This window comes from Candidatus Solirubrobacter pratensis, assembly GCF_000425945.1.
In the GTDB taxonomy this organism is placed as follows: domain Bacteria; phylum Actinomycetota; class Thermoleophilia; order Solirubrobacterales; family Solirubrobacteraceae; genus Solirubrobacter; species Solirubrobacter pratensis.
Genome location: NZ_AUEK01000009.1, coordinates 166,624 through 220,385, shown reverse-complemented (window position 1 = coordinate 220,385; position 53,762 = coordinate 166,624). Strand labels below are relative to the sequence as shown.

Genomic DNA, 53,762 nt, shown 5'->3' with positions numbered 1-53,762 from the left:
GATCGGGCAGCGTGGTCTCGCGGATCAGCACGTCGCCGGACTCGCAGTGCTTGCCGACGACCGTGCAGGGGGTGCCGGCCTTGCCGACGCGGTCGATCAGGTCCGCTTCGTAGGGGGCGTCGTAGAGCATCGGGCGCAGGTTGTCCGACATGCCCCCGTCGACGGCGACGAAGCGGATGTCGCCGTCCTTGAGCGGGACGTCCTTGACCGACTCGACGGTGTAGAGCGTCACGCCGGCGGTCGCGGTGAGCGCGCGGCCGGGCTCGATCGAGAGCGCCCTGCCGGGCCCGAGGACCTCGTCGGCGGTCGCGACCATCGACTCGACGTACTCCGCCACGCTCGGCGGGCGGCGGTCGGGCGTGTAGGCCACGGCGAGGCCGCCGCCGAGGTCGTAGGCCTCGAAGTCGCCGAGGCCGGCGATCGCCTCGACCGCGGCGCGCCAGGGCGCGAGGTCGAACAGCTGCGAGCCGATGTGCATGTGCAGGCCGCGCAGGTCGGCCCAGCCGGAGGCGCGCAGGCGCTCGATCGCGCGCGGCGCGTCGGCGAGCGAGAAGCCGAACTTCGAGCCCGCGTGGCCTGTGAGGATCGCCGCGTGCGTGTCGGCGACGACGCCCGGCGTGACCCGGATCATCACCTCGCACGGCGCCTCGATGCGCTCGAGCTTGTCCAGCTCGTCGAAGTTGTCGACCACGATCCGCGCGCCGGCGCGCGTCGCCGCGCGCAGCTCGGCCTCCGACTTGGCGTTGCCGTGCAGGATGATGCGTGGGCCGTCGAACCCGGCACGCTGCGCCAGCGCCAGCTCGCCTCCCGACGCGACGTCGACCGACAGGCCTTCCTCGTGGAAGACGCGCAGCACCGCGGTGCACGGGAACGCCTTCGAGGCGAACACGACCTCGCCCGGCATCGCCGCCGTGAACTCGCGCGCGCGGGCCCGCAGGTCGTCCTCGGCGACGGCGTAGAGGGGCGTGCCGTAGCGCTGCGCGAGCTCGGCCGCGTCGCAGCCGCCGATGCTCAGGCGACCGTCGCGGATCGCCGAATGCTCGGGGTAGAGAGTGCCGACCGCGGTTGTCACGGGCGGGGACTCTACGAGGACGCGGCCCTACAGGTAGTTCATCGGGTTCACGACGCTGCCGTTGATGCGCGTCTCGAAGTGCAGGTGGGGCCCGAAGCAGCGTCCCGTGCAGCCGGAGTAGCCGATCACCTGGCCCTGGCTGACGTGCGCGCCCATCGACGTGCCGAAGCGCGACTGGTGGGCGTAACAGGTCGACAGCGAGGCGGTGTGCTGGATGCAGGTGAAGTTGCCGTAGCCGCCCGAGGCCGCCTCAGGCTGCATCAGGACGACCTTGCCGGCGGCGGCCGCGCGGATCGGCGTGCCCGACGGGACGCCGATGTCGATGCCGGGGTGGCAGCTCTCCCACGCGCGCGACTCGCAGAACGGCGACGTGATCGGCCCGTTGACCGGCCAGATCAGCCCGCCGGAGCCGCCCTTGATCGGGCCGGCCGGCAGCGAGCCGGAGAAGTTCGCGAGCTTGGCCTGGATCTTCGCCTGCGCCTTGTGCAGCACCTCGACGTCGTCCTCGAGCTTGTGCCGGCGGTCGCGCGAGGAGTGCAGCAGCGTCGTCTTGCGCGAGCGCACGCTCTGGATGCTGTCGCGCCGGTCGACGAGGCTGACGCGGACCGTCGACACCTGGTCGCGCTGGGTCTCGATCGCCTTCGCGACGCTCGCCTGCTTGCGCTCGAGCGTGTTGAGCCGGGCCTCGGTCGCGGTCGCCTCCGCCTTGGCGTCGCGCACGACGGTCATGATGCGCGAGTCCTGCTGGGAGATGCGGTGCATGAACTCGGTGCGCTCGAGCAGGTCCTCGAAGCCGTTGGAGTTCAGGACGACGGTCACGACGTCCGGCCGGTCGGCCTTGTAGAGATCGACGAGCCGCTGCGCGAGCGTGCGGCGGACCACCAGCAGGCGCGCCTTCAGGCGGGCCAGCCGCGCGCGCTCGGAGTTCAGCTCGGCCTGCACCTTGGCGAGCTCGGCGCGCTTGGCGTCCAGGCTCGTCTGCAGCTTCTGCTGGCGCGCGCTCAGCCGCGTGATGTCGGACTGCAGCGTGCGGATCTTGGAGGTGTAGCCCGCGATATCGGTCGTCAGCACGCGCTCGCGCGCCTTATGACCGCCGATCAGCGACTGCTTGCGATCGATCTTGCTCTGGAGCTGCCCAGGCGTCTGCCCGGCGGAGGAGCCCACGGGCAGCGCCGCCCAGAGGGCGACCGGGACGACCACGGCGAGGAGGAGCAGCGTCAGGCGCGAGCGCATGCGACGGGGCATCCTACGAGGCGCGTTCGCGGTGGGCCACGCTTGAGGCTGTCGTTATGGAGCGTGCACCGAATCCTGCAGCGTGCAGGGGTTTCCAGAGCGGGTAAATCTTGATAAGCCGGTCGGCGGGTCTGCCACCATCTTTCATGAGATGCCCAGACCCCCCTCCTTCGGCAAGGACACCGGGCTGCAGGTCCGGATGACGTTCACGTTGCTCCTGCTCGGCGCGATCTACGTCGTGCTGATCGTCGTGCTGCTCGCCGTCGGGGCGAGCGGGATCATGGTGGCGATCATCGCCGGCGGGCTCGCCGCGCTGAACCTGTTCGCCTCCGACAAGCTGGCGCTGGCCGCGATGGGCGCGCGCGTCGTGTCCCCGCAGGAGGCGCCGCAGCTGCACGCGATGATCGAGCGCCTGTGCGTGCAGGCCGATCTGCCGAAGCCGAAGGTCGCCGTCGCCAACACCTCGATGCCGAACGCGTTCGCGCTCGGCCGCTCGCCGAAGTCGGCGACCGTGTGCGCGACGACGGGCATCATGGATCTGCTCTCCCCCGCCGAGCTCGAGGGCGTGATGGCGCACGAGCTCACGCACGTCGCGAACCGCGACGTGATGGTGATGACGCTCGCCGGCTTCTTCGCGACGATCGCGGCCTACATCGTGCAGTTCGGCTTCTTCTTCGGCGGCACGTCGCAGTCCGACGACGACGACGGCCCCAGCTTCATGGTGCTGCTGCTCGTCTCGCTCGCGGTCTACGTCGTCTCGTTCTTCCTGATGCAGGCGCTGTCGCGCTACCGCGAGTTCTCGGCCGACCGCGGCGCGGCGCTGATCACCGGGCGGCCGAGCGCGCTCGCGAGCGCGCTGAACAAGATCTCCAGCGGCATGCACCGGATCCCGCAGCAGGACCTGCGCTCGGCGTCGGAGCTGCAGGCGTTCTTCATCTTCCCGGCGGGAGCCGGCAAGGCGGTCGGCAACCTGTTCGCGACGCACCCGCCGCTGGAGAAGCGGATCGAGCGCCTCGCGCGCCTCGAGGCGCAGCTGCAGGGCACCGCGTAGCCTTAAGGCCCATGGGCCTGTTCGACATCCTCCGCGGCAAGCGCGAGATCAAGCAGCCGGCCATGGACCGGCTGTTTGCCATGTCCACGGCGTACGAGTCGATGCAGTCGGGCATGGGCCTGAAGACCTCCGGAGAGGCCGCGATCGTCTTCCAGCCGCTCGCCACGGCCGACTTCGAGGGCATCGTCAAGGACATGGAGGATGTCCTCAAGGGGACCGGCGAGGAGACCGGGACGACGATCCAGGCGCGTGACGACGAGTTCGGCTACCGCTGGATGGTCCTCTCGGATCCGGACATGGAGGACCTCGTCGTCGGGATCAACGCGGTCTCGACCGAGATCCAGGGCGGCGGCTACGGCGAACGGCTGCTCGCCGCCGTGTTCTCGTTCCGCGATGAGCGCGGGCGGCGCGTGTACTGGATCTACAACTTCAAGCGCGGCGCGTTCTACCCGTTCGCGCCGGCGGGCGGCCCGCAGTCGCGCGACAACGAGCGCGAGCTGCGGCTGAAGGCCCAGATCGGCGCCGATCTCCCGGTCGAGGCCGAGCTCGAGCGCTGGTTCCCCCTCTGGGGCGCCCCGATCTGAATCCCTCAGAGGGATTCAGGTTCAGCGGTAGCGGATGGAGGCGTCGCCGGAACTGGTGACCGCGGTCAGGCTGCGGCCGGCGTCGGGGTTGCTGCGCACGCCGAGCCGGCGGTCGCCGGAGGACGTCGCGACCTGCGTGTCGTAGTCCTCGCTACCGCGCGGCACGGCGATCGCGACGTCGCCGGACGAGGATGCCGCGTTCACGCGCTTGGGCGCGGCGATCAGGTCGACGGTGACGTCACCGCTGGCGGCGCGTGCGTTCACGACGTCCGAGGAGAGCTCGAGCGCGTCGATGTCGCCCGAGGTGGTCTCCAGCTCTGCGCGGCTGCCGAGTCCACGGGCGGTGATGTCGCCGGAGGAGAGCTTCGCCGACACGTCGCCCGAGACGTCCGCGAGCTCGATGTCGCCCGAGGCGACCTTCACGTCGACCGGGCCGTCGAGGTCGCTCACGTGCACGTCGCCCGCCCCGCCGCTGACGCTCACCGGCGTGCCCTTCGGCACGCGCACGACGAAGCTCGCGCTGCAGTGTCCGAAGACCACGATGCCGCAGGAGCCGCTCACGGTCACGTGGCCGCCGTCGATGCGCGTCTGCATCCGCGGAAGCCACAGCGAGCCCTCGGCGTGGCTGTCGACGATGACGTCGCGGCCGGTGGCCGGCACGAGCCGCACGTCGCTGAACGCCCCGTCGACCCGCACCTCGCTGACGGCGCCGCGCAGCACGTGGTGCTCGTCGTGCTCGACCGCGCCGACCGTCCAGCCCACGAGGCTGATGCCGGCCCACAGCGTCAGGCACGCGGCGAGCAGGCCGCCACCCGCGAGCCAGAGCGGCGAGGCCGTCTTCATCGCGCGGCCGCCTCGAGGAAGCGCAGGACGGCGAGCACGCGGCGGTGCGCCTGGTCGGCGGGCGGGAGCCCGAGCTTGCCGAAGATGCTCGTCACGTGCTTCTCGACGGCGCCCTCGGTCACCACCAGCGCGCCGGCGATCGAGTTGTTCGTACGGCCCTCGGCCATCAGCTCCAGCACCTCGCGCTCGCGCGGGGAGAGCTGCTCGAGCGGGTCCTGGCGGCCGGAGCGCACGAGCAGCTGCGAGACGACCTCGGGGTCGAGCGCCGCGCCGCCGGCCGCCACGCGCCGCAGCGTGTCGAGGAAGTCGCCGACGTCCGCCACTCGGTCCTTGAGCAGGTAGCCGATGCCGCGGCTGTCGCCGGCCAGCAGGTCGACCGCATAGCGCTCCTCCACGTACTGGGACAGCATCAGCAGGTTCACCTCCGGCCACTGGCGGCGGATCACGAGCGCGGCGCGGACGCCCTCGTCGTTGAAGGTCGGCGGCATCCGCACGTCGATCACGCAGATGTCGGGCTTGTGCCGCTCGACCGCGCGCAGGAGCCCTTCGGGGTTGTCGACGGCGTCGACGACGTCGAAGCCGCCCTCGCGCAACAGGCGCGTCAGCCCCTCGCGCAGCAGCACGGCGTCTTCGGCGATCACGGCTCGCATGGCAGCTCCACTCGCAGGGTCGTCCCCTCGCCTGGAGGGCTCACGACCATCAGGATGCCGTCTACGGCGCGCACGCGGTCGCGCAGGCCGCGCAGGCCGGCGCCGTCGGCGTCCGCGCCGCCGCGGCCGTTGTCGCACACCTCGACCGACAGCTCCTCGCCGAGGATCTTGACCTCCAGCCGCGCGCGCGTCGCGTGCGAGTGCTTGGCGACGTTGGTCAGCGCCTCGGCGACGACGAAGTAGGCGATCGCCTCGACCGTGGGCGCCGCGCGACTCGGCAGGTCGACGTCCACCGCCACCGGCACGGAGCAGCGCGCGGCGAGCGCGGACACCGCGGCGTCGAGCCCGCGGTCGGTCAGCACGGCGGGATGGATGCCGCGCGCGAGGTTGCGCAGCTCCACCAGCGCCTCCTTGGACTCGCGGTGGGCCTCGTCGAGCAGCTCGCGCGCCGAGTCGGGATCCTCGGCCGCCTTCGCGCGCCCGAGCGTCATCGCCAGCGCGACGAGCCGCTGCTGCGCGCCGTCGTGCAGGTCGCGCTCGATCCGCCGGCGCTCGGCGTCGGCGGCGGCGACCATGCCCGCGCGGGTCTGCTCGAGCGTGTCCACGCGGGCGGTCAACCGCTCGCGGTCGCTCGGCTCCAGCAGCAGCCGCGCCATCGCGAACTGCACGGCCGCCACGCCTCGCGAGACCCAGGGCGCCGCGCACAGCAGCGCGACGCCGGTGACGACGTGGATCACCGCCGAGGCGGCGAAGCCGACGTCTGCGCCGAGCAGGCTGCCCGCGCCCGCGGCGGCCCAGCCCCAGGCCGGGAAGCTGATGAACGCGAGGCCGCCGCCCCAGGCGCAGAAGGTGAGGAAGCCGCCGAGCCAGCCGAGCAGCGGCAGCGCGACGAGCGCGTAGGTGAGCTCCAGCCAGCAGCCGCGCGAGCCCATCCAGTTGAGCATCCGGCGCGGCGGGGAGCCCGTCCCGGGGAAGCGGCGGACGGGGAAGTCGACGCCGAGCATCGAGGCGGCGCGGTTGCGCTCGAGCTTGGCCAGGGTGTGGTCGAACGCGAACACGAACCACAGGATCGGCAGGCCGGCGAGCGCGACGATCAGCAGCGGCGTGCCGACGCACACGCCGATCAGCGCGACGAGGAAGGAGACGGTGCCGAGCGCGCCGCTGAGCGCGACGTACGCGGTCGCCGTCCACGCCTCGGAGGCGAAGGTGCGAGCTGGAACCGTGCTGACCACGCCGGAAACGGTAAGCCCGCCGGGATGCCCCGGCGGGCGAGCCACCACGTCGATTCCAGCGGGGGCTAGCTGGAGGTGCTCAGTCGGGGATCAGCCCGTCGCCCGTGAACTGGTGTCCCGCCTCGTCGAACGTGAGGTCCGGCGGCGGCAGGATCACGTCGGACTCCTCGAGCTCGTCCTCACCCAGCGGCGTGCCGTCGGAGCGCACGAGCTCGAGCAACTGCTCGAAGATCTCGTGGAAGCGCTCTTCCTCGCCCGCCTCGACGGCGGCCACCGCCTCGTTGTCGAGGTCATTGAGCCGGTCGGCATCTCCGTCGGGCAAGCGGTACTGGCCCTCCGTCGAGATCCGTACGATCACGCGGGACGCTCCTGCTGGGGTGTTCCTTCGCCGGACTCCAGCGCCTGCGGCGCGGAACCCTGGCCGAGCTCTGCCTTCATCTTCGCCAGGTCGTCGTCCACCGCGGATGACGAGGTCAGCTCATGCAGCTGACGGTCGATGTCGTCCTGCCCCGCGGTGAGCGAGAGCTGGTCGTCGAACGCGCCCGAGGCCTCGAGCTCGTCCATCGCGTTCGCACGGGCGCGCATGTTCTCGGTCTTGTCGACCGCGCGCTGCATCGCCATCCCGACGTCCGCCATCTCCTCGCCCACGCCCGACGCGGCCTCGGAGATCTTCACGGAGGCCTCGGCGGCGGAGTACTGCGCCTTGATGACCTCCTTCTTGGTCCGGAACTGGTCGATCTTCGTGCGCAGCGTCTGCTCCTTGGCGACGAGCTGCTGCTGCTGGCTCTCGAGCTCCTGGACCTGGCCGTCGAGCGACTGCAGCTCGCCCTGGGCGAACTGCTTGCGCTCCAGCGCCACGCGCGCGAGATCCTCGCGGTTCTGCGCGAGCGCCTGACGCGCCTGCGTGTCGAGCTTGACGACCTGCTGCTCGAGCTTCTGCTGCTGCAGCTGGAGGCGCTTCTTGGAGGTGACGACGTCGGCGATGCCCTTCTTGACGTTCTGGAGCAGCTCCATCTGCTTCTGGTAGCTGTACTCCAGCGTCTCGCTCGGGTCTTCCGCCCTGTCGAGCAGCTTATTGATCTTCGCCTTGATAACGGTGGAGAACCGTCCGGACATGCCGGCCACGGCACCTCCCTCATGGTCGGACTTTGGGGTCCGACAAGGGTACCTAGATGAGCGAGGCTAGAACCCGACGGGGTGGCGCCGCTTGAACCCGCGCGTGGTGCGGGGTGTCGGGCGCCAGCGCGGACCGCGCTGGAGCGCCTTCTTGAAGCCGGCCGCCTTCATCGCCCGCGCCGTCACGCCGGCCGCGCTCGTGTCGAGCCGCAGGCCCGCGATCACGGCGAACGCGTGGCCCGGGTTCGTGTAGACGGTGATCCACTGGCCGGCGCCCGCCTCGCCCCACTTCAGGAACGAGCTGGAGTCCAGCGGCGTGTCGAGCAGCCCACCGCCGTGCAGCGCGTAGGAGACGGTGCCGGAGCAGTCGTAGCCGTCGTCTTCGAAGCTTCCGTGCCCCCCGCCGTAGATGTAGGGCTTGTCCTGGATCTTGTTGGCGGTCCAGACGGCGGCCTGGACCTGCGGCGGCGCATCGGCCGGGGCCGCGGCCGTGCCGTCGGGCAGCAGCTTCGCGACGGCGCCGGGCGTCGTCAGGTCGACCATCGGCGGCGGAGGCGGCGGGAACTGCGCGCCGCCCGCGGCGGAAGGTGCCGGTGCCTGCGCCATCGCGGCGGCAGGAACGAACAGCAATGACATCGATGTCAGGGTGAGCGCGAGCGCCCGCAGGGAGAACAAGCCGTATTCCTCTTTCGTCGGCCTGCGGGGTTAGCTGACGGGCTAGCGCTGAAAGAGCATGCGCTTCGCATCGACCAGGATGCGATTCGCCCCAAACAACTTGGGTCCCCCGCCCCCGGAGACCAACCGGGGCTCGGCGTGCGCGGCAAGTTATACGAAGCCGCGGTCTTATGTCCAGTCGCTGACACCCACAGGTCGGCGGGCGCCACTTCCAAGCGTCATCGGTCCTGACTGCGCCTGGCTTTAGCCGCGTTCCAAAGCTGGCGCATGAACGCTCTGGCCCGGATCTCCCGGTCGTCCACTAGCCTCGTGGCCGTGCGATTCCTGGGAATCCTCGCGCTGCTCTGCGCGCTTGCGCCGGCCGGCTGCGGTGGCGGCGGCTCGGACAAGAAGGGCACCGCCGCGGACGCGCCGGTGATCGGCGCGACCGGCGACGAGGTCCCGCAGCAGGGGCCGCCGCTCGGTTACCCGGTCGTCGCGAGCAAGAACACCACGCGCGTGGCGGGCGGCGACGCCATCGCCGACGCGGCCGGCGTCGCGCTCGCGGCGTTCCCGGAGGCCAAGCCGCAGGCGGTCGTCGTCGTCGACGTCAACGACTGGCGGATGGGCATCGCCGCCGCGGTGCTGGCGAGCGCGCCGATCAAGGCGCCCGTCCTGTTCGCGAGCGGCGACAAGCTGCCCGACGCGACAAAGGCGGCGCTGGACCGGCTCGCCCCGACGGGAGCCAAGCAGGCCGGCGGCGCGCAGGTGATCCGCATCGGGACCAAGGCGCCGGTCGAGGGCTTCCGCACGACCGACATCGCGGCGGCCGACCCGGCGGCGCTGGCGGCGGCGGTGGACCGGCTGCAGGCGGCCGCGGTGGGCGCGCCGTCGGACGTCGTGCTGCTCGCCTCGGCCGACCGGCCGGAGTACGCGATGCCGCTCGCCGGTTGGGCGGCGAAGGCCGGCGACCCGATCCTCTGGGTCACGCGCGACGCGATCCCGCCCGAGACGGCGGCCGCGCTGCGCACGCACCGCAAGGTCAAGCTGTACGTGCTCGGGCCGGCGGACTCCGTGTCGGACGCGGTGCTCGGCCAGCTCGGCAAGCTCGGGAAGACGAAGCGGATCGCGGGTGGGGATCCGATCGCCACGGCGATCGCGTTCGCGCGCTACTCCGACTCCGGATTCGGCTGGAACGTCGTCGATCCCGGGCACGGCCTCGTCTTCGCGTCCACCCGCCGCCCGCAGGACGCGGCGGCGGCCGCGGCGCTCTCGGCCTCGGGCACCTACGGGCCGCTGCTGCTGCTCACCGACGCGGGCGTCCTGCCCCAGCCGCTTCAGGACTACCTGCTCGACATCCAGCCCGGCTACACCGACGACCCCGTGCGCGGCGTCTACAACCACGGCTGGATCGTCGGCGACGAGAGCGCGATCGCGGCCGCCGTACAGGCGCGCATCGATACCCTGCTGGAGATCCAGCCCGTCGACACCGGAGCCCCCTGAAATGGCCGAAGCCGAGCAGCCTGAGCGTGCGAACCGTCCCGTCACGGTGGACGACGTGCGCCAGCTGATGGGCAGCTCGACGCCGCACTTCGCGCTGCAGCTGCGCAACCGCATCCGCACGCTGATCGCGGGCCTGCCGCCCGACGATCCGGCGCGCCTGCTGGGCGAGGGCGAGATCGCGCGGCTGGAGCGGCTCGGGTTCACGGGCGAGGTCCGCGGCGAGCCGGCGCAGCCGGGCGTCCCCGCGCTGGCCAGCGTGAGCGAGCACGAGCAGCCGCGCTACATCCCGGGCGCGACGCGAGGCTGAGGGAGGCCGCCGCGCAGCCGCACAGCGGGAACGAGACGCGCGCCGCACGCGAGTTGCGCGCGCTCTTCGCCTTCGCCCTGCGCGCCTCCTCCGGGCGCGGCCCGCACGCCGAGGCCGCCCGCAACGTCGTGCTCGCGATCCTGCTCGCGCAGCTGCTCGCGGGCGCCGGCCACGACGGCCCGCCGCATGCCGCGATGCGCGCCCCGCGCCACGACCGCCCGCGCCGCCACCGGCAGCCGCATCGCGACACTTTGTCAGGACGTCGCCCTCGCGGCTGACCGAAGCTCAACCGGTCGGCGGTCATGGCCGATGTCCTTGATGTGACCGCCCCAGTCCTCGACACCGCCGCTGCCGCCGAGGTGGTGGTGGCGCGCCAGCCGATCCTCGACCGCGACGAGCAGATCGCCGGCTACGAGCTGCTCTTCTCCGCGTCCTCCGGCCGCGCGGTGGCGGCCCACGCGCACGACGCGACGGCCCGGGTGCTCGTGCAGTCCGTCGCCGACGTCGGGCTCGAGCACGTCGCCGAGGACCATCCCGCGCACGTCAAGCTCACGCGCGAGGTGCTCGTGGCGGTGCGGCCGCTGCCCCTGCCGCCCGAGCGCGTCGTGGTCGGGCTCGACGGCAACCACGGCGCCGACATCGCGCTGCTGGCGGTGCTGTCGGAGCTGCGCGAGGCGGGCTTCACGGTCGCGCTCGACGGATTCCGCTCCGGCGCCGCCTGGGAGTCGCTCTCGCGGCACGCGCGCATGGTCAAGCTCGACATCCGCGAGGTCACCGGCGACGGGCTGCTGCGGACGCTCGACTTCCTGCGCGCGCGCGAGCTCACGCTGATCGCGCGCGGGGTCGACACGCGCGAGGACTACGACGTCTGCCGCGCGCTCGGCTTCGACGCCTTCCAGGGCCTGTTCTTCGCGCAGCCGGCGCTCGTCGCGGGGCGCTCGGGGCCGACGCACCGGCTCGGCACGCTCGCGTCGCTCGTCGCGCCCGGCGCGCGCGTCGGCTTCGAGCAGCTCGAGCAGATGATCTCCCAGGACGCCGGGCTCGCCCACAAGCTCGTGCGCCTCTCGAACTCCGCCTTCATCGGCGTCCGGCACGAGATCTCATCGGTCCGCCAGGCGCTGATGCTGCTCGGCACGGTCGCGGTGCGCCGGTGGGCGATGCTGCTCGTGCTCGCCGGCCTCAACGACCGCCCGCACCACCTGCTCGCGGTCGGGCTGTTGCGCGCACGGCTGTGCGAGCTGCTGGCGGGCCGCGGGGCCGAGCCCGAGCGGGCGTTCACCGTCGGCCTCTTCTCCGTCGTCGACGCGCTGCTGGACACGCCGATGGACGACGTGCTCGCCGAGCTGCCGTTCGACGCGCGGACCACCGACGCCCTGACACGCCGCGACGGGCCCGAGGGCGGGCTGCTCGACGCCGTGGTCGCCTACGAGAACGGCCACTTCGAGGTCTGCGCCCGCCAAGGGCTCGCGCTGGCCGAGATCGGCCGGACGTACCGCGAGGCGTTGGCCTGGACGGAGGCCACCGCGCCGCATCTCGTCTAATTCCTGTCCGCTTCTCCCCACCACCAACCCGTAGGACCCCGCCTCGGCCTCGCCCCCGGGCGGACCCGGGGGCGAGGCCGTCGGGTGCGCGCACTAGCGTCTTGGCGATGCTGGAGCGGCCTGACGGGATCCCAGGGCTGGAGCTGACCGGGCCGTGGGCCGTCGGGCACTACGCGGCGCGGCTTCGCGAGCGCCTGCGCGAGTTCACGCGCGTGCAGGTCTTCGGCGAGGTCTTCGGCTTCAAGGCCGGGCGCGCGAAGGTGTGGTTCGAGCTGCGCGACGCCACCGGGGCGCTCGCGTGCTCGATGTGGCGCAAGGACTTCGACGCGCTCGGGATCGGCGCGCTCGCCGACGGCGCGCAGGTCGTGGCGGCCGGCGGCTGCGACTACTACCCCGGCTCGCGCACGGCGTCGCCGTCGTTCTCGTTCGCGGTCACGGGCCTGCGCGTGGCGGGCGAGGGCGACCTGCTGGCGCAGCTCGAGCAGCTGCGCCGGCAACTGCACGCCGAAGGCCTGTTCGAGCCGCAGAAGCGGCTTCCCCGCGCGACGCTGCCGCGCTGCATCGGCGTCGTCACCGGCGAGTCGGGCAAGGCGCGCGACGACGTGCTGGCCGGGTTGCGCCGTCGCGGCTGGCAGGGCCGCGTCGTGTGGGCGTTCGCGCCGGTGCAGGACCGCCACGCGGCACCGGCCGTCACGCGCGCGCTGCAGGATCTGGCGGCGTGCGCGGAGGTCGAGGTCGTCGTGGTCGCGCGCGGCGGCGGCTCGCTCGCCGACCTGTTCGCGTTCTGCGACGAGACGCTGTGCCGGACGGTCGCGCTGCTGCGCGTGCCGGTGATCGCGTCGGTCGGCCACCACACGGACCGCACGCTGCTCGACGACGTCGCGGCCGTCGCGTGCTCCACGCCGACGCACGCCGCCGAGGCGGCCGTGCCCGTCGACTGCGCCGCCGCCCGCGCGGGGCTCGCGCTCGCCGCCGCACGGCTCGAGCGCCAGGGCCGCCGCGCCGTGGTCGACCGTGCGCGCATCCTTGCCCGCCTCTCGCGCGCGCCCGCGCACCACGTCGCGCGCCACCGCACTCGGCTGCACCAGCTCGCGCGCGAGCTGCGCGCCGTCACGCGGCGGACGGTCGCCGAGGGCGATCGCGCGACGACGGCCCGGGCGGCGAGCCTGGCGCGCAAGGCCGGCGCGGAGGGCGTCCGCATCGCGCGGGCGGAGCTGCCGGCGCCGGCGCTCGAGCGCGCCGCGGCCACCGCGCGTGAGCGCCGCCGGCGCGAGCTGGACCGCATGCTCGCCACGCTCGCCGCCCACGACCCGCAGCGCACGCTCGAGCGCGGGTACGCGCTCGTCGAGGACGCCGCCGGCGAGCCGGTCACCTCGGCGGCCGCCGCGCGCGAGCAGGACGCGCTCGTGGTCCGGCTGCACGACGGGCGGGTCGACGTGAAGCCGGACGGGCGCTCGCTCTTCTGACCGACCGACACGCGCATCGTCGCCGCAGCCGGCGTCGTTGCGTCTTAAGGGGGCGAGTCCGTCCGTGCGGCGGGTACTCTCGGTGATCGATGGCTGACGGCGCGGACACGCTCACCTACGAGGCCGCCGGCGCACGGCTGGAGGCGATCATCGCGCGGCTGGACTCCGGCGAGGCCGGCCTGCGGGAGACGCTCGAGCTGTGCCGCGAGGGGCGGACGCTCGTGGAGTTCTGCGCCACCGAGCTGGAGGCGGTCGGCCAGGGGCTCGAGGAGCTGCGGCTCGACGAGCTCGTCGCGCGGCTCGAGGCCGGCCGGACCTAGCCGCCGACGCGCACGATCGTCCGGCCCCGGTTCTCGCCGCGCAGGATCGCCGAGAGCGCGTCCTCGAGGTCGTCGAGCCCGACTTCGCGCGCGTCGAGGTGGCGCGGGCGCAGGTCGCCCGCGATCCGCATCCACGTCTCGATCCGGTCGCCGATCGGCGTCTGCGCCGAGTCGATGCCGAGCAGGGCGACCGCGCGCAGGATGAACGGCAGGACCGTCAGGCCCTCGAGCGCGATCCCGCCGGTGTTGCCCGACGCCGCGACCGCGCCGCCGTACTGGAGCCCGCGCAGCACGCCGGGGAGCATGGCGCCGCCGACGCAGTCGACCGCGCCGGCCCACTGCGACTTCGCCAGCGGCCGCGAAGCGTCGCCGATGACGTCCTCGCGCGAGATGACCGAGGTCGCGCCGAGCTCGCGCAGGAAGTCGTCCGCGTCCTTGCCCGATGACGCCACGACCTCGTAGCCACGGCCCGCCAGCATGTCGACGGCCATCGAGCCGACGCCGCCGGTCGCGCCCGTCACCAGCACGGGCCCGTCCTCGGGCGTCAGGCCGCGTCGCTCCAGGCTGAGGATCGACAGCGCCGCCGTGTATCCGGCGGTGCCGATCGCCATCGCGTCGCGCGCCGAGAGCCCCGGCGGCAGCGGCACGACCCAAGCCGCCGGCACGCGCGCGTACTCCGCGAAGCCGCCGTGGTGCGACATGCCGAGCTCATAGCCGTGGGCGAGCACCTCCTCGCCCTCCGCGAACGCGGCGCCGGTGGGCGCCTCCTCGACCACGCCCGCGAGGTCGATCCCCGGCACGAGCGGCGAGACGCGCGCGACGCCGCCCCTCGGGATCGTCGCCAGCGCGTCCTTGTAGTTCACGCTCGACCATGCGACGCGCACCAGCACGTCGCCGTCGCCGAGCTCCTCGAGCTCGCGCACGCCGCGCGCGACCCCGTCATCGCCCTTCTCCGCAACGAACGCCCGCACGGGCGCGGAGACTACGCCGTCGGAGCGCGCGAGGCGCCGGAGCCCGCTTGGGCAGGCACAGCCGGGGGGCGATCTCGCTCTAGGCCTGCGTGCCGTCGTCGGCGCCGACCAGCCCGGAGCGGACGGCCAGCAGCGCGACCTCGGCACGCCGCTCGGGACGCGGCATGTCCTCGAGGCCGAACAGCCGCGCGAGCAGGTCGAGCTCCTGCGTGACGACCGCGGGAGCGATCCCGGTCGCGTCGGCGACCTCGAGGTCGCTCGCCGGGTTGAACCCGTCGCCGTCGGCGAACAGCGGCTTGCAGAGCGCGCGCAGGATGCGCTGCTGCTGGTCGGAGAAGCGCGGCGCGGCGCTCAGCTCGCCCTGCACCATCGTCGGCCCCGGCCCGGGTTCGCCCGGCCGGTGGAAGCCGATGATCGTGCGGCCGATCTTCACCAGGTCGCCGTCGGCGAGCCGGCGGCGGCCGGCGAGCCGCAGCCCGTTGACCCAGGTGCCGTTCTGCGACCAGCCGTCGTCGCAGATCGTCCACTCGCCCGCGCGCAGCGACAGCTCGGCGTGCAGCCGCGAGGCCTCCGGGTCCCACGGCAGCGAGATGTCCGCCTCGTAGCGGCGGCCGACGGTGATCGCGTCCGCGTCCTCGTCGAGCGTGAAGATCCGCTGCTGCCCGTCGCCGTCGCGGAAGAGCAGGAACGGGTGCCCGCGCTCCAGCGCCGCGCGGCGCTCCTCGACTTCCTCAGGGGTCCGGCTTCCGAGCGTGACGGGCGACTCCATGAGCCGGTGACCCTACGCCCGACGCCTCGCGCGGGCAAGTCAGCCGGGCGCCGGCCGGGCGGCCGGCGCCGGGCGCGGGAAGAACTAGACGCGCTGGATGAGCGTGCCGGTACCGAGGCCGCCGCCGCAGCACATCGTCACGAGGCCGGTCTCCTTGTCGGAGCGCTCGAGCTCGTGCAGCAGGGTCGTGATCAGCCGCGCGCCGGTCGAGCCGAGCGGGTGCCCGATCGCCATCGCGCCGCCGTTGACGTTGACGCGGTCCATGTCGGGTCCGAGCTCGCGCTGCCACGCCAGCACGACCGGGGCGAACGCCTCGTTGATCTCGATCAGGTCGATGTCGCCGATCTGCATCCTGTTGCGCTCGAGCAGCTTGCGCGTCGCGGGGATCGGCCCGGTGAGCATGATCACCGGGTCCACGCCGACCGTCGTCTGGTCGACGATCCGCGCGCGCGGCGTGACGCCGAGCTCCTTCGCCTTGTCGGCCGACATCAGCAGCACGGCGGCCGCGCCGTCGGAGATCTGCGACGAGTTGCCGGCGGTGACCTTCCCGTCCGCCTTGAAGGCCGGCTTGAGCGCCGCGAGCGCCTCCAGCGAGGTGTCCGGGCGGATGCCCTGGTCGGACACGTAGGTGTCGCCATTGACCCTGAACGGGATCGTCTCGCGCTCGAAGCGGCCCTCCTCGGTCGCGCGGTGGGCGAGCTGGTGCGAGCGCAGCGCGAGCTCGTCCAGCTCGTGGCGGGGCAGCTCCCACTTGTCGGCGATCATCTCCGCCGAGAGGCCCTGCGGCACGAGCGCGTAGCGCTCCAGCAACTCCGGCGGGTACGGCGAACCGACGTCCTCGGTCCACTTGAAGCCGATCCCCATTGGAATATGGCCCATGTGCTCGACGCCGCCGCCGATCGCGACGTCGTGCACGCCGGACGCGATCAGCGCCGCGGCGAAGTTCACCGCCTGCTGCGCCGAGCCGCACTGGCGGTCCACGGTGGTCGCCGGCGTCTCCATCGGCAGGCCGGCCTGCAGCCACGCGTTGCGCGTGACGTTGAACATCTGCTCGCCGTACTGCTGCACGCAGCCGCCGATCACGTCCTCGACCTCGGACGGATCGATCCCCGCGCGCGAGACCACCTCGGCGAACGTGCGCCCGAGCAGCTCGTTCGGATGGACGTCCTTGTAGTAGCCCTTCTCCGGGTGCCCGCGCCCCACGGGCGTGCGGGCGGCTTCGACGATCACGACTTCACGGCCGGACTGCGGCATATCGGCTCCTCCGGGAGATCTAAGCCGTAGTCTACGACGTTGACTGGCCAGTCAATCAACACGGAGGACAGTCGTGTCGGAGCGTTTGGCTATCGCGGGATCCGGGGCCATTGCATGCGGCCTGGCGGCCGTCGCCGCCTCGCGCGGCCCGGTATCCGTATGGGCCCGCTCCGACGGCTCGTGCGCGCGCGCGAGCGAGAAGGTCAACAAGCTCTGCGAGCGGCTCGGCACCGAGCCTGACGTGACGGTGAGCCGCGACCCCGACGTCCTGGCCGGCGCGACCTTCATAGTCGAGGCGGTCGTCGAGGACGCCGAGGCCAAGGCGGCGGTCTGGCGCTCCCTCAACGGGCACCTGGGTCACGACACGGTGCTCGCCACGACGACGTCCTCACTGCCGATCGGCGCGCTCGCGCGCGCGAGCGGGCACCCGGAGCGCTTCGTCGGGCTGCACGTCTTCAACCCCGTGCCGAAGATGGACCTCGTCGAGCTCGCGTTCCCGGACGAGGCGACCGCCGCGACCCGCGACCGCGCCCGCGCGCTCTGCGCGGCGCTCGGCAAGACCGCCGTCGAGGTCCCGGACACGCCGGGCTTCGTCGTCAATCGCGTGCTGTTCCCGTTCCTCTTCGAGGCCGTGCGGTTGAAGGAGCGGACCGGGCTCGACGCCGAGTCGATCGACATGTGCATGCGTCTCGGCGCCGGGCATCCGATGGGGCCGCTCGCGCTGCTCGACCTGGTCGGGCTGGACGTGGCGGCGGCGATCGGCGAGACCATAGGCACCGAAGTGCCGGTCCTTGTGCGCCGGCTGATCGAGGAGGGCGCGCTCGGGCGCAAGACCGGCCGCGGCTTCCACGTCTATTAAGCCCGGCGGGCGAATGTTTAGCTAAGATTGAGACGCGATTGGGAACATCTCGTTTGCGACGAGTTCTCATCGCACCCCTCCTCCAGTCATTTGCGCCCGGCTCGCTCCCCTGAGCCGGGCGCGAGTGCTTTAAGGACCTGCAAAGCGCGCCGTCCAGCCTCGCGCGCCGCCATGAGAGCGGGTCGTTAAACACGAGGCGCCCGGCTCGCTCCCCTGAGCCGGGCGCTTCGTGCTTACTCGGTCGATCCTCCCCAGGATCTCCCTCTCTCTCCTCCTCAACCGCCGTTCGGCGGCAAGTTGGCTTGCGGCAAGGTAGCGCGTTGTGGGCCAATGTGCAATTCAGCACACAGTTGTTTTTCGCAACCTGTACGGAAATCTATGTCTGCTGGAGGCGCCGCTCGCGGATGCGCACGGCCTCGATCCGGTTCTCACGCACCGATTCCACGCGGATCGAATAGCCGTTATGCGTCACGACGTCGCCGCGCTTGGGCAACCGGCCGAGCTCGCCGAAGACGAAGCCGCCGACGGAGTTGTAGGCGTCGGTGTCGACCGGCAGGTGCAGCCCGTAGTCGACGAGATCGGTGATCGCGACGTGGCCGCGCACGAACCAGTCGCCGTTGGCGAGCCTGCGGACCTCGCCGCCCTGCGGGTCGGTCTCGTCGTCGATCTCCCCGACGACCTCCTCGATGATGTCCTCGACGGTCACGATGCCGGCCGTGCGGCCGTACTCGTCGATCACGACCGCGAGCGAGGAGCGCTGGCGCTGGAGGTCGGCCAGCAGGTCGTCGAGCGGCTTGGTCTCCGGGACGATCGGCACCTCGCGGACGAGCCCGTCGATCGAGGCGTGCGGGCCCTCGACCAGCAGCAGCTGCGCCAGCGCGTTGGTGTGGACGATGCCCGTGACGCGGTCGCGGTTGTCGTCCTCGGTGACGACCAGGCGGGTGTGGCCGGAGCTCACGCAGCGGCGCATCGCGGTCTCGACGTCCTCGGACAGGTCGACCGTGATCACCGCCGGCGCCGGCGTCATCACCTGGCGCGCCTGCTGCTCGTGCAGGTGGAAGACGCCCGTCAGCATCCCCGCCTCGCCCGGGTCCAGCTTGCCCCCCGTGACCGATTCCTGGATCAGCACACGCAGCTCCTCGGGCGACTCGCCCTCGTCGAGCTGCCCGGAGGTCCGCACGCCGATCATGCGCAGGATGCCGTTGGACGCGGCGTTGAGGACCGCGATGAACGGGCTGAAGATCTTCGAGAAGACCAACAGGGGCGGGGCGACGCGGCGCGCGACGCCCTCCGCGTGCTGGATGGCGAAGATCTTCGGGACCTGCTCTCCGAACGTGATGTGGATCGCCGTCGTGATCAGGTACGCCAGCGTGACCGAGACGGTCGTCGAGACCCAGTGCGGCACGTCGGTGCCGATGATGTTCTCGATCAGCCTGCCGATCGACGGCTCGCCGAGGAAGCCGAGGCCCAGCGAGGTGAGCGTGATCCCGACCTGCGCCGCCGAGAGGTAGCGAGAGAGGTCGTCCATCAGCGCGACCGCGGTCGCGGAGCCGCGCTTGCCCTCGTCGGCGTCGGTCTGGAGATGCGCCTTGCGCGATCGGACCAGCGCGAACTCGGCGGCCACGAAGAACGCGTTCAGGAGGACGAGGACCAGGACCGCCGCCAGGAGCAGGGCGATCATCGGTCCTCCCGCGCCCGCGCGGGGCGCCTACTTCGGGAGGGATCGTCGTCGTTCATCAAGGCGACGAGCGCAATGGTAGCCCGTCGATGCGCTCGGCCATCGCACGATCGTTGTCCGTGAGCTTGCCCGCGGAGTGCGTGGTGAGCTCCAGACGGACCCTGTTCCACCCGTGGATCAGGATGTCCGGATGGTGATTGGCCTCCTCGGCGGCGCCCGCGACGCGATTCACGAACGCGATCGCCTCCGCGAAGTCCTTGAATTCGTAGTCGCGAACGAGGGACTCGCCCTCCTGTCGCCATACTGCCTCTGGGGCCATGAGAATCGTCTCCCTCGTTCCTTCCGCCACCGAGACCCTGTTCGCGCTCGGCGCCGGCGACGACGTCGTCGCCGTCACGCACGAGTGCGACTACCCGTCCGCGGTGCTGAATCTACCCAAGGTCACGCGCGACGTGATCGGCCCGGGGCTGCCCCCGGACGAGATCGACCGCGCGGTCAAAGAGCTGACCGCGGAGGGTCGCTCGATCTACGAGCTCGACGAGGAGGAGCTGCGCCGCCTGCAGCCGGACCTGATCGTCACGCAGGCGCTGTGCTCCGTCTGCGCCGTGTCCGTGGATGACGTGCGGGCGATCGCCGAGCGGATGGACCCGGTGCCGGAGATCGTCTCGCTCGATCCGCACACCATCGGCGAGGTGCTCGGCGACGTCCGCACCCTCGCGCAGGCCATCGGCACCAAGGACGCCGGCGTCGACCTCGTGCAGCAGGCCGCGGCCCGGATCGACCGCGTGCGCGTCGCGATGGGCGGCGTGGACCGCGTGCGCGTCGCCGCGATCGAGTGGCTGGACCCCGTGTTCGTCGGCGGCCACTGGGTCCCGCAGCTGATCGACTACGCCGGCGGCGAGGACCTCCTCGGCCTCCCCGGTGAGCCGTCGGAGGAGCGCTCCTGGGACGAGCTCAAGGCCGCGCGGCCCGAGGTCGTCGTCGTGATGCCGTGCGGCTATGACGTCGAGCGCGGGTTCGAGGAGGCCCAGTACTACGGCGACGAGCTCGAGGAGCTCGGCGCCCGCAAGGTCGTGATCGCCGACGCCTCGGCGTGGTTCTCCCGGCCCGGCCCGCGGCTCGTCGACGGGCTGGAGTGGCTGGCGCACGTGCTGCACCCGGACCGCATGCCCGAGCCGCCCGCGGGCGTGCGCGAGCTGGTCCTGGCCTAGGCGACCGCGAACGACGCGGCGATCGCCGCCGCGCTCAGCACGACGCACGCCGCGAGGCCGGGGATCGTCGACCCGCGTCGCTGCGCGAAGTACTCCATCACCGCGCCGGCGATGCCGCCGCCGATCAGCCCGCCGATATGGCCGCCGATCGAGATCCCGCCGACCAGGAACGTGAAGACCAGGTTGAACAGGATCAACGGCCCGATGCCGTTGCGCATCACGTCGATCCCGCGTGCGCGGCCGATCATGAATGCGGCGCCGAAGAGGCCGAAGATCGCGCCGGAGGCGCCCGCGGTGAGCGAGTCCGGCGTGATCAGCAGGGCGCCGAACGAGCCGCACAGCATCGAGGCGAAGTAGATCGCCGCGAAGCGCACGTGCCCGAGCGACGGCTCGAGCTCGCGCCCCAGCCACCACAGCACGTACATGTTCAACGCGATGTGCAGCAGCCCGTAGTGCAGGAAGCCGCTGGTGACGAGCCGCCACCAGTCGCCCGCCGCGACGTCGGGCCCGTTGAGCGCGAAGTTCTGGTACACCGAGCCGCCCTGGGACCCGCCGAGCGCCGAGCCGCTGGAGCTCGTGCCGATGTAGACCAGCACGTTGATCGCGATCAGCGCGTAGGTCACGATCGGGTCCACGGCGATCGTGCGCGCGCTCCGCACCCGGGTCTTCTGGCGCGCGCACTCGGGGCAGCGCATGCCGACCGGCGTCGCGGTCATGCAGTCCGGACAGATCGGGTTCCCGCAGTTCGAGCAGGACACGCCCGTCTCGCGGCTCGGGTGGCGGTAGCAGGTGGCCATTCGCGGGCGACGCTAGCAGTGGTGCTTTAAGGGTAGATTCGCTCACCCGCCGCGCACATCGCGGCGAACTTGCCGATCCGGCGGGCGCGTGTCTCGGGCTTCTTGGCCGTCTGCACGCGATGGAGGATCGCATAGCGGTTGCGGGAGTTGAGCGCGTCGAAGAACGCGCGGCCGCCGGCCCCCTCGAGCGCCTCCGCGAGGTCGTCCGGGACCGTCGCCGTGCTCGCGGCGTCGTAGGCCCCGTCCCAGCGGCCGTCGGCCTTCGCGCGCTCGACCTCGGCGAGCCCGGACGGCCGCATCGCGCCGCTCGCGATCAGCGCCTCGGCCTTGGCGCGGTTGACCTTCGACCAGATGCTGCGCTTCGTGCGAGGCATGAAGCGCTGGCACCAGTGCGTCTCGTCGCCGACGCCCTTCTGCGCGTCGATCCAGCCGAAGCACAGCGCGGCCTCGAGCGCCTCGGCGTGCGAGATGCCCGGAGCGCCGGACCGCGCGCGCGGGAACAGGACCCACACGCCCTCCGCCGGCGGGTCGTCCTCCAGCCATGCCTCGAGCTCCTGGCGGGAGGCGAAGTAGCGGCGCATCAGCGGGACCACCAGGTCATCTTGGCAGCGACGACCGCGGCCGTGCGCGCGGCGCGCCCACGCGGATCAGCGGTCGGGCGCCAGATCGTCGAACACGCGCAGGGCCTCACGCGCGACGTCGCGCGCGGTCCGGCCCGCGAGGTCGACCACACCGCGCGCGGCGGCGCGGCGCTTGTGCCGGCGGCGCTGCGTGCGCAGCACGACGAGGCCGGCCGCGGCGCCGCCGCCGACCACGACCGCGGCGGCCGGGCCGATCGCGGCGCGCGGCCAGTTGCGCGGGTCCTTCAGGCCCGCCAGCTCCCAGCCCTCGAGCTCGTCGGCGGCCAGCTCGACGATCGAGTCCAGCGTCCGCTCGACGCGCTCCTGCAGCTCGACCGGCGGGTCGACCGGCGCGAGCGCGCGCCTGAGCGCGGCCTCGAGGTCGCCGAACGTGTCCGGGCTCACCGGCGACCACCGTCGCTCGTCGCGACGGCCGCTTCGAGCATCGCTTCGCAGATGCTCATGCGGTCACCCCGCGGGCCTCGCGCCGTTGGCGTCCTTGTGGACGATCTCCTCGAGCTGCCGGATGGCACGGTGCAGCAGCACCTTCGTCGCGCCGTCGGTGCGGCCAAGCGCCCGCGCGATCTCGCGGTTGTCCATCCCCAGCGCGAAGCGCATGATCAGCGCCTCGCGGCGGTCGTCCGGCAGTTGCTGGACGCCGCGCAGGATGCGCGCCAGGTCGTCGCGATCCTGCACCAGCGCCTCGGTCGTGTGCGGCGTCGAGATCGCGCCCGCGTCGTCGATGTTCGTCTGCGGACGGCGCGAGCGGTCGCGGTAGTAGTTCGCCGCGAGGTTGTGCGCGATCCGGATCAGCCACGGGCGCAGCGGCCGCCCCTGCGACTCCTTCTGCGCGCGCTCGAAGTGCCGGTACGCCTGCAGGAACGTCTGCTCGGTCAGGTCCTCGGCGTCGTGGTGGTTGCCCACCCGGTAGTACGAGTAGGAGTAGACGTCCCGCAGGTGCGCCTTGTAGAGCTCCGCGAAGGCGGCGTCGAGCGTCGCTTTGTCCCTGCGCGCGGAGTCGGGTGCAGCGGACATCTCCCACGGACACTACCCCTGGTCTACCAGCCGGCGCTAGGCAGCCGACGCCTTCGCGTTCGCCTTGGTCGCAACCACCGGCGCCGTCAACGACGCCCTCCAGCGCTCGGGCTCGACGCTGCCGGCGATGATCCCGGCGAGGCCGTGCAGCACGGGTGCCGCGACGCCCGCCTCCCGCAGCCGCTCGGACAGCAGCGGCACGGCCGCGACCGCCTCCGCCGTCTGCCCCAGCGCGGCGCAGATCTCGTCGGCGGGCACGCCGGTCGCGAGCAGCTCGCCGGCGCGGCGGTTGCGCGAGCCCTCGGCGAGCACGGTCGCCACGAGGTCCCCGGCGCCGGCGAGGCCCGCGAACGTCCCCGGACGCGAGCCGGCCCGGCGCGCGTAGGCGTCGACCTCGGCGAAGACCTTCCCGGCGGCGGCGCCCGCGGCGTTGGGGCCGGCGGAGCCGGCCGCGGCGGCGGCGAGCGCGGCCGCGTTCTTCGCGCAGCCGGCGAGCTCCACGCCTACCACGTCGCCGGTGTGCGTGACGTCGAGCCCCGCGGCGGCGAGCGCGTCGATCACCTGGCGCGCGAACGCGGCGTTGTGCGTCGCGAGCACGAGCGAGGCGCCGGCCTCGAGCGCGCCGCCCGCGTGCCCGGGGCCGCCGAGCGCGCCGATCGCCCAGCTGCGCGTCCGCTCGGCGACGAAGGCGCTCGGCAGCGAGCCCAGCGGCGGGACGAGCCCCTTGGCGAGCATCAGCACGCCGGTGCGCGGCGCGATCCCCGGCGCGTGCTCGGCGACCGCGGCGGGGAGCTCGGCGGCGGGCACGGCGAACACGACGAGGTCGTAGCGGCCGAGCTCGAGCTCGGACGCGCGCACCGGATGCACGCGCGCCGGGAGGTCGACGCCCGGGAGATAGCGCTCATTGGTGCGCGCGCCCGCGAGCAGCTCGGCCTGCACCGCGGTGCGGCAGCCGAGGTCGGCGTCGATCCCGGCGCGGGCGAGCATGACGGCGAAGGCCGTTCCCCACGAGCCGCCGCCGACGATCGCGGCGCGGCGCAGCGGCGGCAGGCCGCCGAGCCACTCCCACTGGAGCATGATGTTCGGCCAGATGCGGTCGGTGACGCGGGCGGCGATCGGGCCGGTCGCCGCCTCCATCTTCGGGAAGCGCAGCGGGCTGCCGGCGCGCACGCGGATCTTGTGCGGGCGGATGCGCCAGCCCTTGCGCACCGCCTCCGTGCCGATCACCGCGATCGGGACGACGGGCGCGCCGGACTCGAGCACGAGGCGCCCGACGCCTCGCTTGGGCTTGCCGAGCGCGCCGGGGCGGATGCGCGTGCCCTCAGGGAAGATCAGCAGCGGATCGCCGCGGTCCAGGATCGCGCGCGCGGTCTGGACCATCTCCGCGTCGGCGGCGCCGCGGTTGACGGGGAACGCGCCGAGCGAGCTGATGAACCAGCCGAAGAGGCGGTTGTGGAAGAGCTCTTCCTTGGCCACGTAATAGACGGGCCGGCGGCTCATCAGGCCGATGATGAACGGGTCCAGGAACGAGCGGTGGTTGGACGCCAGGATCACCGCCCCGCGCTCGGGGATGTGCTCGCGCCCGATGCGCGACAGCCGCCAGTAGAGATGCGCGAACGGCTGCAGCAGCATGCGCATGATCCAGTAGACGATCGGGTTGACGCCGCGGCTGCGCGCGCGCTTGTGGAAATGGGCGTGATCCATTGGACTCCGGTCTTGCTTCCTGCTCCTCGGTGCTTCGTACACCGGGCGTCTCGGGGTCGTTACAGTGGCCTTCATGGCCGTGGACCGGACGAGGACAGTGCGCGGAGCCCTCGCCGGGGCGACCGCGGCCGCCGTGTGGGCGGCGCAGCAGCCGCTCGACAGGCGGGTCTTCGGCGTCGCGTACGACGACGCCGACCTGCTCGGGCGCTTCGTGACGCGCAGCCGCGCGGCGTATCCGATCGGACTCTCGCTGCACCTCGTCAACGGCGCGGTGTTCGGTGCGATCTACGCGAACGTGCGCTCCTCGCTGCCCGCGCCCGCGGCGCTGCGCGGTCCGCTCGCCGGACTCGTGGAGCATCTCGCGACGTGGCCCGGCACGGCCGCGATCGGCCGCGCGCAGCCGCAGCTGCCGCCGCTCTGGGGCTCAGGCCGCGCGTTCGCCCAGGCCACGTGGCGGCACCTGCTCTTCGGCGCCGTGCTCGGCGAGGTCGAGCGGCGCCTGAACCCGCCTGACAGCGAGCCGCGCCCCGTGGACGCGACCACGGCGGCCTCCAACGGCCACGGGTCGGCGGAACACCTCGTCACGTTCTCGCCCAACTAGTGCGCGCGGCCGTCAGTAGGGCGAATGCCTCGCCCGCCGGCGAGCGAAGCGGTGGCGAGCTTGCGGGACAGGGTCGTACTCCCGGACGGGTCCGCTAGGTGGCGCGGGTACTGATCACGGGCGCCTCGGGGTTCGCGGGGCGCCATCTGGTCGACGCCTGCGCCGCCGCCGGCGATGAGGTGATCCCCGCGCCGCCCGCCTCCGAGGCCGACCTGCGCGACCCGGGCGCGGTGCTGCGAGTCGTCGCCGGCGCGCGGCCGGACGTCATCTACCACCTCGCCGCGCAGGCGCACGTCGGGCGCTCGTGGGAGCAGCCGGCGGAGACGATCTCGGGCAACGTCGCGATGACGCTCAACGTGCTCGAGGCGATGCGGGCGGCGGCGCGCGACGCGGTGGTCCTGCTGGTCGGCTCGGGCGAGCTGTACGGGCCGCCGGACGTGCTGCCGACCGGTGAGGACGCGCCGCTGCGGCCGCAGAACCCGTACGCGGTCTCGAAGGCGTCGGCGGACCTGCTCGGCGGCATGTACGCGAGCGCGCACGGGCTGCGGGTCGTGCGCGCGCGGGCGTTCAACCATTCCGGGCCGGGGCAGGAGCCGATCTACGCGATCGCCAGCTTCGCCAAGCAGGTCGCCGAAGGGCTCGATCGCGGCGACGACCCGGTCCACCTGACCACTGGGAACCCCGACACGCGGCGCGACTTCACCGACGTGCGCGACATCGTGCGCGCGTACCGGCTGCTCGCGGCGAGAGGCGAGCCGGGCGTCTTCAACGTCTGCTCCGGCGTGTCGCACTCGGCGCGCGAGCTGCTGGAGTCGCTTGGCCGCGTGACCGGCGTGGCGGTCGAGTTCGAGGTCAATCCCGCGCTCGTGCGCGCGCACGAGGTGATGGAGGTGCGCGGCTCGCACGAGCGCCTGCGCGCGGCCACGGGCTGGGAGCCGCAGATCCCCCTCGAGCAGACGCTGCGCGACAGCGTCGAGTTCTGGCGCGCTACGCGGTGAGCCGGTCCAGCGCCGCGCCGAACTGCTGCGCGACGACCCGCGCGCGGTCGACCTCGGCGCCCGTGAACGCCTGCGGCAGCGCGCGGTAGACCTCCAGCACCGCGAGCTCGCGGCCGCCGCAGATCACCGGCAGCATCAGCATCGCCTGGAAGCCGGCCTCCTCGAGCGCGCGCAGCTCGGCGCGATCGCTGGCCGAGTCGCCGGCGACCACCTGCCCGGGCGTCCGCTGCGCGAGCACGTGCTCGGTCGCGGGGAAGTCGGCGAGCCGCCAGCTCTGCCCGCGATGGAACCCCGCGTGGTCGGTCAGCAGCAGGAGCCGGCCCGCGTCGCGATCGACCCGCATCAACGCGACGTCGTCGGCGCGCAGGAGCGCGGCGGCGCGGCGGATCGCCTCGGGCAGCTCGCACATGCGGCTGATGCCCGAGAGATGGTCGGCGAGGTCGGCGAGCGCGTGCGCGAAGGCGCCCGCGCGCGCGACGCTCGCGACGCGCAGGCCGGCGCGGATGTCGGCGCTCGACGCGGCGGTCGCGTCCGGCTTGGGCGCCGGCCAGTCCGCCGCGGGGCGGGCGATGCCGTAGCCCTGGGCGTAGGTCACGTCGAGCGCGACGAGGGCGCGCAGGTCCTCCAGGTCCTCGACGCCCTCCGCGCACACCGCGGCGCCGGTGTCGGTGGCGAAGCTGATCAGCGCCGCGAGCAGCGCCTGGCGGCTGCGGTCGGCGTGGGCGCCGTGCACGAGCGCGCGGTCGAGCTTGAGGATGTCGGGCGCGACGCGGATCAGCTGCTGCAGGCCCGCGTACCCGGCGCCGGCGTCGTCGAGCGCGACGCGCGCGCCGCGGGCGCGGAGGCGCGCGAGCTCGCCCTCGAGCTGGCCCTCGGCGCCGAAGACCTCGTGCTCGGTCAGCTCGATCACGATGCCGCGCAGGTCCTCGGGGAGCGCAGCCTTGACGGGCGCGGAGAGCAGCGCGCGCGGTGAGACGTTGAGCGCGAGGAACGCGTTGTCGGGGCGGCCGGGCGCTTGCAGGGCGACCTCGATCGCGAGCGCCTCGAGCTCGTCGCCGAGCCCGGCGCGGTGCGCCTGCGCGAGCCACTCGTCGGGGCCGCGTTGCGGCTCGGCGTCGAAGCGCGCGAGCGCCTCGTAGCCGGCGGGGCGGCCCGTGGCGAGCTCGAGCAGCGGCTGGAAGACGATTCGGACGGCGCGCGCCTCGAGCAGGCCCGCGACCTCGGCACGCTGCTCGGTCTCCGGGCGGGCGGCGCCCGCGCCGTAGCGGCGCGTCTGGTCGCGGCCCGAGCGCTTGGCCCAGTACAGGGCGGCGTCGCCCGACTCGAGCAGCGCGGGTCCGTCGACGCCGTCGTCGGGCGCGACGGCCACGCCCGCGGAGGCGGCGAGCGGGCGCCCGCGCACGGTCAGCTCGGCGAGCGCGGCGCGGGCGCGCTCGGCCGCGTCCTCGGCGCCGTCGGCGTCGACGCCCGGAAGGATCAGCACGAACTCCTCGCCGCCGAGCCGGCCGACCGCGTCGGTCTCGCGCACGACCGACCGCAGGCGCGCGGCCGCCGCCTGGAGGATGCGATCGCCCTCGGCGTGGCCGTGCACGTCGTTGATGACCTTGAAGTGGTCGAGGTCGATCAGCACGACGCCGACAGTCCGGTTGCTCGCGAGCGCCGCGTCGAGCTCCGCCTTCAGGCGCTCCTGGCACGCGCGGTGATTGAGCAGCCCCGTCAGTCCGTCGGTCTTGACCTGCTCGCGCAGCGTCTCGCGCTGGCGCGCGGAGTCGTAGGCGAGCGCCGCCATCGTCGCGAAGCGCTCGACCAGCTCGACCTCGGCGTCGGTGAACGCGACGTCGGCGCCGGCCCGGTAGACGTTCAGCGCCCCAAGTACACGGCCCTCCGCGAGCAGCGGGACGCACACGAACGCCTCCGCCTCGTCCGGCGTGCCGGCGACGACGTTGGACAGCTCGTCGAGCATCGTGTTCGGCACGTTGCGCGTCCGCCGGTTGGCGACCGCCCAGCCGGTCGTCCCGGTCCCGAGCGGGATCACCCCGGCCATGATCTCCTCGACCCAGTTCCCGACCGCGAACACCGGCCGCAGCACCGCGGCCTCCTCGTCGATCTCGTAGACCGTCAGATCGTCATAGGCCAGCAGCGCCCGCAGATGGTGCGCGATGCGCCCGAGCGTCCCCTCGAGCGAATCGGCGGCGAGGATGCCGGCCGCGGCGTCGACGAGCGCCTCCAGCGCCGACCCGGAGCCGGCCTCGGGACGCGACTGTGCATTCACGCCACCTACATCGGACGGACGTCGCAGGGCTTTACCGGTATCTGGGCATACACTGACGACCCGCGCCGGAGTAGCTCAGCTGGTAGAGCAATCGCCTTGTAAGCGATAGGTCGTCGGTTCGAGTCCGTCCTCCGGCTCTCGCCACGGTTCCAAGGATGCGCGGCGAAGGCCGTCCCGGGCACCAGCGACCAGACCATCCGGCTCGTCCTCAACGAGCTCAAGGCCGTCGAGCAGATCAAGCCCGACGGCACCGGCCGGGGCGCAGGCCGGCGACGGCAAGCCGCGACGGCAACCGCGAAGGGCCTACACCGGCGTCCTCGTCAGGCTCGCATGCGCTGTTGGCGCCTGCGAACGTCAACGGCGGCGGGTAACGGAGGCCAAGCGCCGGGCGAGGGGGTGACGATCGCGAATCGCCGCGCCCGCCCGTGACCGGGCTCACGCCCGTATCGCGCCGTGGACGTTCGCCAGGCCTCGCCTAGGCGCGCGTCGCCGCGGCGGGCTTCTGCGCCGCCTCCCTGACGGTGACCGTCCACCCGGGGTCGCCGATCACGGCCGGCAGCGCGTCGACCACGGCGGGGTCGAACTGCGTGCCCGAGCAGCGCTCGAGCTCCGCGACGGCGTGCGACACGGGCAGCGCCCTGCGGTAGGTGCGCGTCGTGATCATCGCGTTCAGGCGGCGACGATGCGGGCGCCGAGCGGGACCTCCTCGCCGCGCAGGCCGTCCGGGTAGCCGCCGCCGTCGTAGCGCTCGTGCGAGGCGCGCACGAGCAGCCCGACGCGGGTCCCCATGCGAGTTCCATGACTCCCGACAGGTGACCTCCGCGGTCTACTCGGTTCACCTGTCAGAACGGGTGCTCAACACTTGCGGCGCGATTCGGATGCCGGGATACTGGCCGCGCTCTATCGGTCGTCCACGCGAGGAGCAGAGATGTCTGAGATGAACCGTCGCCAGTTGCTGGGCGCAGCGGGTGTCATCGCCGGAGCTGGATTGGTACCTGCCGTGGCGGCCGGAGCCGCCACCCAGGCGGCGGGCGATGCGCCAACCTTGCCAAGGTCCAGCGAGACCAACCGGTTCGACTTCTCGAACAAAGAACCACAGGTCGTGCGCGACGGGGGTACGGTCACAGAGTGCACTGGTGACAACTTCCCGGTGCTGGTGGGCAACAACGCCGCGTCGTTTCTGCTCGTGCTCAAGCCGGGAGCCGTTCGCGAGCCCCACTGGCATCCCAACGCCTGGGAGGTCGACGTCCCTCTCTCGGGGCGCGGACGGCTCGGAATCGCCAACCCGGACTCCACGTTCAGCGTCCAGGACATCCTGCCGGGTCAGATCGGGTTCATTCCCCAAGGGTACGCCCACTACATCGAGAACGTCGGGTCAGAGGACATGCGCTGGGTCGTCGTCTTCAACAACACCTATCCGGATGACATCGGTCTGTCGACGACATTCGGAGGGATGCCGACGCACACGTTCACCGACACGTTCAGCCTGCCCGAAGGTGCGCTGGCCGACGCGAACAAGCCGGACGACACACTGTTCATCGTCGAGCCGAGCTGAGCCCTGAGTTAAAGTCAACGCTGCCGCCGTGAACGTACACATAGGCGTCGAGGTGGGGCGGTATCCGGGTCGACGGTGAGCCGCCGGCTGCCGCGGAGACCTTCGGGCTCCGAGCTCGACCGCCCGCCCCGAACGTGCCAGTGCGTCCGTGGTGGCTGCGCGGTTCGCGAGGCCGCGTGATCGTTCTGGCCGGGCGTGACGAGGGGTGTGCGACGAACCTTCGAATAGTTCGAAGGTTCGTAGGGCACCCCCTTCGGCTCGTGCGCGGCGATGATCGTTCGTGCGCGAACCGGCCGCGCCGGTGATCGAGCGTGTCCGTCAGGCCGCCGCGGCCGATGGACCCGCATCCCTTACCCGCGCAGTTCGCCGATCCGCGGCGGCGGCGCCGCGTCAGCGCTTCGAGGTACGACTTGCCGGCGCGACGACCACGCTCTTCTTCCGGCGGACGTCGCGCACGGTCACCGCGGCGGCGAGCACCGCGTCGAGCGCGCGATCCGGAGCACGCGCGCCCTTGCTCACGCGCGGCAGCGTCCCCGAGCAGGAGTCCTGCACGAGCCGGCGCGTCCCGCGGACCGTCGCCGCGCCGTACTGCCCGCGCGTGGAGGTGAACTGGAGCACCTGGTCGAACGCGCCGGACGAGAAGCCGTAGCGTGAGTTCACGATGCCCACGCGCGACCCGTTGACGCGCACGAACGGACGGCTCAGCGTCTGGCCGATCGGCGCCGGCGTCGTGGTGACGGTGCCGAGGCGCCTGGTGCGGGCGCGGCGGCGAGGACTGGAAGCGGCCGGCCCGCTGATCGGGGCGCAGCGGCGCCGCGACGAGCAGGTCGGCCGCGCTGAACGTAACCCAGCGCGGGACGAAGCCAGGAGATCGCAGACGTATCGCAGCGTCAGCGCCGCGGGCCGGCGCTGCGGAACGGCGTGTCGTCGAGCTCCGACGCTCCGGGAGGGAATCGCCCGGCGCGTCAGCGTGCGGCTGCGCCCTCGCGCTCGCGCCGGCTGCGCTCGCGCGCGATCGCGGCGCCGCCGGCGCAGCGCCGACCGCGGCCTCCCGGGCGGCGTCGTGGGCGCCCACGATGCCGAGCGCCGCCCGGTGGGCCACCCGCCACGCACGCTCGGCGAGCGAATCGTCCGTGAGGTCGCTGAGCGGGCGCGTCATCGACACTGGGGTTGCACCCGCCGCGCGGTCTACCGTAGGACCAGTGTCCCGTCTGGACGAGCTGCGCGCCGAGCACCACCGCCTCCTGCACTCGATGGAGTTCGCGTACGCGATGGGTCACTCGCGGACGCTGGGTCGCGACCCCCGGCTCGAGTGGGTCGTCGAGCGCGTCGCCGAGCTCCGGCGCGAGATCGACGCGCTCAGCGGCGACGGCGGCGGCGCGTCGCCCCCCTCGGCAAGCTAGGACGTGCTTCTTGATGCCCTCGCTCGCCTTCCTGCGGGGCCTATGACAGCGGCGTAAACGTGAACGAGGGGTGCGGCGGGACGTACCCGCCGACCTCGACGACGACTTGGTCGCGATCCCGGAGCTCGACCGCGGCGGGGTCGCCGGCGACCTCGGTGCCGTTGACGAAGGTTCGGACGCGGCCCGTGAAGGTGAGCAGGCGGTCGCGCCCGAGCGCCTCGCCCCAGACGGAGAAGACGTCGCCGAGACGCATTCCCGGCCGGGCGAGGTGGATGACGCCGCCGGCCTCGGTCGTCCACGCGGGCGCGTGCCAGAGCGCGGCGGTGACGAAGCCGTAGCGCGTGGTGCGGCCGCCGGATACGCCGATCCCGCCGGGCACGACGACGACGAGGCGATCGGCGAAGAGCTCGAGGTGGACGCGGATGCCCGAGCGGACGTCGCCGTGGATCCCCCGGAACGCCGCGGCGCCGGCGAGCGGCCAGCGGGCGGGCGGCTGGTACTGGGCCCCGGGGCCGATCGGGACCGGCTCGAACGGGGACTGCGCGGCGGCGGGCGCGGCCAGGGCTAGCCAGACCGCAATCGTTTGCAGCAGTCCCGCCGGCACGAGTGTCGCGTACACGAGGCCCAGTCCATCACAGCCGCACGAACTCGTCATGCCGCCTGTCGGACGCGATGGATGGGACCACGGTCGCGGAGTGGCTGCCGCGGTGCAGCCGCGTGCGATCGGGGACGAAGCCCGCCGGCGGGCGGTCGATGTCTTGGCGACCGACTCGAACAGCGGCGCGCCCGCGCGGCGCTGACGGCTCGCTGCCCTCGGGCTCGAGCGACCGGCTGACGGCGGCGACGTCCGCGCCCGCCGCCGCGAGCGCCTCGGCGAACGCGAGCCCGATCCCGCGCCGCGCACCGGTCACCACTGCGAGCTGCCCGCCGAGGTCGGACGTCACGGCCGCGCCGCCGCACGGCGCCGGCGCGCGCGGTCGCCGCGCGGACCGGCCATGCGCTGCAGCAGCTCGCCCGTGGAGACCTCCCGCGCGCCGAGCGCGACGGCGCGCTCGCGCACCCACGGCGGCAGGTCGTAGTGGTCGCCCTGGAAGCGGTGGCGCGGGATGCCGAGCCGCGCCGCGAACGCGTGCAACTCCTCGAAGTCGCCGTCGACGGCCATGTGGCACCAGCACTTCACCGCGTACGGGACGTGCGGGTACTCCCGCGCTGGATCGACGAGGACGGCCATGGGTCGCGGGTCCCATCTTGCCGGTTGGGGGAACTTCCGCGAGTCGCGGGCGTGAGTAAGGATGCAGGTCCAGGGCAGACCAACGGAGGGATCACAGAAGATGAAGTCAGGGAAGAGGCTCGCGGCCATGGCCGCGGCGGTCGTGTGCGCGGCGAGCGCCCCCGCGGCGGCGCAGGCCGCGGTGACGGGCTCGGTGACCGGCGACGGCGGCGCTCCGGTGGCGCTGACGCCTGGCCAGCCGCTCGCGATCAGGAACATGGACGTGCAGGCGCTGGTCCACGTCGACGCCGGCGATGCGGGCTCGTTCAAGATGGCCGTCGTCGACCAGAACGGCACCGGCGCGGCCACGGCGGGCATGTGCTGGCCGACGAGCGCGATCAACGACGACAAGAAGTACGTCGACTACCACGGCAACATGGCCTACACGCTCACGCTGAGCCTGTTCACCGACAAGAACTGCACGACGCTGAAGCGCACGGTGAGCTACCAGTGGAACGTGGGGGCGTCGGTCGGGCTCGCCCAGCCCGCGGGCCCGCTGCTCACGCGCGCCGCGAACTCCTTCAGCACGATCACGCAGGCGCTCGGCTTCGCCGGCAACCCTGGTGCGTCGTCGTACGAGATCAAGTACGCGCTCGGCGGCGTGCCGGCGCCCGACGGCAGCATCTCCGGCCCGGTGAAGGACGCCTACGTGGACTCGACGACCGGACGCGTGCAGATGCTCGAGCACATCCCGGGCACCTACCTGATGGTCGCCCGCGCGCGCTCCGGCAGCTACTACACGCCGTGGAGCCCGCCGATCGCGATCAAGCTGATCGCGCCGTTCGACCTCACGAGCACCTCGTTCCCCGACTCGCGCGGGCCGAGCTACCAGCTGCGGGGGATCGTCGGCGAGACGAGCGCCGGCGGGCGCGTGACCGTCGCCGCCGCCAAGGGCTCCAAGGGCGGCCGCTACCGCACGCTCGGCCGGGCGAAGGTCAACGGCAAGGGCGTCTTCAAGCTGCGCTTCCGGCTCAAGGAGCTCGGCGTCTACCGGCTGCGCTACTCGTTCAAGGGCTCGGCGACGGTCGCGCGCGGCACCGTCACCCAGAAGGTGCGCATCCGGCGCACGCGGGTCGGCTAGAGGCGTATGGTCGCCGCCTCGGCTGGGAGGCGACCGGCATCGCCGGCACCGCTCCTCAGGTCTTGTCCGCCGGCGGCGGCTTCGGCGTCTTCGGCTCGGGCGCGGGATCGGGCCCGCGCACCCACTGCGTGATGTGGTGGCGCCGGATCAGGAACGCGACCTCGGCGAGGTGCCCGGTGCCGGTGCCGCAGTCGGCGCCCGGGCGCCTGGTCAGCTCGAACGTCCCGACCACGAAGTGGTTGGCCGAGCGGCGCGTCTTGACCAGCTTCGCCCCGCACGGCAGCGTCTTGTTGAAGTGCTTGACGTCGGCGGGGCTCGAGAGCATCGCGTCGATGCCCGAGTTGGAGACGAGGCTGGGCACGGTGAAGTAGCGCGACGCCGCGTCGACGTGGCCCGCGCGCAGCTCGTCCGACCACCCGCGGATGATGCGCTTCTCCTCGCGCGTGACCGGGCCGCCCTCCGGCTTGGGCGTCGGCTGCGGGCTGGCGGTGGGCGTCGGCGTGGGGTTCACCAGCGGGAAGATGTTCACGCCGTGCCCGGTCTCGGCGTCCGGCGTGCGCAGGTCCGTTCGCTTGGCCGGCGCTCCGCCGCAGGCGGCCAGCACGAAGGCGAGCGCTGCCAGGCGCACGGCGGACTTCATGCCCTTGATGATCCCACCGTCTGTGCGAGTTGAAAACTACGACCGCTCGAGCGGGCGCCCCAGCGCGGCGGGCGCGATCGAGCGGCCGACCAGGCCGGTCACGGCGATCAGCGTCAGCACATAGGGCAGCGCCTGGAACAGGACGGCGCCCGATGGCGAGAACGTCGGCAGCCGCTGCGCCAGGGCCGAGCCGAAGCCGAACAGCAGCGTCGCGGCGAGCGCGGAGCCGGGGCGCCAGCGGCCGAAGATCAGCGCCGCCAGCGCGATGAACCCGCGTCCGGCGACCATGTTCTGCGTGAACGAGTGCACGAAGCCGATCGAGAGGAACGCGCCGCCCAGCGCGGCGAGCGCGCCCGACGTCATCACCGCGAGGTAGCGGGTGCGCACGACCGACAGGCCCGCCGTCTCGGCCGCCAGCGGGTTCTCCCCCGCCGAGCGCAGACGCAGGCCGGCCGGCGTGCGGAACACGACGACCCACGTGACCACCACGAGCGCGAGCGCGACCCAGACGAGCAGGTTGAGCTGGCCGAAGACGTCGCCGAGCAGCGGGACGGACTTGATCGGCAGGTGCACGTCCGGCACGCCCGGCAGGTTGTCCGGGGTGCCCTGGTCGCCGTAGATGTCGATGTAGAGGTAGCCGGTGATGCCGACCGCGAGCAGGTTGATCGCCGTGCCGGAGACGATCTGGTCGGCGCGCAGGTGGACCGCGAAGAGCGCGTGGATCAAGCCGAACACGCCGCCCGCGATGAGCGCGATCGCGATCCCGCCGATCCACGAGTTGGTGATGTCCGCCCCCCAGGCGCCGAAGAACGCGCCGGCGAGCATCATGCCTTCGAGCGCGATGTTGATCACGCCGCTGCGCTCGGAGAACAGGCCGCCGAGCGCGCCGAACGCCAGCGGGGTCGCGTAGCGCAGCGTCGCCGCCAGCAATGCGCCCCAGACGACGACGGTCTTGAGGTTGCCCTCCCCCGACTTGGTCGCCGCGTAGCCGCCGACGATGCCGACCGCGCCCGCGACGATCGCGCCCCAGCCGTGACGGTTGGCGCCGCCGCCCACGGCGTACGCGCCGGCGCCGATCGCCGCCAGGCCGAGGACGAGCACGACCGCGGGCGAGCGGACGACCAGCGGCGGGACGGCGACGAAGAACGCGAGGAAGCCGAGCACGACGCCGGCCCAGCCGGCGTTCTTGGCGTTGAGCGCCGAGGGCGCGCGGGTGGCGACCGCGGTGGTCATGCCGCCACCGCCGTCTCGGTCTCCGCGCCGCGCCGCCGCGCCTTGCGGCGCAGCCGCCACAGGTAGACGACGAGCACGTCGGTCGAGACGAGCAGCACGACGAGGCCCTGGATCACGTACGTCAGGTTCGACGCCAGCGCGGGCTCGAACACCTGCGGGTCAAGGTTGCGGACCGACGTGCCGGTGTTCATCGCGCCGAACAACAGCGCGGAGAAGAACACGCCGACCGCCGTGTTGCGGCCGAGCAGCGCGACGGCGATGCCGACGAATCCGAAGGAGTTGTTCTGGATGTCGTTGGTCGCCAGCCGGAACTGCCAGCCGAGGATGTCGATCGCGCCCGCGAGGCCGGCGAAGAGGCCGCAGATCGCCATCACCGTCACGTAGTTGCGGCGCACCGAGATGCCCGACGCGGCCGCCGCCTCGGGGTTGAAGCCGACCGCCCGCACCTCGTAGCCGAGCGTCGTGCGATTGAGGATCACCCAGAACACGAGCAGTGCGGCGAGCGCGAGGAACAAGCCGATGTGCAGCCCCTGCAGCTGCGGGTCGCCCCAGAACACCGGCAGGTGGGCGCTCTGCGCGATGTCGTTGGACTTCGGGACGTCCTGCTGCGTCGGATCGGTGTTCTGCAGCGGCCCGCCGAGGTTGAACAGGTACGAGCCGACCCAGATCGCGATCCAGTTGAGCATGATCGTCGTGATCACCTCGTTGGTGCCGGTGAACGCCTTCAGCGCGCCCGCGATCGAGGCCCACGCGGCGCCGGCGGCGCACGCGGCGACGAGCGCGAACACGATGTGGACGAGCCCCGGCATCCCCTTGAACGACGCGCCGATCCAGACCGCGACGAACGAGCCGACCAGGTACTGGCCCTGGCCGCCGATGTTGAACAGGCCGCAGCGGAACGCGAACGCGACGGCGAGGCCGACGAGGATCAGCGGCGTCGTCTGGATCAGCGTCTGCTGCAGGTTGAGCGCGGCGACCGTGCGGTCGTCGGCGCTGATCCACGGGAAGAACCAGTTCAGCCCCGTGCCGTCGAAGATCGCCTTGTAGGTCGAGATCGGGTCGTGGCCGGTGATCAGCACGACGAGGCCGCCGACGAGGAAGGCGATGACGACCGTGATCAGCGGCGTGATGATGCCGCCGCCGCGCAGGTAGGTCCCCAGCCGCGCGGCGACGGTCGCGTCGGGCGGGAGCTCGAGCTCCTCGTCGGGCCGGCTCACGTCACGACCTTCCGCCCTCCGCCGGTCATCACGAGGCCGAAGTCCTCCTCCGAGGCGGTCGGCGGGAGCTCCGCGACGATCTCGCCCTCGTAGATCACCAGCACGCGGTCGCTGAGCGAGCGGATCTCCTCCATCTCGAGCGAGACGAGCAGCACGGCGCGGCCCTGGTCGCGCTCCTCGACCAGCCGGCGGTGGACGAACTCGATCGCGCCGACGTCCAGGCCGCGCGTCGGCTGCGCGGCGATCAGCACGCGCGGCTCGGCGGCGAGCTCGCGCGCGATCACGACCTTCTGCTGGTTGCCGCCGGACAGCGAGCCGGCGCGCGTGTCGCAATCGCCCCCGCGCACGTCGAACTCCTTCAGCAGGCCGCGGGCCCGCGCCGTCATCCGCTTCGGCGACAGCCAGCCCTTGCGCGACAGCGGCGCCTTGCGGTAGTCGCGCAGCGAGATGTTCTCCGCGAGGTCGAACTCGAGCACCAGGCCGCGGCGGTGGCGATCCTCGGCGATGTGGCTGACGCCTGCGTCCAAGGTGTCGCGCGGGCTCGCGTGCGTGACGTCGCGGCCCTCGACCATCACCTGGCCCGCCTGCGGCCTGCGCAGCCCCATGATCGCCTCGATCAGCTCGCTCTGGCCGTTGGCGTCGACGCCGGCGATGCCGACGATCTCCCCCGCGCGGACCTCGAACGAGACCCCGTTGACGGCGGGCAGCCCGCGGTCGTCCTGGGCGGAGAGCCCGCGCACCTCGAGCAGCGGCTCGCCGGGCGCGGTGTCCTCCTTCTCGACGCGCAGCAGCACGTCCCGGCCGACCATCAAGCGTGCGAGCGAGCGCTCGGTGGAGCCCTCGGCGGGCACCGTGTCGATCCTCTCGCCGCGACGCAGCACGGTGATGCGGTCGGCGACGTCGAGCACCTCGTTGAGCTTGTGCGAGATGAAGACGATCGCCGTGCCCTCGGCCTTCAGGGCGCGCAGGACCCCGAAGAGGTCCTGCGCCTCCTGGGCGGTGAGCACGGCGGTCGGCTCGTCGAGCACGAGCACCTTCGCGCCGCGGAACAGCGCGCGCAGGATCTCGACGCGCTGCTGGGCGCCGACGCCGAGGTCCTGGACCTTCGCGTCCGGGTCGACCGCGAGGCCGAAGCGCTCCGACAGCTCGCGCACGCGCGCGGACGCCGCCTTGTAGTCGAGCAGCACGCCCTTGTGCGGCTCGGCGCCGAGCACCAGGTTCTCGGCGACCGTCATGACCGGCACCAGCATGAAGTGCTGATGCACCATGCCGATGCCGAGCCCGATGGCCCGCCGCGGGGAGTCGATCTTGACCGGCTCCCCGTCGAGGCGGATCTCGCCCTCGTCGGGCTGGTGGAGCCCGTAGAGGACGTTCATGAGCGTCGACTTGCCCGCGCCGTTCTCACCCAGCAGGGCGTGGATCTCGCCCTTGCGGACGTCGAAGTCCACCGCGCGGTTCGCGACCAACGTCCCGAACCGCTTGGTGATCCCCCGGAGCTCTAGCGCGGGCGCTCCGCTCACTTCGAGACGGTGTCCGGGATGTCGGCGATCTCGCCCGACTTGATCTTGTCCGCGACCGCCTGGACCTGGGCCTCGTACTTGGACCCGTCCGAGTTGGTCTTGCCGATCCCGACGCCGTCGTTGTTGAGGTCGAACGTCGTGTTCGTGCCGCCCTTGAGCGAGCCGTCCTGCGCCGCCTTGATCGCCGTCTCGACCGCGACGTCGACCTTCTTCTCGGCCGAGGTCATGACCTGCGGACCGAGGTAGGCCTGGTCGGCGTCGACGCCGACGCCCTGGACGCTCTTCTCCTTGGCCGCGTCCAGCGCACCGAGGCCGCACTGGCCCGCGACCTGGAAGACGACCTTCGCGCCCTGCTGGATCTGGTTGAGCGCGATCTCCTTGCACTTCGCCTGATCGACGAAGTCCTGGGAGTAGCCGTTGACGGTCTTGATCTTCGGATCGGCCGCCTTCGCGCCCGCCTGGTAGCCGGCGATGTAATGGTCGACCGGCGGGATCTTCTGGCCGCCGACCGAGCCGATCGTGTCACCGCCCGCGTCCTTGACGTACAGGCCCGCCATATAACCCGCGAGGTAACCCGCCTCCTGCTCCTTGAACAGCAGGCCCGTCACGTTGGTCGGCTTGTCCTTCAGGCCGGTCGCGTCGACGTCGATGATCGCGAACTTGGTCGTCGGGAACTTCGTCGCGACGGTGTCCATCGCGTCGGCCATCAGGAACCCGACGCCGATCACCAGGTCGTACTTCTGCTGGGCGAGCGTGGAGAGGTTGGGCACGTAGTCGGAGTTCGCCTTCGACGTCAGCACGCGCCCTTCGATTCCGAGATCCTTCTCGGCCTTCTCGAGGCCCGCGTTGGCGAGCTGATTGAACGAGCGGTCATTGAGACCGCCGATGTCGGTGACGAGACCGACCTTGATCTTCTTGGCCGCGGGCGTGCTCTGCGAGCTCCCGCCCGAGGATGAACCCGACGACGCGTTGTCGTCGGAGCCGCACCCGGCGACCACGAGCATCGCCGCGATGAGACCAAGAAGACCGATGAGATGAAGAGATCGGCGCACTGCCGGAACTCCTTCTGTTGTGGACGCGCGCTCGCGAGCCTAAAGGTTCGAGCGGCCGTCCTTAGCCGTCATACGTTTGAGCAGGGCGCGTTTGAGCGCATCGTCCGCAAAGGACGCCTCGATGGCGGTCCGCGTGAGACTCTCCAACTCACCCTCTCCAAAGCCGAGGCGCTCACGCGCCACGGCGTATTCGCCGCCGATGCTAGCGCCGAAGTAGGGCGGATCGTCTGAGCCCAATGTGACCTTCACACCGGCTTCGTACAGGCGGCGGAGCGGATGTTCCTCGTAGCTCGGGAAGACCTGCGTGGCCACGTTGGACGTGGGGCACGCCTCGAGGACTATCCCTCTGTCGGCGATGTCCTGGACCAATGCGGGATCTTCCACTGCACGGACGCCGTGGCTGAGGCGGGTGACCGGGAGCGTGAGCGCCTCGCGCACGGATCCGGCGCCGGCGTGCTCGCCCGCATGGACCGTGCACCCGAGGCCCGCGCGGCTGGCGATCTCGTACGCGGGGGCGAACTGCGCAGGGGGGTAGCCCGCCTCGTCGCCCGCCAGGTTGAAGCCGACGATGTACGGATGGCGCTCGCCGGCGTGCGACTGGGCGATGTCGATCGCGGCCTGGACGCCGAAGTTGCGGACGGCGACGAGCACAATCCGCGCCTCGATGCCGGCGTCGCGGCGGGCGTCGTCGATGCCCTGCGCGACGCCCGCCTGCTGCTCGGACGGCGGCAGCCCGACCGACTGCGCGTGGTCGGGGCTCACCAGCAGCTCGACGTAGATCGCGCCCTGGCGCGCGCAGGAGACGAGGTACTCGTACGTGACGTCGCGGTAGTCCTCGGCCGTCCTGATCACGGTCGCCGCGCGGTCGTAGGTGCGCAGGAAGTCGAGGAAGTCGACCCACTTGAAGCGGTCCGGCCCGTCGAACACGCCGTCCGGCACCGGGATGCCGTTGCGGTCCGCGAGGCGGCGGATCAGGTCCGGCGGCGCGGTGCCCTCGAGATGGACGTGGAGCTCGGCGAGCGCGGTCATCCGACGCGGCCGATGATGACGGGGCGCTCGGCCGGCGGCTCCGGCGAGACCTGCACGGCGTTCAGCAGCGCCGTCGCCGCCTCCTCGGCGGACGCGTCGCCGCGGGCGTGGACGAACGCAAGCGGCCGGTCCGGGCCCACCTGCGCGCCGGTCGGCGCGACGTCAGAGAGGCCGACGGCGGGGTCGATCGTGTCGTCCTCGCGGCGGCGGTTGCCGCCGAGCGCGGTGACGACGAGGCCGACGGCGCGGGCGTCCACCGACGAGACGTAGCCCGGGCGCTCCGGCGCGACGGGACGCGAGACGGAGGCGGCGGGAAGGTGGTCGGCGGGGTTCTCGACGAGGTCGGCGGGCCCGCCGAGGGCGGCGACCATCGCGCCGAAGCGCTCAGCGGCGGAGCCGTCGTCGAGGACCTTGATGACGTCCTCGCGCGCGGCCGCCTCGTCCGGCGCGAGGCCGGCCTTCACCAGCGCGGCGGCGGACAGCGCGACCGTCACCTCCAGCAGCCGCGGCTCGCGCGCCGCGCCGGTCAGCACGTCGATCGACTCGCGCACCTCGAGCGCGTTGCCGGCCGTCGTGCCGAGCACCTCGTCCATGTCGGTCAGCAGGGCCACGGTCGGCAGCCCGGCGCCGGCGGCGACGTCCACGAGCGCCCGCGCGAGCGCTTCGGCGTCCTCGCGCGCCGCCATGAACGCGCCCGACCCGGTCTTGACGTCGAGCACGAGCGCCTCCAGGCCGGCGGCGAGCTTCTTCGAGAGGATCGAGGCGACGATCAGCGGGATCGACTCCACCGTGCCCGTCGCATCACGCACCGCGTACAGGCGCCGGTCCGCCGGCGCGAGGTCGAGGGTCTGGCCGACGATCGCACAGCCGGCCTCGCGCACGACGCGCCGCAGCACCTCGGTGGACGGCGTCGAGGCGTAGCCGGGGATCGAGTCGAGCTTGTCGAGCGTCCCGCCAGTGTGGCCGAGGCCGCGGCCGGAGATCATCGGCACCGCAGCGCCGCACGCCGCCAGCACCGGCGCGAGGATCAGCGACACCTTGTCACCGACGCCGCCCGTCGAGTGCTTGTCGACGACCGGGCGGTCGAGGTCCCACCGCAGCACGATTCCTGAGTCCCGCATGGCGGTCGTGAGCGCGACGCGCTCCTCGCTGTCCATCCCCCGGATGAACATCGCCATCGCGAGCGCGCCGACCTGCGCGTCGGAGAGGCCGCCGCCGGCGATCCCGCCGACCAGGAAGCCGATCTCGTCGGCGGACAAGGTCGCGCCGTCGCGCTTGCGGCGGATCACCTCGGCGGGCAGCATCAGTAGCCGCCCGTGCCCGGGGCCTGCGCGTTGACGCCCAACGCGGCGAGGAGATCGCTCAACAGCCCGCTGGCGCCGAAGCGGAAGGTCGCGGGCGACGTCCAGCCCTCGCCGAGCACCTCGTCGGCGAGGGCGAGGTAGCTCGCCGCATCTTCGGCGGTGCGCACGCCGCCGGAGGCCTTGAAGCCGCCGCGGCCGGCGGCCGCGATCGCGGTCAGCATCGCGCGCGCGGCCTCGGGGGTCGCGCCGGGCTGGAGCTTGCCGGTGGAGGTCTTGACGAAGTCGGCGCCCTGGGCGAGCGCGTCGGCGGCGGCGGCCTCGATCGTCTCGGGGGAGCCGAGACGGCCGGTCTCGAGGATCACCTTGAGCACCGCGCCCGCCGTCGCGTCGCGGGCGGCGCGCACGACCTCCAGCGCCGCCTCGCGATCGCCCGCGGCGTAGCGCTCGTACGGCAGCACCACGTCGACCTCGTCGGCGCCGTCGTTGACGGCGGCGTCGGCTTCGCGCGCCGCGGCGTCGGGGTCCGGCGCGCCCGCCGGGAAGTTCGCCACCGTCGCCACGCGCACGCCGGTGCCCTCCAGCGCCTTCACCGCCTGGCGCACGAACGGCGCGTAGATGCACACCGCCGCGACCTCGCCGGCCGGCGTCACGGCCTGCGCGCACAGCGCGTCGATTCGCTCGGGCGTGTCGTCGTCGTTGAGGCTCGTCAGGTCCACCAGGCCAAGCGCCCGGCGGGCCGCTTCTTCACGTGTCATCGTCAAGCTCTCCCGCAAATCGCTCCACCAGCCGCACGAGGTCGCGCGCCGCGACGTGCGCGTTGCGCAGCGTCTGCTCGTGCGAGAGCTCCTCGCCGCCCATCCCCTCGGCGAGGTTCGTGATGGCCGACACACCTACCACGCGCAGCCCGGCGTGGCGCGCGAGGATCACCTCCGGGACGGTCGACATGCCGACCGCGTCGGCGCCGAGCACGCGGAACGCACGGATCTCCGCCGGCGTCTCGAACGCCGGGCCCGCGGTGGCGAGATAGACGCCCTCGGCGAGATCGATCATCTCCGCCTTGGCGGCCTTGCGCAGGACGCGGATGAGCTGGGGGTCGTAGGCGTCGCGCATCGAGGGGAAGCGCGGGCCGATCTCGTCCTCGTTGGGCCCGGTCAGCGGGCTCGAGCCGAGCATGTTGATGTGGTCGGTGATCGCCATCAGCCGCCCGGGGCCGACGTCCTCGCGCAGCGAGCCCGCCGCGTTGGTCACCAGCAGCGTGTCGGCGCCGAGCGCCTTGAGCGTGCGGATCGGGACCTTCATCGCCGCGGGATCGCCCTCGTAGGCGTGCTTGCGTCCGGCGAGCGCGGCGACCGGCAGGCCGTTGAGGTGCCCGAGCACGAGCTGCCCGCCGTGGCCGGCGACGCCGATCTCGGGGAAGCCGGGGAGCTCGGCGTACGGGATCGCGACCGGCTGGTCGAGGTCGTCCGTGAGCGCGCCGAGCCCTGAGCCGAGCACGATGCCGAGCTTCGGCGTCAGCCCGCGCTGCGCGAGCGCCTGCGCGGCGGCGGTCATCCCGGCAGGTACTCCGGGCCGAACGAGCGCGGCAGCAGGTCCTGGAGGGTTACCTGCTCGTGCGCGCCGGAGGTCGAGCACAGGTGGATCACGCCGTCGAGGTCCATGAACTCGCGCAGCCGCTGGCGGCAGCCGCCGCACGGGACGCACACCTCCGCGCCCGCCGCGATCACGGCCGCCTCGGTGACGCGCGTGCGCCCGGCGGCGACGAGCGCGCCGATCGCCGAGGCCTCGGCGCACTGCCCCTGCGGGTAGGCCGCGTTCTCGACGTTGGCGCCGGCGTGGATCGAGCCGTCGTCGGCGCGCAGGGCGGCGCCGACGCTGAAGCCGGAGTACGGGGCGTGCGCGCGGGCCATCACGGCGCGGGCGGCGTCGACGAGCGCGTCGGCGCCGACCGCCTGGTCGGAGTAGGAGCTGCGCAGGATGCGCTCCGGCGCGATCTCGAGCGCCTGCGTGAGCTGCGTCACCCGCTCGAGCTCGCCGAGCAGGTTCGACCCGTCGTCGGCGACGCCTTCGAGCTCGATGAAGCTCCCGAGCCCGGCGACCGCGTCGAGGTGGATCCTGACGCCCTTCCACAGCAGCAGGTGGCGCTCCTTGTCCACGACGGCGAGCGTCCCGAGCGCCGCTTCCAGCGCGGCCCGGGTCTCCGCCGGGTCGCTGATCGGCACCAGCCGGTACCGGCTCTCGCGCGCCTCGGCGGCGTCGACGCGGTCGTACTGCACGAGCGTCGCGCCCCCGGGTTCCTCCTCGCGCAGCTTCAGGCGGCCGGAGGGGACGCGGAAGTACGTGTCACGCTGGCGCAGGATGCCGCGGTCCTCGGCGCCGAGGCCGAGGCACACCTCGAGCGAGCGCTCGGGATCCGGATCCGTGGCCTTGAGCTCCACGTTGCGGCGGGGCGGCGCGGACATGGGCTGTGACGGTAGTGACTCCGCGGCGGCGGCGCGGCGCGGCGTGGCGAGCGCCGCGCGCGCGTCCACCCCACCCGGTAGGTTCCGCGCGATGGAGGGTGTGACGGTCGTCGACCACGTCCTGCTCGGGCGCCTGCTTTCGATCCTGCGCGACAAGGACACGCCGCACCGCGTGTTCCGCGAGACGATGACCGACGCGGCGCTGATCCTCGGGTACGAGGCGATGCGCTCGCTCCGCCCCGCGGAGATCGAGGTCACGACGCCGCTCGAGACGGCCGCCGGGATCAAGCTCGCCGACGAGGTCTTCGTCGTCGCGATCCTGCGCGCCGGGCTCGGCCTCGTCGACGGCTTCCTGCGGCTCGTGCCTGACGCGCGCGTCGGGCACCTGGGGATGTACCGCGACGAGGAGGCGCTGCGCCCCGTCGGCTACTACGAGAACATCCCGGCCGGCGTCGAGCAGGCCGAGGTGTTCGTCGTCGATCCGATGCTTGCGACCGGCGGCAGCGGGACGCAGGCGATCGCGCGGCTCAAGCGGGCCGGCGCGAAGCGGATCCACTTCGTCTGCCTGGTCGCGGCGCCCGAGGGCGTGAAGGCGCTGCGCGAGACGCATCCCGACGTCGACATCACGACCGCGACGATCGACCGCCAGCTCGACGAGACCGGCTACATCCGCCCTGGCCTGGGCGATGCGGGCGACCGCATCTTCGGGACCGATCGCTGAAAGTCCCAGCTACCCTTGCGCCCCCGATGCTGCGGAACCGACTGCTGATCCTGCCCTTGCTCGCCGCGACCTTCGCGGTCGCCGCCTGCGGCAACGACAAGAACGACGAGGCCGCGGCGACGCCCGCGGCCACCGAGACCGCCACCGACGCGCCCGCGGAGACGCCGACCCCGGCCGCCTCGGAGGCGAAGAAGCCCGTCGTGAAGGTGCCCAAGGGCCCGCCCCCCAAGAAGCTGGTCATCAAGGACCTCAAGAAGGGCACGGGGGCCGAGGCGACCGACGGCAGCACCGTCAGCGTCCAGTATGTCGGCGTGCTCTATGACGGGGGCAAGCAGTTCGACGCCTCGTGGGACCGCGGCCAGCCGTTCTCCTTCCCGCTCGGCGCCGGCCAGGTCATCCCGGGCTGGGACCAGGGCGTCAAGGGCATGAAGGTCGGCGGGCGGCGCGAGCTGATCATTCCGCCCGACCTCGGCTACGGCGCGCAGGGCGCGGGCGCGGACATCCCGCCGAACGCGGCGCTGATCTTCGTCGTCGACCTGCTCGACGTCCAGCAGTAGCGCTAGCGGAGGCCGGTCTCACCGGCCGTCAGCACGGCGCCCAGCAGGGTGCCGAGCAGCAGGCCGTGCAGCGTCTCGCGGTCGATGTCGCGGTGCTCGACCCAGTCGAGGATCGCGCCGTCCATGAACCACAGCCAGCCGCTGACGGCCGTCCGCAGCACCGGCGTCGCGGGGTCCTCCCCGCGGAGGCCGTCGACGATCCGCTGCGCCGTCTCGCCGCGCACGCGCTCGAGCATCGAGCGCACCTCGGGGACGGCGCCGGCCGAGCGGAGCATCTTCGCGTAGCCGTCCGTGTAGTCCTCGACCCAGCCGAGGTATGCGTCGAGCGAGCCTGAGAGCTGCTCCAGCGGCTCCAGCGACGGGTCGGGCCGCGTGCGCTCCTCGAGCTCCGCCGCCGCCTTCTCCAGCGTGGCGACGAAGTACGCCTCCTTGGAGGGGAAGTAGTGGTACAGGAGCGCCTTCGAGATGCCGGCCTCCTTGGCGATCCTCGCCATCGACAGCTCGTCGTAGGCGAAGCGCGTGAACAGGTCCGCGCCGAGCTCGAGCAGCCGTCGGCGGCGCTCGTCGACGTCCAGGCGCGTGTAGGCGGGGCCGCTCATCGCCTCTCACACGCTAACTGACCGTCGGTCGATCCCCTGTTGACGCGCCGGCGTGGGCTGCCCGACCTGCGCGAGGCGGGGGCGGATGCGCGCTGACCGGGCCTATTCTTGGAAGGTTGCCTGAGCCCCGCCACCCCACTTCGCTCGACGAAGAGCTCCTCGAGGCCGAGAGCTACGCGATCCTCAGCGAGCTCACCGACGCGCAGCGGCTGCTGCGGATCCAGGACGAGCTGCGCGCCGGCTTCGCGCGGCTCTCGCACATCGGCAAGGCGGTCTCGGTCTTCGGCTCCGCCCGCACGCCTCGCGACCACCCCCGCTACGCCGCCGCGCGCAACCTCGCGCGGCGGCTGGGCGAGGAGGGCTACGCGATCATCACCGGCGGCGGACCGGGGATCATGGAGGCGGCCAACCGCGGCGCGCGCGACGCCGGCGCGCCGTCGATCGGCCTCGGGATCGACCTTCCACACGAGCGCTCGCTGAACGAGTACGTCGAGGTCGGCCTGACGTTCCATTACTTCTTCACGCGCAAGGTCATGTTCGTGCGCTACGCGAGCGGGTTCGTCGTCTACCCCGGCGGCTTCGGCACCCTCGACGAGCTCTTCGAGGCGGCCACGCTGCGCCAGACGCAGAAGATCCGCTACTTCCCGATCGTGCTCGCAGGCAGCGACTACTGGTCCGGGCTCGTGGACTGGTTGCGCTCGACCGTCGAGGCCGACGGCAACGTCGGCCCGGCCGACGTGCGCTCGCTCGTCGTCGCCGACACGGTGGAGGACGTGCTCGAGACGGTCGAGGCCGTCGAGCACCGGCGCCCGCGCGGGCAGCGCCGGCGCGCGGCCTGAGCCGGTTCCAGGCTGCTCGCGATCCTCTTCGCCCACGGTCAGCGCCGCCTCGCAGGAGATGGCCTCGACCCCGACGAGGCCGGCAACGCCGTCACCGACATCGCGACCGCGATCGGCCAGGTAGCGATCCGGCGCGGCGGGCTGACGGCCACGGATGATCCCCCTCGTGCGCGGATCCCGGGCGCGAGTTGCGGGATCGGCGAACTGCGCGGGTGAGGGAGGCGGGTCTGTCCGGCTCGGTGGGCCGGCGGTCACGATCGATCATCGCGGGACCCGCCGGCGCAGCGCTCAGGAGCGCGACGCGGCAACCCACTCGCCGTCGCGGCGTCCGAGCACCAGCCGGTGCCGGGCGCCGCCGGCGCGGCAGTCGAAGACCGCCTGATCCTCGTCGGTGCCGGGGCGGTCCACCACCTCGACGAGCGTCAGCTCGTCCGGCTCGGAGCCGAGCTGCTCGGCTCCGATGCGGCGCGCGGCGGTCTCGAGCCGCTCGCGGTCCCAGCCGCGGTCGGCGGCGGCCGCGGCGACGAGGTCACGCTCGACCTGCGCGAGCGAGCGCTCGAACGCGGGCCGGCTGCGGGCGAGCTGGCGCGTCCGGGCGATGATGCCGCCGGCGATGAGGAGCACCAGCACGACGAGCACGATGATCAGCCAAAGGGGCATGGCGTGGAAGATTAGTAGGAGATGAGCCGGTTCTTACGCGGGAACGGCGCGAGAGGCGAGATGGGCGCCGACCTTGCGCTTGACGCGCTGGAGCGCATTGTCCACCGTCTTGCAGTCGCAGCCAAGCCGCTCGCCGATGGTCGTATAGGAATGGCCGTCGAGGTAGAGCGAGAGCACTCGCGATTCGAGCTCTGAGAGCACGGTCGACAGGCAGGCGACGAGCGAGCGCAGCTCCTCCGAGGAGATCACCTGGTTGACCGGGTCGTGGACCGTCGAGCCCGGGAGCATCTCGTCCAGCGTGGGCTCGCTGTCGGAGCTGCCGGCCGGGGTCGCCGAGAAGGAGACGTAGCCGTTCAGCGGCGTGTGCTTGTTGCGCGTCGCCGTCTTGACCGCGGTGATGATCTGGCGCGTGATGCACAGCTCCGCGAAGTTGCGGAACGAGGACTCGCGGTCAGAGCGGAAGTCGCGGATCGCCTTGTAGAGGCCGACGAGGCCTTCCTGGATCAGGTCTTCGGAGTCGCCGCCGACGAGGAAGTACGACGACGCCTTGAGGCGGACGAAGGACGCATACCGGCGCACGAGGCGGTCATAGGCGTCGTGGCTTCCCTGTTTTGCCAGAGCGAGGAGGTAGCCGTCGTCAAGCTGAAGCTGAGCTTGAGACTTGGTGGGAGATAACCTAGCCACGAACGTGCGTCCTTTCCAGGGCCTTTCAGCCCTGAAGCGTCGTGGCGCACACCTCCCCCGGCGCCGCTATTGACCTGAGCCGAGGATGACATCGCTCACCCTCAAGCTCAACTTGATGTGCTTAGGGTGGCAGGCTTATGTCGAGGCGTCAAGCCGCTGCTGCAACATCTCGTACAGGAGCACCGCGGCGGTGGCGCTCACGTTGAGGCTCGCGATCCGCCCGCGGAGCGGCAGTGCGACCAGGTCGTCGCACATCGAAGCGACGCGCGGCCGTAGGCCCTTGCCCTCGGCGCCGAGCACCAGGACGACCGGTCCGCGGTAGTCCGGCTTGTCGTACGGCGTGCGCGCCCCGGCCGCGGCGCCGTAGACCCAGGCGCCCGATGCCTTCGCCTCGGCGAGGAAGTCGGCGAGGTTGCGGACCTGCGCGATCGGGATGTGCTCGACGGCGCCCGCGCTCGCCTTGGCGACGGCGGCGGTGACCTCGGCCGAGCGGCGCTCCGGGATCACGATCCCGGTCACGCCGGCGGCCTCCGCCGTGCGGGCGATCGCGCCCAGGTTCTGCGGATCGGTGACCTCGTCGAGCGCGACGATCAGGGGATCGGGCTGCTCCAGCAGCTCGGCGGCGTCGGCGTACGGGTACGGATCGACGAGCGCGCACACGCCCTGGTGCGCGTCCGAGCCGCAGCGCTCCTCGATCTCCTCGGCGGAGACGACCGAGACCCGGGCGGAGCCCCAATCCTCCTGCGCCGCCGCCTGGGTGGCCCAGATCCGGTGGACGCGGCGGCGCCCGCGAAGCGCCTCGTGGACCGGGTTGCGGCCGTAGATGACGCGCGAGGAGACGCGCGGGGAGTCGTCGGGCGCCCCCGCGGGTGAAGCGTGGGGGCCGCGCGAGCCGGTGGGGCGCGGCGCAGCGGCACCGCCGCGCGAGCCGGCGCCGCCGCCGCCGCGCGCCCCCGCGGGTCCCCCGCGTCCACCCGGCGCGGGGCGGCCGCCGCGTCCCGCCGCGGGCTTCTTGCCGCGGCCCGGGCCCCCGCGCCCGCCTTCGGGTCTGCGCCCGGGGCTCATGCCCGCACCAGCTCGGGGCCGTCGGGGCCGTCGCGGACCTCCCAGCCGGCGGCGCGCAGCTCGTCGCGCAGGCGGTCGGCCTCGGCCCAGTCGCGGGCCTTGCGCGCGGTCTCGCGGCGCCCGGCGAGGTCCCACGCCTCCGCGGGCGCGTCCTCCGCGTGCACCAGCAGCGTCTCGAGCCCGAGCACGCTCAGCATCTCGAGCAGGTCCGCGTCGCCGACCGGCTCCTCCGAGCGGTTCGCGTCGCGCACCCATCCGAACAGCGCCGCCAGCGCGTCCGGCGTGTTGAAGTCGTTGGCCAGCGCGGCGAAGAACGCCTCGCGGTGATGTGCGATGGACTCCGGCGAGCGTTCCCCGGCGATGAGCCTCCTGCCCGCGTCGCGGATCCGCCCGACCGAGCGCACCGCCTCCTCCATGCGCTCGTTCGAGAAGGCGATCGGCTGGCGGTAGTGACCGCCGCTGAAGTACAGGACGAGCGCCTCGCCGCCGTACTCGTCGAGCACGTCGGCGAGCCGGCGGATGTTGCCGACCGACTTCGACATCTTCTCGTTGGTCAGCTCGAGCATCCCGTTGTGCATCCACACGCGCGCCAGCGGCTTCCCGCGCGCGGCGAGCGTCTGGGCCTGCTCGTTCTCGTGGTGCGGGAACGCGAGGTCCACGCCGCCGCCGTGGATGTCGAACTCGACGCCGAGCAGCTGCTCGGCCATCGCGGAGCACTCGATGTGCCAGCCCGGCCGGCCTTCGCCCCACGGCGAGCGCCAGGACGTGTCCTCGCCCGGCTTGTGCGCCTTCCAGAGCGCGAAGTCGAGCGGATCCTCCTTGAGGTCCGCGCCTTCGACGCCCTCGCCCTGGTCCATCTGCTCGATGTCGCGCCGCGAGAGCTCGCCGTAGGACGGCAGCGTGCGGACGCGGAAGTACACGTCGCCGTCGCGGGCGTACGCGTGCCCCGAGTCGACGAGCGCCTGGATCAGGTCGACGATCGGGCCGATGAACTCCGACGCGTACGGCTCGGCGTCCGGCCGCCCGAGGCCGATCCGGTCGGTGTCCTCGCGGTAGTGCCGCGCCATCTCGGCAGCCAGCTCCGCCGACGGGCGGCCGGCCTTGGAGGCGGCGTCGTAGATCTTGTCGTTGATGTCGGTGACGTTGCCGACGAGCGTGACGCCGTAGCCCTCGTGCTCCAGGAAGCGCTTGAGCTGCGAGAACACGACGAACGGACGCGCGTTGCCGACATGCACGCGGTCGTAGACGGTCGGCCCGCACGCGTAGATGCCGACGCGGGCGGGATCGCGGGGCTCGAACGGCGCCACCTGGCGCGTTCGCGTGTCGTAGAACGTGACGTCGCGCACGGTCGGAGCCTAGCCGCCGCCCATCTGGGTAGGGTTGCCGGGATGGACGACCTGGGGGGTCTGGCCGTCGACGCGTTCCGGTCGCTGCCGGCGAGGTACCTGGGTGCGGCGCCCGGCTTCGACGCCACATACTGCATCCGGCTCGGGGACATCGGGCGCTCGTGGGAGGTGCGCTGCACGGCCCATGGCGCGCGCGTGCGCGCGGGGGCGACGCGCCGTGAGCCCGACGTCGTGATCGGGACCGACGCCCGCACCTGGCTGGACCTGCGCGAGGGCCGTTTGTCCGGTGTGGAAGCGTTCTCACAACGGCGGCTCTACGCGCGCGGCGACCTCGATCTCGCGGTCGGGTTCGAGGGCCTGTTCCGGCTGCCCAACGGGCGCCCGCCGCTGCTGCGCGTCCACGACGTGCCGGTCGGGCGGCTCAAGCTGTCGGCGCTCACGATGGGCGAAGGGCCCGACATCCTGCTGCTGCACGGCCTCGGAAGCACGAAGGCGTCCTTCTTCGAGACCGCGGCGGCGCTCAGCCGCAACTACCGCGTGCATGCGCTCGACCTGCCCGGGTTCGGTGGGTCGAGCAAGCCGTCGATGGCGCCCTACGGCGCGCCGTACGCGGCGCGCCAGGTCCTGGGCGCGATGGACGCGATGGGGATCGCGCGGGCCCACATCGTCGGCAACTCGATGGGCGGCCGGGTCGCGATCGAGGTCGGCCTCACGCGGCCGGACCGCGTCCGCGGCCTCGGTCTCCTCTGTCCGGCCGTCGCGTTCGTCCGGCGCGACTGGCACTGGCTCGTCAAGCTCTCGCGCCCGGAGCTCGGGATGCTCCCGCACTCGCTCGGGCGCGCGCGGATCGAGCGGCAGTTCTGGGCGCTGTTCGCCGACCGCGACCTCGTGGACCCGAGCGTGGCCGACATCGTGGTCGACGAGTTCGAGCGCATCTACCGCTCGGCCGGCGCGCGGCTCGCGTTCCTGGCGAGCGCGCGGGCGATCTACCTGGAGCGCGCGTATGGGCGCGGCGGGTTCTACGAGCGCCTGTCGGGCCTCGAGCCGCCGGCGCTGTTCGTCTGGTCCTCGCACGACCGGCTGATCCCGGAGCGCTTCCGCATGCACGTGGAGCAGGCGCTCCCGAGCGCGGAGCAGGTCGTCCTGCGAGGGACCGGACACGTGCCGCAGGTCGAGCGGCCGGAGCGCACGAACGGCCTGCTGTCGCGGTTCTTCGCGCGCGTGGACGCACTCGGCGGCGCGCGCGGAGGGCTGAAGGCGGCCTGAGGCGGGTAGCCGACCAGGAGATGAGCGCAACCGCGCAGAACGGACACGGCCACGCCGGCGACGCGCGCCGGGCGCTGCGCCGCGGCGAGCCCGCCCCGGTCGCGGGCGGCGCGGCCTCGCATTCCGGCGACGCCCCGCGCGGCGACCCCCCACGCTCGCGCCTCGGCCGCCTCACCGGCGCCCTCACCGCGCTCCCGCGCGCGATCGCCGGCCGCGTCCCGGCCGCCGACCTCGACGAGCGCGATCCCGACTACATCCGCGAGACCCTCCCGCGGCTGTGGCTCGCCTCCTCGCTCTGGTACCGCGGCGAAGTCCGCGGCCTGGGTAACGTGCCGGAGGACGGGCCCGTGCTGCTCGTCGGCAACCACTCCGGTGGCAACCTCACGCCGGACACGCTCGTCTTCACGCTCGCGTTCTCGACCTACTTCGGCGTCGAGCGCGCCTTCCACCAGCTCGCGCACAACCTCGTGCTCTCCTATCCCGGGCTCTCCTTCCTGCGCAAGTACGGGACGGTCGCGGCGTCGCAGGAGAACGCCCGCCGGGCGCTGGAGTCCGGCGCCGCCGTGCTCGTCTACCCAGGCGGCGACTACGACGTCCACCGCCCCAGCTGGCACGGCAACCGCATCGACTTCGGCGGCCGCAAGGGCTTCATCCGGCTCGCCATCCAGCAAAACGTGCCGGTCGTGCCGGTGGTCGGCATCGGCGGACAGGAGACCGCGCTGTTCCTGTCGCGCGGCGAGCACCTGGCGCGGGTGCTCGGCCTCGACAAGCTGCTGCGGCTCAAGGTGCTGCCGATCTCGCTCGCGCTGCCGTGGGGGCTCAACGTCGGCGACATGCTCGGGCACATCCCGCTGCCGGCCAAGATCACCGTCGAGGCGCTGCCGCCGATCCACCTGCGCGAGGAGTTCGGCCCCGACCCCGACGTCGACGAGGTCTACGAGCGGATCGTCCGCACGATGCAGGAGACGCTCGACGCGCTGGCCGCCGAGCGGCGATTCCCGGTGATCGGATGAGGATCTGCGAGCACGTCGTCGTCGCCGCGCCGCCCGCGCTGGTGTGGGAGCAGGTCTCCGACCCGTCGCGGGTGCTGCACTTCTTCGCCGGCGTCACGCGCTGGGAGGTCGCGGGCGAGCTGCGCTCGGGCCTCGGCGCGCGCTATCGGATGCTGCTGCGCGTCGGCTCGGCGGAGGTCGGGGGGCTGATCGAGGTCGTCGAGTTCGCGCCCGAGCGCGACCTGGCGTGGACGTCGGTCACCGGCGTCGACCAGCACGGCCGCTGGCGCCTGCGTCCTGCGGCGGGCGGCTGCACGCGCGTCGAGCTGCGGCTCCAGTACGGCGTCGCCGGTGGCGGGATCTCCTCCTGGCTCGCCGAGCGCCTCGCCGCGCCCACCGTGCGCGGCCACGCCCGCCGGACGCTCGCCCAGCTCAAGCGCACGGTCGAGCACGAGCAGCTCCGCGCGGCGGCGGCCAAGCGCCGGGCAGCACGCGCTACAACGTGAGCATGCCGACAGCCCCAGAGCCGACGCGGGTGAACGGCCCGACGTCGGAGGGCGAGCAGATCTGTCACATCGTGACCGAGGAGGACCCGGACACGGCACTGTGCGGCAAGGACGTCACCGGCTGGCCCTGGAACCCTCCGTGGCCGTATTGCGTCGTCTGCCTGGACCTCCTGCAATCGCGCTTCAGCTGAGCATGCTCCTCTAGACCCCGCCTCAGCGGATCCGGTAGCGGTACGGGATCGCGACCTGCTCGTTGCCGTAGTAGAGCCGCGCGCTGAAGTCGTCGACGTAGAGCACGCCGTCGACGACCGAGCCCCGCCGCCCGTGCGGCGTGAACGTCACCGTGATCGTGCCGCTCTGCCCCGGTGCGAGCGTGAGCGGCGTGAAGCCCGGCGCGCCGGGATCGACGGCCTGGCGCCAGAC

The 53,762-nt window shown here is 72.6% G+C and carries 62 protein-coding genes, 1 tRNA gene, 1 pseudogene and 1 riboswitch (2 of these 65 only partly in view); of the genes and pseudogenes, 23 read left to right on the top strand and 41 right to left on the bottom strand.

Going from position 1 to position 53,762, the window contains the following annotated elements:
- Together lysA and H958_RS43375 are read right to left on the bottom strand one after the other, a co-directional pair.
- Positions 1–1,072: the 5' portion of a diaminopimelate decarboxylase gene (lysA, locus tag H958_RS0114470; RefSeq protein ID WP_028059201.1), read on the bottom strand. It extends 170 nt beyond the left edge of the window; the window shows 1,072 of its 1,242 coding nt (coding positions 1–1,072); the start codon lies at positions 1,070–1,072; its stop codon lies off the left edge, out of view.
- Positions 1,073–1,099: 27 nt separating this feature from the next.
- Positions 1,100–2,305, bottom strand: a complete 1,206-nt coding sequence (locus H958_RS43375; RefSeq protein ID WP_028059200.1) for a murein hydrolase activator EnvC family protein — start codon at positions 2,303–2,305, stop codon at positions 1,100–1,102.
- 151 nt (positions 2,306–2,456) lie between these two features.
- On the opposite strand from H958_RS43375, the gene htpX reads away from it, so the two are divergent.
- Together htpX and pspAB are read left to right on the top strand one after the other, a co-directional pair.
- A complete protein-coding gene (gene htpX, locus H958_RS0114460) occupies positions 2,457–3,356 on the top strand; it encodes a zinc metalloprotease HtpX (RefSeq protein ID WP_028059199.1) in 900 nt (299 codons plus the stop codon).
- An 11-nt stretch (positions 3,357–3,367) separates the two neighbouring features.
- Complete coding sequence (gene pspAB / locus H958_RS0114455; protein ID WP_028059198.1) at positions 3,368–3,940, top strand: PspA-associated protein PspAB; 573 nt, start codon at positions 3,368–3,370, stop codon at positions 3,938–3,940.
- A gap of 21 nt (positions 3,941–3,961) precedes the next feature.
- Here the strand turns inward: pspAB and H958_RS0114450 are convergent, their stop codons facing one another.
- The 6 genes from H958_RS0114450 to H958_RS37330 form a co-directional block, all read right to left on the bottom strand.
- Positions 3,962–4,783 carry a DUF4097 family beta strand repeat-containing protein gene (locus H958_RS0114450; RefSeq protein ID WP_028059197.1) on the bottom strand — a complete coding sequence of 274 codons (822 nt, stop codon included), beginning with the start codon at positions 4,781–4,783 and terminating at the stop codon, positions 3,962–3,964.
- Positions 4,780–5,433: a response regulator gene (locus H958_RS0114445; protein ID WP_028059196.1), complete on the bottom strand. Its 654-nt coding sequence runs from the start codon at positions 5,431–5,433 to the stop codon at positions 4,780–4,782. Before H958_RS0114445 ends, H958_RS0114450 begins: the two co-directional genes overlap by 4 nt.
- On the bottom strand, positions 5,421–6,665 hold the full coding sequence (locus H958_RS0114440) for a sensor histidine kinase (protein WP_037410136.1): 1,245 nt from the start codon (positions 6,663–6,665) through the stop codon (positions 5,421–5,423). The genes H958_RS0114445 and H958_RS0114440 overlap by 13 nt, the downstream gene beginning before the upstream one ends.
- A 79-nt stretch (positions 6,666–6,744) precedes the next feature.
- Positions 6,745–7,023 carry a PspA-associated protein PspAA gene (gene pspAA, locus H958_RS0114435; RefSeq protein ID WP_028059194.1) on the bottom strand — a complete coding sequence of 93 codons (279 nt, stop codon included), beginning with the start codon at positions 7,021–7,023 and terminating at the stop codon, positions 6,745–6,747.
- A complete protein-coding gene (locus H958_RS0114430) occupies positions 7,020–7,781 on the bottom strand; it encodes a PspA/IM30 family protein (protein WP_037410135.1) in 762 nt (253 codons plus the stop codon). Before H958_RS0114430 ends, pspAA begins: the two co-directional genes overlap by 4 nt.
- 66 nt (positions 7,782–7,847) lie before the next feature.
- Positions 7,848–8,417, bottom strand: a complete 570-nt coding sequence (locus H958_RS37330; protein ID WP_156027988.1) for a hypothetical protein — start codon at positions 8,415–8,417, stop codon at positions 7,848–7,850.
- Between the two features lie 43 nt (positions 8,418–8,460).
- A riboswitch (cyclic di-AMP (ydaO/yuaA leader) is annotated at positions 8,461–8,605 on the bottom strand.
- Positions 8,606–8,771: 166 nt separating this feature from the next.
- On the opposite strand from H958_RS37330, the gene H958_RS0114420 reads away from it, so the two are divergent.
- The 6 genes from H958_RS0114420 (at position 8,772) to xseB (ending at position 13,572) form a co-directional block, all read left to right on the top strand.
- Positions 8,772–9,938, top strand: coding sequence for a cell wall-binding repeat-containing protein (locus H958_RS0114420; protein WP_156027987.1), 1,167 nt, complete (start codon positions 8,772–8,774; stop codon positions 9,936–9,938).
- Position 9,939: 1 nt separating this feature from the next.
- Positions 9,940–10,245 (top strand): hypothetical protein, encoded by a 306-nt coding sequence (locus H958_RS0114415; protein WP_028059191.1) that lies wholly within the window; start codon positions 9,940–9,942, stop codon positions 10,243–10,245.
- Positions 10,246–10,298: 53 nt separating this feature from the next.
- On the top strand, positions 10,299–10,523 hold the full coding sequence (locus H958_RS0114410; RefSeq protein ID WP_028059190.1) for a hypothetical protein: 225 nt from the start codon (positions 10,299–10,301) through the stop codon (positions 10,521–10,523).
- Between the two features lie 42 nt (positions 10,524–10,565).
- Positions 10,566–11,786: an EAL and HDOD domain-containing protein gene (locus tag H958_RS0114405; RefSeq protein WP_196807348.1), complete on the top strand. Its 1,221-nt coding sequence runs from the start codon at positions 10,566–10,568 to the stop codon at positions 11,784–11,786.
- A 107-nt stretch (positions 11,787–11,893) separates the two neighbouring features.
- The gene (xseA, locus tag H958_RS0114400) at positions 11,894–13,252 is read left to right on the top strand and encodes an exodeoxyribonuclease VII large subunit (protein ID WP_028059188.1); all 1,359 of its coding nucleotides are present in this window, start codon (positions 11,894–11,896) and stop codon (positions 13,250–13,252) included.
- Positions 13,253–13,341: 89 nt separating this feature from the next.
- Positions 13,342–13,572 carry an exodeoxyribonuclease VII small subunit gene (xseB, locus tag H958_RS37325; protein WP_037410134.1) on the top strand — a complete coding sequence of 77 codons (231 nt, stop codon included), beginning with the start codon at positions 13,342–13,344 and terminating at the stop codon, positions 13,570–13,572.
- Here xseB and H958_RS0114390 read toward each other — a convergent pair.
- From H958_RS0114390 to H958_RS0114380, 3 genes are all read right to left on the bottom strand, one after another.
- Positions 13,569–14,543, bottom strand: coding sequence for an acrylyl-CoA reductase family protein (locus tag H958_RS0114390; protein WP_028059187.1), 975 nt, complete (start codon positions 14,541–14,543; stop codon positions 13,569–13,571). The two genes, xseB and H958_RS0114390, sit on opposite strands and share 4 nt — an antisense overlap.
- Before the next feature lie 79 nt (positions 14,544–14,622).
- Positions 14,623–15,312 (bottom strand): FHA domain-containing protein, encoded by a 690-nt coding sequence (locus H958_RS0114385; RefSeq protein WP_051324250.1) that lies wholly within the window; start codon positions 15,310–15,312, stop codon positions 14,623–14,625.
- Positions 15,313–15,396: 84 nt separating this feature from the next.
- Positions 15,397–16,566 (bottom strand): thiolase family protein, encoded by a 1,170-nt coding sequence (locus H958_RS0114380; RefSeq protein ID WP_028059185.1) that lies wholly within the window; start codon positions 16,564–16,566, stop codon positions 15,397–15,399.
- 85 nt (positions 16,567–16,651) lie between these two features.
- Here H958_RS0114380 and H958_RS0114375 point away from each other — a divergent pair, with 85 nt between their 5' ends.
- The gene (locus H958_RS0114375; RefSeq protein ID WP_231379249.1) at positions 16,652–17,425 is read left to right on the top strand and encodes a 3-hydroxyacyl-CoA dehydrogenase family protein; all 774 of its coding nucleotides are present in this window, start codon (positions 16,652–16,654) and stop codon (positions 17,423–17,425) included.
- A 376-nt stretch (positions 17,426–17,801) separates the two neighbouring features.
- Here H958_RS0114375 and H958_RS37320 read toward each other — a convergent pair whose 3' ends face one another.
- Together H958_RS37320 and H958_RS0114365 are read right to left on the bottom strand one after the other, a co-directional pair.
- Entirely contained in the window at positions 17,802–19,106 is a 1,305-nt protein-coding gene (locus H958_RS37320) for a hemolysin family protein (RefSeq protein WP_051324249.1), read from the bottom strand.
- 55 nt (positions 19,107–19,161) lie between these two features.
- A complete protein-coding gene (locus H958_RS0114365) occupies positions 19,162–19,422 on the bottom strand; it encodes a 4a-hydroxytetrahydrobiopterin dehydratase (protein ID WP_051324248.1) in 261 nt (86 codons plus the stop codon).
- On the opposite strand from H958_RS0114365, the gene H958_RS0114360 reads away from it, so the two are divergent.
- Entirely contained in the window at positions 19,421–20,314 is an 894-nt protein-coding gene (locus H958_RS0114360) for a cobalamin-binding protein (protein WP_028059182.1), read from the top strand. The two genes, H958_RS0114365 and H958_RS0114360, sit on opposite strands and share 2 nt — an antisense overlap.
- Here the strand turns inward: H958_RS0114360 and H958_RS0114355 are convergent.
- From H958_RS0114355 to H958_RS43370, 5 genes are all read right to left on the bottom strand, one after another.
- Positions 20,311–21,111 carry a rhomboid family intramembrane serine protease gene (locus H958_RS0114355; protein WP_028059181.1) on the bottom strand — a complete coding sequence of 267 codons (801 nt, stop codon included), beginning with the start codon at positions 21,109–21,111 and terminating at the stop codon, positions 20,311–20,313. The two genes, H958_RS0114360 and H958_RS0114355, sit on opposite strands and share 4 nt — an antisense overlap.
- Before the next feature lie 26 nt (positions 21,112–21,137).
- Entirely contained in the window at positions 21,138–21,692 is a 555-nt protein-coding gene (locus H958_RS0114350; protein WP_037410242.1) for a YdeI/OmpD-associated family protein, read from the bottom strand.
- Between the two features lie 66 nt (positions 21,693–21,758).
- On the bottom strand, positions 21,759–22,136 hold the full coding sequence (locus tag H958_RS37315; RefSeq protein WP_037410133.1) for a hypothetical protein: 378 nt from the start codon (positions 22,134–22,136) through the stop codon (positions 21,759–21,761).
- 63 nt (positions 22,137–22,199) lie between these two features.
- On the bottom strand, positions 22,200–22,766 hold the full coding sequence (locus H958_RS0114340) for an RNA polymerase sigma factor (RefSeq protein WP_028059179.1): 567 nt from the start codon (positions 22,764–22,766) through the stop codon (positions 22,200–22,202).
- Between the two features lie 36 nt (positions 22,767–22,802).
- Complete coding sequence (locus tag H958_RS43370) at positions 22,803–24,470, bottom strand: 1-acyl-sn-glycerol-3-phosphate acyltransferase (protein WP_051324247.1); 1,668 nt, start codon at positions 24,468–24,470, stop codon at positions 22,803–22,805.
- Positions 24,471–24,543: 73 nt separating this feature from the next.
- Here H958_RS43370 and H958_RS0114330 point away from each other — a divergent pair, with 73 nt between their 5' ends.
- Positions 24,544–25,071, top strand: coding sequence for a hypothetical protein (locus H958_RS0114330; protein ID WP_081685887.1), 528 nt, complete (start codon positions 24,544–24,546; stop codon positions 25,069–25,071).
- A 98-nt stretch (positions 25,072–25,169) separates the two neighbouring features.
- Entirely contained in the window at positions 25,170–26,069 is a 900-nt protein-coding gene (locus H958_RS0114325) for a GDP-mannose 4,6-dehydratase (RefSeq protein WP_028059177.1), read from the top strand.
- Here the strand turns inward: H958_RS0114325 and H958_RS0114320 are convergent.
- Positions 26,059–28,341: a sensor domain-containing protein gene (locus H958_RS0114320; protein WP_028059176.1), complete on the bottom strand. Its 2,283-nt coding sequence runs from the start codon at positions 28,339–28,341 to the stop codon at positions 26,059–26,061. The genes H958_RS0114325 and H958_RS0114320 overlap by 11 nt on opposite strands.
- Before the next feature lie 64 nt (positions 28,342–28,405).
- Here H958_RS0114320 and H958_RS0114315 point away from each other — a divergent pair.
- Positions 28,406–28,478: transfer RNA gene (locus tag H958_RS0114315), tRNA-Thr, on the top strand.
- 338 nt (positions 28,479–28,816) lie between these two features.
- On the opposite strand, the gene H958_RS43365 is transcribed toward H958_RS0114315, so the two are convergent.
- On the bottom strand, positions 28,817–29,005 hold the full coding sequence (locus H958_RS43365) for a hypothetical protein (RefSeq protein ID WP_028059175.1): 189 nt from the start codon (positions 29,003–29,005) through the stop codon (positions 28,817–28,819).
- 5 nt (positions 29,006–29,010) lie between these two features.
- Positions 29,011–29,130, bottom strand: coding sequence for an HD domain-containing phosphohydrolase (locus tag H958_RS45120; protein WP_081685886.1), 120 nt, complete (start codon positions 29,128–29,130; stop codon positions 29,011–29,013).
- 139 nt (positions 29,131–29,269) lie between these two features.
- Between H958_RS45120 and H958_RS45115 the strand changes: the two genes are divergently transcribed.
- On the top strand, positions 29,270–29,896 hold the full coding sequence (locus H958_RS45115) for a cupin domain-containing protein (protein WP_081685885.1): 627 nt from the start codon (positions 29,270–29,272) through the stop codon (positions 29,894–29,896).
- Positions 29,897–30,286: 390 nt separating this feature from the next.
- Here the strand turns inward: H958_RS45115 and H958_RS0114295 are convergent, their stop codons facing one another.
- Positions 30,287–30,556 carry a hypothetical protein gene (locus H958_RS0114295; RefSeq protein ID WP_156027986.1) on the bottom strand — a complete coding sequence of 90 codons (270 nt, stop codon included), beginning with the start codon at positions 30,554–30,556 and terminating at the stop codon, positions 30,287–30,289.
- Between the two features lie 542 nt (positions 30,557–31,098).
- Between H958_RS0114295 and H958_RS0114290 the strand changes: the two genes are divergently transcribed.
- On the top strand, positions 31,099–31,299 hold the full coding sequence (locus H958_RS0114290; protein WP_028059172.1) for a hypothetical protein: 201 nt from the start codon (positions 31,099–31,101) through the stop codon (positions 31,297–31,299).
- 40 nt (positions 31,300–31,339) lie between these two features.
- On the opposite strand, the gene H958_RS0114285 is transcribed toward H958_RS0114290, so the two are convergent.
- The 3 genes and pseudogenes from H958_RS0114285 to H958_RS47530 all read right to left on the bottom strand — a co-directional run bounded on the left by H958_RS0114285 (position 31,340) and on the right by H958_RS47530 (position 32,530).
- Complete coding sequence (locus H958_RS0114285) at positions 31,340–31,918, bottom strand: hypothetical protein (protein WP_028059171.1); 579 nt, start codon at positions 31,916–31,918, stop codon at positions 31,340–31,342.
- 184 nt (positions 31,919–32,102) lie between these two features.
- Positions 32,103–32,243, bottom strand: a pseudogene (locus H958_RS49070) (SDR family NAD(P)-dependent oxidoreductase); the annotation flags it as partial.
- Positions 32,240–32,530 (bottom strand): DUF4031 domain-containing protein, encoded by a 291-nt coding sequence (locus tag H958_RS47530; RefSeq protein ID WP_028059169.1) that lies wholly within the window; start codon positions 32,528–32,530, stop codon positions 32,240–32,242. The pseudogene H958_RS49070 and the gene H958_RS47530, both read right to left, overlap by 4 nt.
- A 127-nt stretch (positions 32,531–32,657) precedes the next feature.
- Between H958_RS47530 and H958_RS0114270 the strand changes: the two genes are divergently transcribed.
- Positions 32,658–33,650, top strand: a complete 993-nt coding sequence (locus tag H958_RS0114270; protein WP_028059168.1) for a hypothetical protein — start codon at positions 32,658–32,660, stop codon at positions 33,648–33,650.
- 55 nt (positions 33,651–33,705) lie between these two features.
- Here H958_RS0114270 and H958_RS0114265 read toward each other — a convergent pair whose 3' ends face one another.
- From H958_RS0114265 to H958_RS45110, 10 genes are all read right to left on the bottom strand, one after another.
- The gene (locus H958_RS0114265) at positions 33,706–34,290 is read right to left on the bottom strand and encodes a hypothetical protein (RefSeq protein WP_028059167.1); all 585 of its coding nucleotides are present in this window, start codon (positions 34,288–34,290) and stop codon (positions 33,706–33,708) included.
- Between the two features lie 36 nt (positions 34,291–34,326).
- Positions 34,327–35,523, bottom strand: coding sequence for an ABC transporter permease (locus H958_RS0114260; protein ID WP_081685923.1), 1,197 nt, complete (start codon positions 35,521–35,523; stop codon positions 34,327–34,329).
- Positions 35,520–36,740, bottom strand: a complete 1,221-nt coding sequence (locus H958_RS0114255; protein WP_051324246.1) for an ABC transporter permease — start codon at positions 36,738–36,740, stop codon at positions 35,520–35,522. The genes H958_RS0114260 and H958_RS0114255 overlap by 4 nt, the downstream gene beginning before the upstream one ends.
- Entirely contained in the window at positions 36,737–38,260 is a 1,524-nt protein-coding gene (locus H958_RS0114250; RefSeq protein ID WP_028059164.1) for an ABC transporter ATP-binding protein, read from the bottom strand. Before H958_RS0114250 ends, H958_RS0114255 begins: the two co-directional genes overlap by 4 nt.
- Entirely contained in the window at positions 38,257–39,264 is a 1,008-nt protein-coding gene (locus H958_RS0114245; protein ID WP_081685884.1) for a BMP family lipoprotein, read from the bottom strand. The genes H958_RS0114250 and H958_RS0114245 overlap by 4 nt, the downstream gene beginning before the upstream one ends.
- A gap of 87 nt (positions 39,265–39,351) precedes the next feature.
- Positions 39,352–40,341 (bottom strand): adenosine deaminase, encoded by a 990-nt coding sequence (gene add / locus H958_RS0114240; protein ID WP_028059162.1) that lies wholly within the window; start codon positions 40,339–40,341, stop codon positions 39,352–39,354.
- Positions 40,338–41,645, bottom strand: a complete 1,308-nt coding sequence (deoA, locus tag H958_RS0114235; protein ID WP_028059161.1) for a thymidine phosphorylase — start codon at positions 41,643–41,645, stop codon at positions 40,338–40,340. Before deoA ends, add begins: the two co-directional genes overlap by 4 nt.
- Positions 41,645–42,361, bottom strand: coding sequence for a deoxyribose-phosphate aldolase (gene deoC / locus H958_RS0114230; RefSeq protein ID WP_231379247.1), 717 nt, complete (start codon positions 42,359–42,361; stop codon positions 41,645–41,647). The genes deoA and deoC overlap by 1 nt, the downstream gene beginning before the upstream one ends.
- A gap of 28 nt (positions 42,362–42,389) precedes the next feature.
- On the bottom strand, positions 42,390–43,196 hold the full coding sequence (locus H958_RS0114225) for a purine-nucleoside phosphorylase (protein ID WP_028059159.1): 807 nt from the start codon (positions 43,194–43,196) through the stop codon (positions 42,390–42,392).
- Complete coding sequence (locus tag H958_RS45110; RefSeq protein ID WP_081685922.1) at positions 43,193–44,104, bottom strand: cytidine deaminase; 912 nt, start codon at positions 44,102–44,104, stop codon at positions 43,193–43,195. The genes H958_RS0114225 and H958_RS45110 overlap by 4 nt, the downstream gene beginning before the upstream one ends.
- A 91-nt stretch (positions 44,105–44,195) precedes the next feature.
- On the opposite strand from H958_RS45110, the gene upp reads away from it, so the two are divergent.
- Entirely contained in the window at positions 44,196–44,825 is a 630-nt protein-coding gene (gene upp / locus H958_RS0114215; protein WP_028059157.1) for a uracil phosphoribosyltransferase, read from the top strand.
- Between the two features lie 200 nt (positions 44,826–45,025).
- The gene (locus H958_RS0114210) at positions 45,026–45,382 is read left to right on the top strand and encodes an FKBP-type peptidyl-prolyl cis-trans isomerase (RefSeq protein ID WP_028059156.1); all 357 of its coding nucleotides are present in this window, start codon (positions 45,026–45,028) and stop codon (positions 45,380–45,382) included.
- A gap of 2 nt (positions 45,383–45,384) precedes the next feature.
- Here H958_RS0114210 and H958_RS37295 read toward each other — a convergent pair whose 3' ends face one another.
- The gene (locus H958_RS37295) at positions 45,385–45,981 is read right to left on the bottom strand and encodes a TetR/AcrR family transcriptional regulator (RefSeq protein WP_051324245.1); all 597 of its coding nucleotides are present in this window, start codon (positions 45,979–45,981) and stop codon (positions 45,385–45,387) included.
- A 116-nt stretch (positions 45,982–46,097) separates the two neighbouring features.
- On the opposite strand from H958_RS37295, the gene H958_RS0114200 reads away from it, so the two are divergent.
- Positions 46,098–46,820: an LOG family protein gene (locus tag H958_RS0114200; RefSeq protein WP_028059155.1), complete on the top strand. Its 723-nt coding sequence runs from the start codon at positions 46,098–46,100 to the stop codon at positions 46,818–46,820.
- 288 nt (positions 46,821–47,108) lie between these two features.
- Here the strand turns inward: H958_RS0114200 and H958_RS0114195 are convergent, their stop codons facing one another.
- From H958_RS0114195 to cysS, 4 genes are all read right to left on the bottom strand, one after another.
- Positions 47,109–47,480, bottom strand: coding sequence for a hypothetical protein (locus H958_RS0114195; protein WP_028059154.1), 372 nt, complete (start codon positions 47,478–47,480; stop codon positions 47,109–47,111).
- Positions 47,481–47,513: 33 nt separating this feature from the next.
- Positions 47,514–48,164: an RNA polymerase sporulation sigma factor SigH gene (sigH, locus tag H958_RS0114190; RefSeq protein WP_028059153.1), complete on the bottom strand. Its 651-nt coding sequence runs from the start codon at positions 48,162–48,164 to the stop codon at positions 47,514–47,516.
- Between the two features lie 135 nt (positions 48,165–48,299).
- Complete coding sequence (rlmB, locus tag H958_RS37290; protein ID WP_081685882.1) at positions 48,300–49,229, bottom strand: 23S rRNA (guanosine(2251)-2'-O)-methyltransferase RlmB; 930 nt, start codon at positions 49,227–49,229, stop codon at positions 48,300–48,302.
- Entirely contained in the window at positions 49,226–50,575 is a 1,350-nt protein-coding gene (gene cysS, locus H958_RS0114180; RefSeq protein WP_028059152.1) for a cysteine--tRNA ligase, read from the bottom strand. Before cysS ends, rlmB begins: the two co-directional genes overlap by 4 nt.
- Before the next feature lie 42 nt (positions 50,576–50,617).
- On the opposite strand from cysS, the gene H958_RS0114175 reads away from it, so the two are divergent.
- From H958_RS0114175 to H958_RS46295, 4 genes are read left to right on the top strand one after another with little or no spacing between them, the layout of a single operon-like run.
- Positions 50,618–51,841 (top strand): alpha/beta fold hydrolase, encoded by a 1,224-nt coding sequence (locus tag H958_RS0114175; RefSeq protein WP_028059151.1) that lies wholly within the window; start codon positions 50,618–50,620, stop codon positions 51,839–51,841.
- 20 nt (positions 51,842–51,861) lie between these two features.
- A complete protein-coding gene (locus H958_RS37285) occupies positions 51,862–52,854 on the top strand; it encodes a 1-acyl-sn-glycerol-3-phosphate acyltransferase (protein ID WP_081685881.1) in 993 nt (330 codons plus the stop codon).
- Positions 52,851–53,339, top strand: coding sequence for an SRPBCC family protein (locus tag H958_RS37280; RefSeq protein WP_051324244.1), 489 nt, complete (start codon positions 52,851–52,853; stop codon positions 53,337–53,339). The genes H958_RS37285 and H958_RS37280 overlap by 4 nt, the downstream gene beginning before the upstream one ends.
- 2 nt (positions 53,340–53,341) lie before the next feature.
- Positions 53,342–53,530, top strand: coding sequence for a hypothetical protein (locus H958_RS46295; protein ID WP_156027983.1), 189 nt, complete (start codon positions 53,342–53,344; stop codon positions 53,528–53,530).
- Between the two features lie 22 nt (positions 53,531–53,552).
- Here the strand turns inward: H958_RS46295 and H958_RS37275 are convergent, their stop codons facing one another.
- On the bottom strand, positions 53,553–53,762 hold the final stretch of the coding sequence (locus tag H958_RS37275; RefSeq protein WP_196807347.1) for a S8 family serine peptidase. It continues 3,144 nt past the right edge of the window; 210 of the gene's 3,354 nt are visible here — the last part of the coding sequence; its start codon lies off the right edge, out of view; the stop codon is at positions 53,553–53,555.

Coding starts and splice junctions, on each gene's coding strand:
- H958_RS0114260 (WP_081685923.1), bottom strand. CDS start 35,523: ATGACCACCGCGGTCGCCACCCGCGCGCCCTCGGCGCTCAACGCCAAG.
- H958_RS0114175 (WP_028059151.1), top strand. CDS start 50,618: ATGGACGACCTGGGGGGTCTGGCCGTCGACGCGTTCCGGTCGCTGCCG.
- H958_RS45115 (WP_081685885.1), top strand. CDS start 29,270: ATGTCTGAGATGAACCGTCGCCAGTTGCTGGGCGCAGCGGGTGTCATC.
- H958_RS37295 (WP_051324245.1), bottom strand. CDS start 45,981: ATGAGCGGCCCCGCCTACACGCGCCTGGACGTCGACGAGCGCCGCCGA.
- rlmB (WP_081685882.1), bottom strand. CDS start 49,229: ATGAGCCCCGGGCGCAGACCCGAAGGCGGGCGCGGGGGCCCGGGCCGC.
- H958_RS37285 (WP_081685881.1), top strand. CDS start 51,862: ATGAGCGCAACCGCGCAGAACGGACACGGCCACGCCGGCGACGCGCGC.
- xseA (WP_028059188.1), top strand. CDS start 11,894: ATGCTGGAGCGGCCTGACGGGATCCCAGGGCTGGAGCTGACCGGGCCG.
- H958_RS0114360 (WP_028059182.1), top strand. CDS start 19,421: ATGAGAATCGTCTCCCTCGTTCCTTCCGCCACCGAGACCCTGTTCGCG.
- pspAB (WP_028059198.1), top strand. CDS start 3,368: ATGGGCCTGTTCGACATCCTCCGCGGCAAGCGCGAGATCAAGCAGCCG.
- H958_RS0114365 (WP_051324248.1), bottom strand. CDS start 19,422: ATGGCCCCAGAGGCAGTATGGCGACAGGAGGGCGAGTCCCTCGTTCGC.
- deoA (WP_028059161.1), bottom strand. CDS start 41,645: ATGCTGCCCGCCGAGGTGATCCGCCGCAAGCGCGACGGCGCGACCTTG.
- H958_RS0114195 (WP_028059154.1), bottom strand. CDS start 47,480: ATGCCCCTTTGGCTGATCATCGTGCTCGTCGTGCTGGTGCTCCTCATC.
- H958_RS0114350 (WP_037410242.1), bottom strand. CDS start 21,692: ATGCGCCGCTACTTCGCCTCCCGCCAGGAGCTCGAGGCATGGCTGGAG.
- H958_RS45120 (WP_081685886.1), bottom strand. CDS start 29,130: ATGGGGACCCGCGTCGGGCTGCTCGTGCGCGCCTCGCACGAGCGCTAC.
- H958_RS0114330 (WP_081685887.1), top strand. CDS start 24,544: ATGGCCGTGGACCGGACGAGGACAGTGCGCGGAGCCCTCGCCGGGGCG.
- htpX (WP_028059199.1), top strand. CDS start 2,457: ATGCCCAGACCCCCCTCCTTCGGCAAGGACACCGGGCTGCAGGTCCGG.
- H958_RS0114270 (WP_028059168.1), top strand. CDS start 32,658: ATGGCCGCGGCGGTCGTGTGCGCGGCGAGCGCCCCCGCGGCGGCGCAG.
- H958_RS37280 (WP_051324244.1), top strand. CDS start 52,851: ATGAGGATCTGCGAGCACGTCGTCGTCGCCGCGCCGCCCGCGCTGGTG.
- H958_RS0114340 (WP_028059179.1), bottom strand. CDS start 22,766: ATGTCCGCTGCACCCGACTCCGCGCGCAGGGACAAAGCGACGCTCGAC.
- H958_RS37320 (WP_051324249.1), bottom strand. CDS start 19,106: ATGATCGCCCTGCTCCTGGCGGCGGTCCTGGTCCTCGTCCTCCTGAAC.
- H958_RS47530 (WP_028059169.1), bottom strand. CDS start 32,530: ATGGCCGTCCTCGTCGATCCAGCGCGGGAGTACCCGCACGTCCCGTAC.
- xseB (WP_037410134.1), top strand. CDS start 13,342: ATGGCTGACGGCGCGGACACGCTCACCTACGAGGCCGCCGGCGCACGG.
- H958_RS43375 (WP_028059200.1), bottom strand. CDS start 2,305: ATGCGCTCGCGCCTGACGCTGCTCCTCCTCGCCGTGGTCGTCCCGGTC.
- H958_RS0114445 (WP_028059196.1), bottom strand. CDS start 5,433: ATGCGAGCCGTGATCGCCGAAGACGCCGTGCTGCTGCGCGAGGGGCTG.
- H958_RS0114430 (WP_037410135.1), bottom strand. CDS start 7,781: ATGTCCGGACGGTTCTCCACCGTTATCAAGGCGAAGATCAATAAGCTG.
- H958_RS0114225 (WP_028059159.1), bottom strand. CDS start 43,196: ATGACCGCCGCCGCGCAGGCGCTCGCGCAGCGCGGGCTGACGCCGAAG.
- H958_RS0114265 (WP_028059167.1), bottom strand. CDS start 34,290: ATGAAGTCCGCCGTGCGCCTGGCAGCGCTCGCCTTCGTGCTGGCCGCC.
- add (WP_028059162.1), bottom strand. CDS start 40,341: ATGACCGCGCTCGCCGAGCTCCACGTCCATCTCGAGGGCACCGCGCCG.
- H958_RS43365 (WP_028059175.1), bottom strand. CDS start 29,005: ATGATCACGACGCGCACCTACCGCAGGGCGCTGCCCGTGTCGCACGCC.
- H958_RS0114355 (WP_028059181.1), bottom strand. CDS start 21,111: ATGGCCACCTGCTACCGCCACCCGAGCCGCGAGACGGGCGTGTCCTGC.
- H958_RS43370 (WP_051324247.1), bottom strand. CDS start 24,470: ATGGATCACGCCCATTTCCACAAGCGCGCGCGCAGCCGCGGCGTCAAC.
- H958_RS46295 (WP_156027983.1), top strand. CDS start 53,342: ATGCCGACAGCCCCAGAGCCGACGCGGGTGAACGGCCCGACGTCGGAG.
- H958_RS0114245 (WP_081685884.1), bottom strand. CDS start 39,264: ATGCTCGTGGTCGCCGGGTGCGGCTCCGACGACAACGCGTCGTCGGGT.
- H958_RS45110 (WP_081685922.1), bottom strand. CDS start 44,104: ATGTCCGCGCCGCCCCGCCGCAACGTGGAGCTCAAGGCCACGGATCCG.
- upp (WP_028059157.1), top strand. CDS start 44,196: ATGGAGGGTGTGACGGTCGTCGACCACGTCCTGCTCGGGCGCCTGCTT.
- H958_RS0114385 (WP_051324250.1), bottom strand. CDS start 15,312: ATGGAGTCGCCCGTCACGCTCGGAAGCCGGACCCCTGAGGAAGTCGAG.
- H958_RS0114450 (WP_028059197.1), bottom strand. CDS start 4,783: ATGAAGACGGCCTCGCCGCTCTGGCTCGCGGGTGGCGGCCTGCTCGCC.
- H958_RS37330 (WP_156027988.1), bottom strand. CDS start 8,417: ATGTCATTGCTGTTCGTTCCTGCCGCCGCGATGGCGCAGGCACCGGCA.
- H958_RS0114380 (WP_028059185.1), bottom strand. CDS start 16,566: ATGCCGCAGTCCGGCCGTGAAGTCGTGATCGTCGAAGCCGCCCGCACG.
- H958_RS0114415 (WP_028059191.1), top strand. CDS start 9,940: ATGGCCGAAGCCGAGCAGCCTGAGCGTGCGAACCGTCCCGTCACGGTG.